Origin of the sequence: Corynebacterium sp. HMSC075D04, assembly GCF_001815635.1 — a bacterium.
Lineage (GTDB): Bacteria > Actinomycetota > Actinomycetes > Mycobacteriales > Mycobacteriaceae > Corynebacterium > Corynebacterium coyleae.
Map to the genome: position 1 here is coordinate 1 of NZ_KV821362.1, position 40,687 is coordinate 40,687.

A 40,687-nucleotide genomic window follows, 5' to 3' on the forward strand; every position below is an offset into this window, starting at 1 on the left:
CCAGGAGTTGACAACCTATATAGGAACACCCCCCCCCTTGTCCTTTGCAACTTGTTCAGCTAGGCGGAGCGCAGTGAACGTCTTGCCTGTGCCGCAGGCCATGATGAGCTTGCCGCGGTCATGCGTATTGAACCCAGCCATGACGTTCTCGATCGCCTGCTGCTGGTGCGGACGCGGCTCGAAGGTTTCGCGCCGGGTGAGGCGAACCTGCATCTCGGAGCCGGGGAACACAACATCCCAGTTCACGGGTGATTCTGCGATCTGATTAAAGCCGATACGGCTTGTGGGAATCTGCTGGTTTTCTAGAGCGTCCTCCGCATTTTTCGACCACTTATCGGTCGTCGAAATGATGTAGCGGTGAACGAAGTGTTCGACGCTCGACTCAGTCTCAAACGAGCGGCCGGAGGCCTCGAAGAACGAATCGATGTGCTGCTTCTGGATGCTCGTGGTCGGCTTGTAGAACTTGGCCTGGATTGCCACCCATTTACCGTCATCCTTGCGGCGCGCAACCAAGTCAATGCCCGTATCGGCCTTGCCACCGTTGTAGCGCCACTTATCCCAACGCTGAACCTCATCGAACTGCGCAGAGAGTACGGGATCGGTTTTGAAGAAGTTGACCATCAACTTCTCAAACGCGAGCCCGTACTTGCCCTGGGGCTGGTTCTCACGGAGCTGATCGAGGACTTCGCTGAATGACGACATGTGCATCATTTTGCCCCTAAGGTGCAATTCTTACGCTTTAGGGGGTGTTTATTTTCCCAGATCACATCGATCAAGGCCGTTACACTCGAGATCGCCACGGTATCGAGGCGGGGACGCCGGTGCTCGGGTGTGCGGTCTGCAGGTGCATCGTCGCTCCTTGGGGGCAGGGCGCAGCGGGGTTCGTCGATAAGTGATGGCGCTATGGAGCCGCTACAACCGCCAGTCCTCTATTTGTAGCAATGGGACACGGGAGAACTCCCGGGTGTTGGCGGTAACGAGAACGCAGTCGTTTGCCCGTGCCTGAGCTGCTATCCACAAATCGTTGGGACCGATTGGCTGTCCGATCGCCTCTAGCTCCAAACGGATGTCAGCGTAAAGAGCTGCCTCGGACGCTCCGGTTCCGACTACCTGGTACGCCTGCTCGAGTTGCTTGACAGCATCGGTCCGACGAATCGACGTTGACTTACCCGCACCAACCCGCAGCTCTCCAAGGACAATGGAAGACAGCACGATGTCGTCGGCTCGAGTTACGCGCATGCGTTCGAGGACATTGGCGTTACTGCGACGAAGGGCATCGATCCACACATTTGTGTCTAGGAGGAAGCGCATCATTCATCCCACGTTGGGATCGGATCTAGGGGGAGATCAGAGGGTTCTTCGAACTCGTCCGCCCACCCATCCGGTAAATCGGCAGTGATCACATCGAGCACATCGAGAGCCGAGAGCGGCTCAGGAGAGACGTAAAGCTTGCCCCCAATCTTTTTCAGCCAAACCGTTTCAGAATCGAAACGAAAGTCCTTGGGAATTCGGATTGCTTGACTGTTGCCCGACATGAAGACCGTGGTTTCGACGGAGTCTGCTGCAGCCTCAGTCATGAACACCTCCTCGTATATATGACGTAATATATACGGTTTGGGACGTCAGGACGAGCACTCTGGCTAGAACAGCTCCCGCACCGCAGCCCGGTCGACCCTGCCCAGGCCCAACTGCGACAGCGCCGGCAGGATTTTTGATGAGTCATCGATTACACGGGGTCTGTGCAACTCCGTGCGGTATTCATTGCCGTGGTCCTACTCTTGGCGGAGATTCCTTCGAGTAGAGCCTCATTCGCTGAAACTGACCGGATACGTCGATTAGTATGCTTTGCCTGCAGTTACCTCGAGGAAGAACCATCGACGCGCGCAATTTGTCATCTTTGGGTCGCGGTTCCACGATGTACAGCCGGTTCCACGACAACAAGCTTGCCGACCTTCTGCTCGCCGAGGCTGTTACCTGGGAACGATAAGGGGGCAGCGTGGACTCCTTTAATTCCGGAACTTGCCAATCAGTGTCATCGCGCCAGAAATTGCAGCGGTCAGCCCTCCCATGAGGAATCCCATAGCGAACACACCGGCGATGAAGGACTCGGCTTCTGGGTCGAAGGTTTCCAAGCACAGACCGAACAGGAAGAAGCACAGCACGCCGATGCCCGCAGACCACTTGAACACCGTGGATGGGTTCGGGCGCTTCCTCGGTGGGGTGGCGGGTTCCATTGGGGCGACGTTGTACTGCGTCGGAGTGGTGAGAACCGGCGTGTAGCGCGGGGCATGCGCTGCGGCAAGCAGTTCTTCTGGGGACAGTTCGGTAGGGTCTTGCTGCGATTCCGGCGCGTACTGCGGCTCCGGGGAGGTTTGCGGTCTCGGCTCCTGCGCTGGTGCGGTTTGAGGCGTCGGGGGAGTAGCAAGCTGTGGCGCTGGCGCGGACGCAGGTTCTTCAACGCCGTCGGCGGCGAGATCCACAACCATTTCCACGAGTTGGCTGCGGCGCTTCGGGCCGACGCCGGGCAGGTCCAGCAGGTCGTTGGCGCTGACACTCAGCATCTCTGGGTGCTCGAGGCTCCACACGGCGAGGTAGCGGTCGATGCCCGCGCCGGTTGCCTCTGGGACGTGGTGGGGTTTGAGGTTGTCGGCGAGTTCGTGAAGCGGACGGTCCGGGTGCAGCGCAATCCAGGCGGCGGCGATGCGTGCGCTCGACGCGCCGGTGGTGCGGACCTGGTCTGGGGTGAGCCAGGAGAACTGCTCTGGTGCCTCGGCAGCGACGGAGGCAGTGGCAACAGGCGCAGCGGCAACGGCAGCGTCGCCGGAACCCGCAGGCGCAGCGGCTTCGGCGGTGTCGTCCATGGCTTTGAGCAGTTGGGCGAAGCGGGTTTCGCCGATGATGGGCACACCGTTCTCGCGCGCTTTTTGTGCCTTGCCGCTCATGGAATCCGGGTTGGCTGCGACGAGAACGGCGCAGGTCTTGGTCACGCCGCCGACATCCAGTCCGGCAGCGGCGGCACGCTCGGTCCAGGTATCGCGCGGGATGGTCAGGGCGCCGGTGAAGGCGACGCGATCGCCGGGGTGCAGGGTGAAGGTGGAAGGGGTTGGGCCGGTGAGGGGGTCGCCGAGAAGCGAATGCACGAGAGCGGGATCAACGCCGAGCGCTTCTGCAATGCTGAGCAGGGTTGCGCGTTCCTCGTCGATGATTATGCCGTCTGACCAGGCTTCGACGGCGAGTTGGCGGGTGAACTCCTCGTTGATCGCCTCGACGTCGTCGGCGCTTAGGCCTGCGGCGATGGCGGTGGACTCGAGTTGGCGCATTTCGGTGCGGGAAATTTCGCGGTCTACAAGCGCGCGGGTCAGTTCGGCACGGTAGGTGGCTTCATTCTTGGTGCCGGTCGTCGGCAATGTGCGCGAAAGCTGGCCCGCCCAGGAGGGGGCGCCGCCGCGGGGAAGCGTGCGGACCTCGGGCGCGGGCGTGGTGAACAGCGCAGCCGGATAGTGAGCGATATCCGCGCGGTGGTTCGTGTGCAGGTACGCGAGGAGATCGGCGGTGGCCTGGGCGTCCGCAAGCGCAGAGTGCGCCAAACGGTTGTGGATCTGTGCGATAGCAAGCGCATCGCTGAGTTTGCCCACGCCAAGGTGCTGCTTGGTCAGACGCATCGTGTCCAACCACTCGCACATGCCATCCTCCGCGCCCGCGCGTGCGAACTCGTTGGCAAGGAAGCGGCGCTCAAACGACGCGTTATGCGCCACCAACGTGCGGCCGTTCAGCAGCGCACCAAGATACGCGGCGACGTCGCGGAACACCGGCGCATCCACGACGTCCGTCGCCGTGATCTTATGGATGTAACTGTTCGGAATGTCACGCTCCGGCTGGATCAACGTCTCCCACGTGTCCTCCACCGTGAGGTCGGGGCGCAGCAACACCACGCCGATCTCCACAATGCGATCGAGGTTGCTCAACCCCGTCGTCTCCAGATCGACCACCGCAAACCCGTGCTGCCGGTCCATTCCTGCTCCTTATATCCGAACTGTGTAAGCGCGATTTTCGACGCCACCATCAACCTAAGGCACGCGCCGACGCGGTCAGGTGGGGAGTCGGTCGGGTGTTCGGATGCAAGGAGCTCGGCGTGGTCTCTCAAACCCAGAACCTAGAGCTGGCTGAGGCAGAGGTACGCGAAGCAATTGCGTTTCAGTCCGGACTTCGTGCCGACGAATTTGAGGTTGAGGTTGCTGCGATGGAACCGTAGGCGGCTTCGTCACGTCTAACTCAATATGAAGAACTCGATTTACTTACCGTGGCTGCTTACAGGGCTGGCTGTTGCCACGTCAGTGGGATACGCAATTGTGCTTGCCCTGGGGCCACCAAATATGACCGTGCCTGTACTGGACTTTTCTGCAAAGATCATCGGACCGGTTGGCGCGGCACTCATTGCATGGGCAGGCGTTTCCCACACAGTGATGAACACGCGTGTGCAGGACACAGCCAAGGAATGGCATCACGACCTGAGGTGGGCATCAGAGCTGTGTGTTTCGGAGAAGCCACTAGAGGTAGCGATTGGCACGTCGGTGCTTGATGAGCTCAGCGAGCATAGGTTTCTCAATTCGGAGCAAGCTAGCATGGTCAACAGGATTGGAGAGGCTGTTGTAGGTGGCCTTTTCAACCAAATTGATCCCATTGCGGAAAGGAGTGCGCACGATGAGACCTAGGTACGAGGAGTTGAAATCTCTCGACGGTGTGAGCATTTCGCGGCCGCCACATATGGGAGAGATTGCCGCTGCGCGATTTCTGGTCAAACAGATTGAGCAGGGAAGAAGCGACGGCGAGTTGTCGCCGTTTCTGCTTTGGGTTGCAAACTACGGCACCCCTGACGAGCCACCCGGGCCGATCATTCAGCCCCGCGACCAGTCTGCCTAACCGCTAGAACAGCTCCCGCACCGCAGCCCGGTCGACCTTGCCCGGACCCAACTGGGGCAGCGCCGGCACAACCTTGAGTTCCTTCGGTACTTGCCAGCGTGCGATTTCACCGGTGTCCTCGGCGTCCGCAAACGCGTCCATGATGTCCGCCACGCTCGCAGACCCGGTGTACGCAGCGCAGATGCGTTCGCCGAAGCGCGCATCTTGCTTGCCGACGACACACGCACCCGTCACCCCATCCACCTTGAGCAGGAACGTCTCCAGCACTTCGGGGTGGAGTTTGAGGCCGCCGGAGTCGATGATGTTGTCGATGCGTCCGTGGACGGTGAGGTGGTCGTCGATAAGTGAGCCCGCGTCGGAGGTGCGGAACCAGCCGTCCTTTAAGTCGTCGGCGAGCGGTAGCGAGTCGACGTTGCGGTAGCCGCGCGCGACCATCGGCCCGCCGAGGTGGATGCGGCCGTCGATGATTTTCACGCGGGCGCCGGCGATGGGCACGCCGTCGTAGACGCAGCCGCCGGAGGTCTCCGACGAGCCGTAGGTGGTGACCACGTTGATGCGCAGTTTCTTTGCCGACTCGAGCAGGCGCGGGTTGGTCGCCGCCCCGCCGACCAGCACCGCGGAGAAGGTCCGTAACGCGTCGATGCCCTTGAGCGTCGAGGTCGCCTTGGCTAACTGCATCGGCGTCAGCGAGGTGTAGGTGCGCTCGCCGGTGCTGGCCAGGTCGTGGGCGTGGTGGGCGAACTCGGCGACGTCGAAACCGTTCGTGAGGTCCACAAACGCCGGCTCCACGCCTGCGACCATGCTGCGCACCAGCACCTGCAGGCCCGCGATGTACGCCGCCGGCATGGCCAGCAGCCACTGGCCTTCGCCACCCAACGCCTGGTGGGTCGCGTCGGCGCTCGAGATCAGGTTCGCCGGGGTCAGCATCGCGCCCTTCGGCTTGCCCGTGGACCCGGAGGTGGAGACGACGAGGGCGATGTCGTCGTCGATAGGCGCGCCGGGCTCCAACGTGTTGCGCAGCAGGTTCGTGCGCGCCGGGTCGTTCGTCGGCACCGGCAATAGCGCGCGCTGGCCGGTCAACGCCTCCTCGAGCGCGGGCATGATAGCCAGCGGATTCGCGGGATCGACGGGCAGAAGTTCGAGCAGGTTGGTCACAGCGTACGAGCGTAGCCGGTGGGATTTCGCGCGCCGCGAAGGCCGTGACGTGTAACACCTGTTTGCGAGCCCACCGATAGAACAAGCATGAAGAAGTTCATCGCATCGGCCGTCGCCGCGGCGACCGCCTTCACCGTCACTGTCCCTACGACCCACGCCGCCACGCTCACGCCCACCGAGCAAGGCCAGTGCCGCGTCACCCTCAACGACGCCGAGCGCGGCCCCGCCTGGCAAGCCGAGCGCATCGCGAAAACCCTCACCCACGGCATGTACGCCACCGCCGTCGCCGAAGCATTCGAGGCAACTTTCGAGGGGCTCAAACCGCTTGGCGACGACCACCTCACCCAACCGGCCATCATCACCGTCCAGGAAATCCGCCTGGCAGGCGAGGAACCCGGAGCCCAGCCCGAATACGACGCCGCCCGCGCCGCCACCAAGGCCAAACTGGCAGAACTGGGCCTGACCTCCACTGACGCCGACTTTTACCTGGACATGAAGCAGGGCTCCCAGATCCCGCTCTCACCAGCAGGCAAGGCGTTGAAGGGCTCGGCTGGCTGGTACATCGGCATCGACGGCTCCGTGCCAGAAGTAAACGACCTTGGCCCGGACTACGAGTTCGGCCGCACCGGCGCGAACACCGCCCGCTTCCTCAAGCACATGCCCGAGTGGCAGCGCAACGCGTTCGCCGCCAACATGTCCAAGACCTACTTCGGTCAAGCCTTCGACTCGCTCGAGTCCCGCTACTACCACCCGCTGAGCAGGGCAAAGAAGTGCGACGACAATCCGCCGCTGCTCTTCAGCATGCAGAACGCGGAACTGCCCGCTGCACCGGAGCTGAAGAACACGCTGCCCGGCAAGCCAGCCGACCCGGATAAGCCGGCGCCGACTCCGGGCACCCCTGCGCCGGAACCACCGAAGACCTTCGACGCGAAGCTTGCAGAGATCATCGGCATCATCGCCGCCGTGCTCACCGCACTGGGCGCTCTGTTCGCTCTGCTGAAGACCGCCGGCTTCAACGTGCCGGACCTGCCGCAGATCCCCGGCCTGAACAAGTAGATCTCCTCCTCGGGGAGGAGGTGCGGGCCCGGTGTCGTCGATAGGCTTACGCCCATGCGCTACAAACCGGGTGACCTTGTGCTCGCGGTCGCTGTCGCCATTTTGGCGGCGGTGTACACCGCGAGTGCGTTTACCCAACCCATAGACGCGGCAGGTTGGGGCCAGGCCGTGCTGTCGTGGGGCTTTGTCGCGGTGTGCGTGGTGCTCACGAGCAAGCCGAAGTTCTCCTCGGTTGCGCTTATCGCGCTGAATGTTGCCTGGTCGACGATGTGGCTGGCCGCGCCGGTAAACCTTGGCTTTTCGCCGTGGGTGTTGGCGGTCCCGGTGGCCACCTTTATCGCCGGGCGGTTTACAGGGAAACGCTTCGCGCTAGTTGTCCTCGCCGCCGCGTGCGGGTGGGCGCTGCTGTCACCGTTCATGTGGACGTGGGACGACAACTTTGTGTTGTTCTACCGGCACGGGGTCGATCTCGGGATCACGCTTGCGCTGCACTGGGGTGCGAGTGCGGTGGGGTATCTCCTGGGGGCGAATGTGGCGGCTGAGGATGAGGTGCGTCGTCGAGAAGCACACGCGAAAGAGCAGCGCCTCGCAGCGGCGCGCGAGGAGGAACGCCGCGCCATTGCCCGCGATATTCACGATCTGCTCGGCCACTCCCTGACCCTGATCAAAGCGCAGGCCAATGCTGGTTTGGCGGTGGGGCAGGAGCGGGAGGCGCTGCAGCAGATCAACGAGGCCGCAGGGCAGTCGTTGTCGGAGATTCGCCTGCTTGTGCGCGGTTTGCGCGAGAGCGACCATGCGTTTTCCCCGGCGGCGGGGATCCCTGACCTGCCGTCGTTGGTGCAGCGCTACCGCGACGCCGGCGTGGAAGTATCGCTGGAAGCACCAGCAGTGGATGTCTCCCCGGTGACCTCGCTTGCTACCTATCGCATCGTGGCTGAGGCACTGGCAAACGCGGCGCGCCACCAAGTCGATCCCACTGTGACGGTTCGGGTCGCACCGGGCGAGACCGTGGTGGTAGAAGTCGTTTCTACCGGCCAGATTCGACCCCAACCAGGCACCGGCGTCGGGCTGGAGGGGCTGCGTGAACGCGCGGCGAGCGCCGGTGGCACGCTGAAGACATGGCAGTCAGGGGAGACGTTTACCGTGCGGGCGGAGTTGGCAGCATGATCCGCCTGCTTCTTGCCGACGACCAACCGCTCCTCCTCAGCGCCCTCCGCACCATCTTGGACGCCCAGGACGACATCACCGTCGTCGCCACCGCCGCCGACGGCGCCGAAGCCGTGGAGAAAACCCGCGCCCACCGCATCGACGTGGCGGTGCTGGACATCCGCATGCCGGTGCTCGACGGCATCACCGCCGCTCGCGCGATCATGGAGATGGGCCCACGCGTGATCATGCTGACCACCTTCGACGACGACACCTTGATCCATGCAGCTATCGACGCCGGCGTGCACGGCTTTCTCCTCAAAGACGCTGAACCCGACGTCCTGGCCAACGCCGTACGCGCCGTCGCCCGCGGCGAATCGGTCCTGGCCCCCGGAGTCACCGGTCGCGTGATGGAGTGGGTCCGCGACGGGGGAGCCACCTCAGAATCAGCAGCTGCGCTGGAGGGGCTGACGCAACGCGAACGCGACGTGCTCGCGGAGATTGGCCGCGGCGCGACGAACGCAGAAATCGCCGCCACGCTGTTTATTGCAGAGACCACGGTGAAAACGCACGTGTCCAACCTGCTTTCCAAACTTGGCGCGCGCGACAGGGTGGCGCTCGCCTTGATCGCCCAGCGCGCCGGGATCTCCTCCTAGAGGAGGAGGCAGTGTGGTCCCGTCGGCCGATGTGGTCGCCTTGTTCGGCGACGACCATGAATGCCATGACTGATACCCAACTTGCTTGCCGCGGCGTGGTCGTGTCCTTCGGGGACCACCATGTACTTCGCGACGTGTCGTTGACCACCACCCCGGGCCGAGTCCACGCACTGCTCGGCCCCAACGGCGCGGGTAAATCGACCCTGATGTCGGTGCTGCTCGGCCTGATCGAACCCGATGCCGGCGAGGTGACACTGATGGGGCAGCCGTTTGACAGCTCGGCACTGCGCCATGTCGGCGCCTCCATCAACGACCCCGCCTTTTACAGCCACCTCAGCGCCCGCAACAACCTCCGCGTCCACACCACGCTGCTGGGCCTTCCCGACAGCGAAGCCGACCGAGTCCTCGAACTGGTCGGTCTCCAAACCGCGGGCAAGAAGAAAGCCGGCAGTTTCTCCACCGGCATGAAAGGCCGCCTTGCGCTCGCCCAAGCGCTGCTCGGCGAGCCAGAGGTGCTTATTCTCGACGAACCACAAAACGGCCTCGACCCTGAAGGCATTGCCCACCTGCGCGACTACCTCCGCGAATACGCGCGAGCTGGACGCACCGTCCTGGTCAGTTCCCACCAACTCGGCGAAGTACTCCACATGGCCGATGACGCCACCGTGATCGCAGGCGGCGGCGTCCGCTTCGCAGGCGAGCTCGCGGAACTCGGCCCCAACCTAGAAGAGTCGTTCTTCCGGCTCACCTCCGGTGGTGACCGATGAACCTCCTACACGCCGAATGGATCCGTGCGCGCGGCTCCATGCTGTGGTGGCTCGCCGGAGCAGGCCTGCTGGTCGGCGTGCTGCTGACGTTGTTCGCCCTGGCCGGAAACGTCGAAACCGCGACGAACCTGCTCTACCCGCAAGGCCTGTTAGTCACCGGCATGGCTGCTCCCGCCGCCGCACTGTTCGCCGGTTTGGCCGAGACCCGCGAGCGTGACGCCCGCGGCGGCGGCACATTGTGGCGGCCGGTTTCACCCATGCGCACCCGCGCCGCCCGCATCGTCGTGGTGTGGCTGGCGCTGGCCGCGTTCGTCGCCTTCGACTTTGTCGTGCCGTTTGCCGCCGGCCTCGTATTCAACCTGGACAACACGGCCTCGATTGCACTCGTCGGCCTGTTTGTGTGGCTGGGCATGCTCGGCCCCGCAGGCCTCGCCGCCGCTGCCACGCGACGCATTGGGATGCTGCCGACCATCATCCTCGGCTTTTTCTTCACCATCGGGCTTGGCTACTTCGCCGAACGCGACTGGTGGTGGATAAACCCCGGCGCCTGGCCAACCCGGCTGGCGCTACCGACCATGGGCCTGCACTTCAACCTGCTACCCCTCGACGCCACCGACCCCATGGCGGGGGAATCTCCCATTCCCGCCCTCACCCTCACACTGCTACTCGCAGCAATTGGCTTTGTAGTGGCCGCCCTCGTACCACCGCGCACCCGACCCATACTGCGCCGCCGCCGAGTCCACCACGTCACCGCACCGCTGGCCGCAGGGCCGGCAACGCCGCGCCCCGAAACCACCGGATACGTGGCTGCGGTGAAGGGGGTTGCGATGGCGGCGAGGGTGTCGTCGATAAGCGTCTTGCTCCTGCTCACCGCCCTGGTGCTGCTGTTCTCGCTGGCATACCCGGTGGACGTGCGCGAGGCGCTGTTCGCCTACGCCATCCTGCCGGTTGGGGCCGGCGTGCTGCCCACCCTCGTGTGGCCGAAACTGCGTCCCGCCTGGGCGCTCATGCAGGTCGAACACCCACACGTCCGCGCCGCATTGGCCACTTGGTGCGTTGGAGTCGTCGCCCTCGTGTGCGCGTTCGGAGCGGCCGTGGTTGGCGACGCACGCTTCGGACTCCTCGCGTTCCTCGCAGGCAGCGTATTGGCCCTCACCGCACTTGCCATCACCGTCCGCTTCGGCGTGGCGTGGACGCTGGCCACGACGATCCTGGTCACGATCGTCTCCGCCACGATCGGCGGCGACGTCCTCGCACAGTCCGCACTATGGATCCTCGCCGTCCCCGCATGGCCAATCACCGCCACCGGTGCACGCGTGTGGATTGCGGCTGCGGTGGGGTTAGCGCTGCTGGCAGTCGTTGTCGCGGCGCTGATGCGGGTGCTGCGCGGCATGCGCCCAGTGCGACGCTAACCCGCCGGGGTCAGGCGTCCATCTGCCGTGTAGCGACCATCGGGGGAGTTGTAGAAGGCGTGGGCGTGGTTGTCGTCGATAAGCAAATGCCACGTGCCGCCGTTATCGCAGGTGCCCTCGGTGATCGTCTCGCGGAAGCCATCCTCGGTTTTCGCGAGGTGGCCCGCGCAGCCAAGGTCCGGGTACGTCACCGCGATGCCGTCGGCGGTCGGCTCGAACCGGACGCGGAACTGCTCACCCTGCAGGTGCTCCACCTTGGACACCTGCCCCATCGTGCCCTCCAACGGACCACGCAGTGTTGCGTTGCCGATCTTGTCCAGCGCCGCCGCGTCCGTCGTCGGGTGCCAGGTGATCCGTGTGACATCGCTGAGCGGATTGCCGACGACCGTCTCCTCCGGGCCCCACACCTTTTCCAGACGCTGACCCCGCAGTTCGAAGTGTGTCACGTTGAGGCGGGGACCGTCCGTTTCGTACTGGTCCAAGCCCGGCTGCGTGCCGTTGGTGAACACTGTCGGGTAGGGCTCGTCCGAGTCGACGAGGTAGTCCTTCGTCCAGGTGACCTCGCCGTTCTGGGCCCGCAGCACGCGCACCGGCGATGGGTTGCCGTTGGCCGCGCCTGCGTCTGGGGCTGCGTCTGGGGCTGCGCTGACGCCTGCGCGGAGCAGCAGTTCGGGTTCGAGATCGCCGTTGATGTCCAAAACGTCGTAGGTGAACGTGCCGTCGAGGTCCGCGAGGTCCGCGAAGAAGCGCGCCGGGTCTGCGATCGCTTCCGCGTACAGGTCACGGATCGAAGCGGTCGGTGTCGCTGACGCCGTGGTCGCGTCGGTTGACGTTTCGTTGGCCGGTGCGCTAGTCGGTGCGCTGACCGTCTCGTGAGAAACGACCGTCGTTGTTTCCGGTGCAGGCGTTTGGGTTGGTTCGGTCTCCGTGCCGCAGGCAGCCAGCAGGAGAGTGGTGGCGAGGATCGGTACGTGACGTTTCATGGCACCACGCTACCGAAAGCCCAAAAGACGATATCGGGATTTGGCATTCTCGCCGGAGCACGACTTGGGGAAACGGCGTCGGCAAGGTGCTAAAACCCGATATCGTCTTTTGGGCTATCCGACAGATCAGGACAGGATCTGCCAGGCGCTTTGGAAAATCGACATCTGTTGGGAACTGGCGGGCCAACGCATCCGACTAAAAATGCGTCCCTGTATCAACCGAAAGGTGTATGTGTGTCCAGTACTGTTCAACGGCGCAGCGGCCTGCCCGCGCTGACCAGAAGAATCCATTTTTACGCGGGCCTGTTCATTGCCCCGTTCATCTTTGTCGCCGCGCTAAGTGGCGCTCTCTACGCGGTCGCTCCGTCGCTCGAAAACGTCGTCTACAAAGACGTGCTGACCGTTCCCGCCTCCGACACCAACGCCCCGCTGGCCAGCCAAATCAGGGCTGCGCAGGACACACACCCGGACATGGATGTGGCGCAGGTGTGGCCGTCGTCGACACCCGATGAAGCAACGCGCGTTTTGCTTATCGACGAATCCCTCACCGAAACAAACCAACTCCGCAGCATCTTCGTCAACCCCCACACCGGTGACGTCATTGGCGACGAGCCAACCTACTCCGGCCTCGGCGAACTCCCGCTGCGCTACTGGATCTCGTCGCTACACAAGAGCCTCCACCTCGGCGAGGTCGGCGAGCTTTACGCAGAGGTGGCAGCCAGCTGGCTGTGGGTCGTCGCCCTGGGCGGCCTGTACCTGTGGTGGCGGATGGCCCGGAAGCGAGCCCTGGTTGGGTTGGAGAATGCGACGGGGCGTCGTCGTAAAGTGCTGAACTTGCACGGCGTAGCCGGAACCTGGCTGCTCGTGGCCATGCTGGGACTGTCCGCCACAGGCATCACCTGGTCCGTATTCGCCGGCGAAAACGTCGACCGCACAATCACCTGGTTGGGCGGCAAAGCAGAACCGATCGAAACCTCCCTGGTCGCCGACGCGGAAGCCGCCCCAGCCGACGAGCACGCCGACCACCACCCCGCCAGCGCACACGGAGCCGATGGCCTGACCAAGGACGAGGTGGCCGACCAAGCCGCCACCGTCCTCGAAACCGCCCGCGCCGAAGGCCTCACCGGATCAGTGCGCCTCTTCGTCCCCAAGAACACCGACGAGGCGTGGCAGGCCAGCGAGCGCTGGGTGCCGTGGCGCACCACCTCCGACGCCGTGAGCGTGAACGGCCAAAACGGTGACCTTGTAGACAAGCTCCCATTCTCTGAACTGCCACTGTTCTCAAAACTGACCAGCTGGGGCATCTACCTGCACATGGGCATCATGTTCGGCCTGCCTCTGCAGATCCTGCTCGCTATCTGCGCGCTCGCGATCTGCGCCATGGTCGTGATGGGCTACATCCTCTGGTGGCGACGCCGCCCAACAAAGAACGCCATCGCCGGCGTCCCAGGTCAGGCTGATCTCACCGGCCGCGACTGGGCCATCCTCGCCGTCGTAGCGATCCCGGTCGGCCTGTTTCTGCCGCTACTCGGCCTTACCTTCGCCGCGATGCTTGTTGCCGATCGGTTGCTGGCCCGCCGCCGCACGGCATTTACGACGCCCGAAAAAGAACCTGTTCCCCTGGCTGCTGACGAGCGGGTCGGAGTCTCCGGAGACGAGGCTGAGCTTGGCTTAGTTGAGGTTGGCTGAGGCAAGCGTGGCGGCGCGTTCCTGACAGATCACGGCGGAATCTGTCAGTCGCCGGCATCGCGCCTGGTCAGAAATCGCCCCTGACAGATTCTGCAGAATCTGTCAGTGGAAGAGGGGGCCGGCGAAAATAGTTCCCGTGGTTGGGCCGGGATGTGGAACTTTCTTGCCTCCCAAGACAGCCGACCTGGGAGAACGCCGCCGCGGTGGAGCCAAAAACCCGAAATAGTTCCCGAGCGGGGAACTATTTTGGGTGGGGGCCGCAGGGCCGCCGAGCCGCCAGCCCGGCAAAGTACCGCCGTACCCCCAAGAAACCTAGTAGTAGAAGGGGAAGTCGTCCCAGCGTGGCGGGCGTTTCTCCAAAAACGAGTCGCGGCCTTCGACGGCTTCGTCGGTCATGTAGGCCAGGCGGGTGGCTTCGCCGGCGAAGACTTGTTGGCCCATGAGGCCGTCGTCGACAAGGTTGAAGGCGAATTTGAGCATGCGCTGCGCGGTGGGGGACTTGCCGTTGATTTCGCGGGCGACCTGGATCGCCTCTTCTTCCAATGAAGCATGCGAGGCAACGATGTTGACCGCGCCCATGCGCTGCATCTCCTCGGCTGAGTAGGTGCGGCCGAGGAAGAAGATTTCGCGGGCGAACTTCTGGCCGACCATCTTGGCTAGGTAGGCGGAGCCGTAGCCGGCGTCGAAGGAGCCCACGTCCGCGTCGGTCTGCTTGAACCGGGCTTCCTCGCGTGAGGCGATGGTGAGGTCGCATACGACGTGGAGTGAGTGTCCGCCGCCGGCTGCCCAACCGTTGACCACGGCGATGACCACCTTGGGCATGGTGCGGATCAGGCGCTGGACCTCCAAAATATGAAGACGTCCGCCCTCGGCCTTCACGCGCGCCTCATCGACGGTTTCGGCGGTGTCGCCGCCGGCGTACTGGTAGCCGGAGCGGCCGCGGATGCGTTGGTCGCCGCCGGAGCAGAACGCCCAGCCGCCATCCTTCTGCGAAGGCCCGTTGCCGGTCAGCAGCACCACGCCCACAGAAGGGTCGCGCCGGGCGTGATCCAGGGCTTGGTAGAGCTCGTCGACGGTGTGGGGGCGAAACGCGTTGCGCACCTCGGGGCGGTCGAAGGCGATGCGGACGGTGCCGTCGGCGCGCGTGTTGCCGACGTGGCGGTGGTAAGTGATGTCGGTGAAGTTGAAGCCTTCGACCTCGCGCCACTGGCTGGGGTCGAAGGGCTGGGCGGTGGAGTACTGCATGGGGGTAATCGTACTCACGCGTCCGCTTTATAGCTCTTTATAACTAGCCCAACCTATAAAGAGGTATAAAGAGGCTATGGTTCAGCGCAGTCCGTACACACCTGGCGTGGTGGCCTCCACCATTTATGGCAGAGACCAAGTTCTTAGGGAGGCGAAGCGCGAGCTTTTCTTTATGGCTCATGATCCTGGGCTGATGGGGCAGGTGAAGGTTTACGTGGGACCTCGCGGCATAGGAAAGACCAGCTTGCTTCGAGCAATTGAAGCAGAAGCTAAGGCTGAAGGCTTTGAAACCGCCTGGATTACAGCGGGGGACCGGCCACTTTTCAATGCCCTTTTGGACAAAATCGGCGAGATTGCTCGCAGCTGGAAGGATGAGGCTGGAGAAAGGCTGCTCGGGCTGTTGTCGTCGCTACGGGTTGAAGCGTTTGGTGTTTCGGTTGGAGGATCTCAACCAGTTGAAGGCCCGAGGCCAGATGCGTCGGGATATGGAGACCAAATGCAGCGCGCGCTTGTTGATGCAGCGGAAACGATCCGGGGCAGGGCTAGTGGAATGGTTGTTTGTATTGACGAGATTCAGTCGGCTGATGCAGATGGCCTGCGCTCGCTTGCGTACGCGTGGCAGCAGATGCAGGCAGAAAATGCTGAGCTCCCTCTCGCCATCTTTGCAGCTGGGCTCAGTCATAGTCAGGATGTGATTACCGATGCTGTGAGTTTTGCAGAGCGCTTTAGTTATGTGCATCTTGAATCTCTGGACCGAGAACACGCTGAGGAAGCATTAGTACAACCGGCGAAGAAGAAGGGCGTGAATTGGTCTCCGGCCACGCTCCAGGAAGCTGTCCGTTTAGCAGGCGGCTACCCGTATTTCATTCAGGTTGTAGGCGATCTGGTGTGGCAAGCGGCCGATTTTCCGGATCCTGGCACTTTTATTGGCCTAGCAAACCTCAAACATGTAGCGGATCGATTCCAAGAAACTCAGTTGACCATGTTCCGCTCCCGGTGGCACAAAGCTACCGACGTGGAGAGGGAATTCATTAGCGCAATGGCTGAGGATCTAGAGCCACAGGTGAAGCGAGGCGATATCGCCGAGAGAATGGGCCGACCTACAACCGGAATCAGCATGGTCCGTAGATCTTTGCTTGACAAGGGATTAATCGAGGAAAGTGGTTTCGGCTACTTGAGGTTCACTGTTCCGGGGTTCGCCGAATTCGTGAGAAACGAGCGGGGCGGGCAGGAGCGTGAGGCTCGTGGCTGACGTTTTATACCTCTTTATAACTACCCCAACCTATAAAGAGGTATAAAGCACCCATGACCCCATCCGTTGACGAGATCCTCGAGCGCGCCCACGTTGTCGCGCTGCCCATGGCTGTGAAGTTCCGCGGCATCACCACGCGTGAGGCCTTGCTTATCGACGGCCCCGCCGGCTGGGGAGAGTTCTCCCCATTCACTGAGTACGCCCCCGAGGAGTCCGCCGCCTGGCTGCGCGCGGGGCTGGAGGCGGCGTTCACCGGCCTGCCCGAAGCCCACGGCACTGTGGAGGTTAACGGCACCATCCCCGCGGTCGAGGACGTCGAGCCTGTGCTCGCGCGCTACCCGGGGGTAAACACGTTCAAGATCAAGGTCGCCGAGCCTTCGCAGTCGCTTGACGACGACATCCGGCGCGTCACCGCCGTCCGTCGCCTCCGCCCCGACGCGCGTTTGCGTGTCGACGCCAACCGTGGCTGGACCGTCGACCAAGCCGTCGAAGCGGCGGAGAAGCTCGGCGAGTTGGAGTACATCGAGCAGCCGTGCGCCACGGTTGAGGAACTTGCGGAGGTGCGCCGCCGCACCAGCACCCCGATTGCTGCGGACGAGTCGATTAGGCGTGCTGCCGACCCGTACCGCGTGGCTGAACTGAACGCGGCGGACGTGGCGGTGTGCAAGGCGGCTCCGCTTGGGGGAGTGGCCAACCTGGTCACCATCGCGCGCGACCTGCACCTCGATGTCACTGTCGCTAGCGCTTTGGATACTGCCGTCGGCATGGATGCGGGGTTGATCGCGGCGAAGCTCACCGGTTCGCGTGCGGCGGGGCTGGCAACCCAGCGCCTGTTCGTGGAGGACGTTGCGGAGCCCCGCGTCATGGAAAACGGCGAACTTGCTATCACCCGCACTACCCCCGATCCGGAACGCCTCCACGGGCTTCGCGCCCCAGGTGAGCGCAGGGATTGGTGGTTCGCCAGGGTCCGTGCGTGCATGGCTGTGCTGGAGCAGGATCCCTCTTTCCGGGTGTAATTGTCCGATTTCTTATCGCATTCGCGTGTGGGATCCGGGGGCAGTCGGCTAATCTTTCGCCCATGTCGACTCCCGTGATGCACGAATCTGCCTCGCTTTCAGAAGGCGACCTGGCAAAAGCGCCCGAACCTGGCGAGTGGCGCCGCCAACTTATCGGCCTGATCACCGGTGTGGTGCTGGCTGTTTTGGTGTATTTCTTGTTCCCTGCCAACGCTGCTGAGACGGTGTTGCAGTCCTCCGGTGCGAAGGAGGGGGTGGAGTACTCCGCGGACACCATGCGCATCGTCGCTGCCACCACTGTGTTGATGGGTGCGTGGTGGATGACGGAGGCCATCCCGCTGGCCGCCACCGCCCTGATGCCTATTGCGGTGTTCCCGATCGCAGGTGTGGCCCCGTTTAAGGAAGTGTCCTCGCCGTACGCTTCGGCGACGATCTTCCTGTTTATGGGTGGCTTCCTCATGGCGCTGGGTCTGCAGCGTTGGAACCTGCACCGCCGTCTGGCTCTGATGGTGGTCAAGATTGTCGGTACTTCGCCGAAGCGCATCATTTTGGGCTTCATGCTGGCCACCGGCTTTATGTCCATGTGGGTGTCTAACACCGCGACTGCTGTGGTGATGCTGCCGATTGGTACGTCGGTGCTCATGCTGACCGCGGACACGGTTGGTGGCATGAAGAACCAGAAGAAGTTCGCTACCGCGCTCATGCTTGCTATCGCGTACTCGGCTTCCATTGGCTCCCTGGCAACGCTGATCGGTACTCCGCCGAACGCGCTGCTGAAGGGCTACATGGAGGAGGCCCACGGCATCGTTATCGGTTTCGGTCAGTGGATGCTGGTCGGCCTGCCGGTCGCGGTTGTGTTCACCTTCATTGCTTGGTGGTTGCTGATCACGGTGTTCAAGCCGGAGGTTGACACCATTCCGGGCGGCAAGGAGCTGATCGACGATGAGATTAAGAAGCTCGGTGCCTGGACCTTCCCGCAGGTTGCTGTTGGTGTGATCTTCCTCGTCGCCGCGCTTGCCTGGATTTTCATCCCGCTGGGCCGCAATCACTTCGGTTGGGATTTCCCGTACGACGACGCGATCGTCGGCATCATCGCCGGCATGCTCATGTTCATCATCCCGGGTACCTCTGACGGTAAGCGTCTGCTGGATTGGAAGACGGCGAATGAGATGCCGTGGGACGTGCTGATGCTCTTCGGTGGCGGTCTGTCCCTGTCGGCCATGTTTACCGCAACCGGCCTGTCCCTGTGGATCGGTGAGAAGGCGAAGGGGCTGGCGGTGCTGCCGATGTTCCTGCTCATCTTCGCCATCGCCGCGCTGGTGCTGCTGCTGACGGAGCTGACCTCCAACACCGCAACGGCTGCGACCTTCCTGCCGATCATGGGTGGTGTGGCCGTTGGTATCGGCCTGACCGAGGCGACCGAGATGAACGTTCTGCTGCTGGCTATCCCTGTTGCGCTGTCTGCAACGTGTGCGTTCATGCTGCCGGTGGCAACTCCGCCGAACGCGATCGCTTACTCGTCCGGTTACGTCACCATGGGCGAGATGATCAAGGGTGGTGTGTGGCTCAACGCGATTGCGTTGGTGCTCATCTCCCTGGCTACGTACTTCATCGCAGTACCTGTGTTTGGGCTGGTGCTCTAGGAGCATTCTGCTTATCGACGACGCGCCCCGGCAGTTCTCCTGCCGGGGCGCTAGTCTATTTGCCATGGATAACGAGACGAGACAGTACGGCCGTCCAGGCGACGAGCCGCAGCGCCCGCGCCCGAGGCAGTACTTCCCGGACCAGTCCGAACAACAGGCCCAGTACGACGATCAGTACTACCAGCCGCAATACCAGCAGTACGAGCCCCAGTACGAGCCCCAGTATCAGGAGCCGTACCAGCCGGAGCCGCAGAAGGGCTCGAGTGCCGCGTCGATTGCGCTGGGTGTGTTCGCAGCGTTGGCGTTCATTGCAGCTGTGGTGCTGTTTTTCCTGTGGCAAGGGGCGGCAGCGGATGCCAAAAAGCAGCCGTTGACGGAGACGGTCACCCAGACGACCACCGCGACGGAGACCACGACTACGACGACGACGAAGTTCCCGTCGATCTTCCGCGACCGCGAGGAAGCAACCTCGATGTTGCCGCCGGAGCCGCTGCCGGATGATGTTGAGATCCCGCGCGATGTTCGGGACAGTGCCCGCGATATTCTCGACCAGATCCGCGACGGCGCGGACCAGTTTCTCCAGGAGCAGTAGGTAGATGGCAACGGCTATGGAATTGGCTACGGCGGTGGCGGGGGTCGTCGCAAAGCATTGCACTGATGTGGTGATGAGCCCGGGTTCGCGCAACTCGCCGCTGGCGTACGCGCTGCTCGCGCGTCGCGACATCACGGTGCATATGCGTATCGACGAACGCTCCGCCGCCTTCACCGCCCTCGGCCTCGCACGCGTGCAGCGCCGACACGTTGGCGTGGTGATGACCTCGGGCACGGCGGTGGCAAACGCGTACCCGGCGATGATCGAGGCGCATATGTCGCACACGCCGCTTGCCGTGATCAGCGCCGACCGCCCGGAGCGCCTCGTGGGCACCGGTGCCAGCCAGACCATTTGGCAGCAGGGCATCTTCGGCCGCTACGCCGAGACCCAACAGGTGGCGGACGAGGCGGCGGCGGAAGCGATCTCGTTCGACGCCGGCCAAGTACACATCAACGTTGCGCTGGACACCCCGCTCGTGCCGGACGCGCTGCTGGAGCCGGTTGGCGAGCCGCGCCGGGTCGGCCCGGGCGTCCTCGCACGCGGTGCGCTCGCAGGCTCGGGCGCCGGGTTCGTCGACCATGGAGTCGTGGACATCGACCTGACCCGCGACACGCTGGTCATCGCCGGCGACGAGGCCTGGGAAGTACCCGGCCTGGAACACGTGCCCACCATCGCTGAGCCGACGGCGCCGACCCCGTTCCACCAGGTCCACCCGTTGGCTGCGCGGTTCTTCGCGCAGTCGGAGGTGGCCATCTCCCACGACGGGGGTGACTTCGCCGCGTCCACCAAGCCGGAACAGGTCGTTGTGGTGGGGCACCCGACGCTGCACCGCGACGTCATGGCGCTGCTGGCGGATCCGGACATCACAGTCATTGGCCTGTCGCGCACGGACACGTTTACCGGCCAGCCGGATCTGCGCGGCTCGCGCGTCAACGCCACGGGCCAGCCGACGGATACCTGGATCAAGATCTGTGAGGCAGCCGGCGAGGTCGGCGCCGACACCGTGCGCCAAGCCCTCGCCGAGGAGCAGTTCGGCTTCACCGGCCTGCACGTCGCCGCCGCCGTGTGCGACACCCTCGCGGTGGGCGACACGATGGTGCTCGGCGCGTCGAACCCGGTGCGCGATGCCTCCTTTGTCGGCATGCCGTTCGACGGCGTGGACACCTACGCCGCCCGCGGTGCCGCGGGTATCGATGGCACCGTCTCCCAAGCTGTCGGCATCGCCCTTGCCACCCAGGCACTGCGTGCGGACGAGATCCGCGCACCGCGCACCGTCGCGTTGCTGGGCGATCTGACGTTCCTGCACGACATCAACGGTCTGCTCATCGGCTCCGACGAGCCGCGCCCCGGCAACCTGACCATCGTGGTGGCCAACGACGACGGCGGAGGCATCTTTGAAACCCTCGAGCCAGCAGCGGAGCCGGTGCGAGACGTCTTTGAGCGGGCGTTTGGGACGCCGCATGGGGTGGTCGTTGAGAAGCAAGCGCTCGCGTATGGGGCGAACTACCGCCGCGCCGAATCGCTTGCAGAGCTGCACGAGGTGCTGCTTGAACTTGAGGCCCAGCCCGACGGCATCACAATTGTGGAGGCCGTGACCACCCGCGAAACCCGCCGCGCGCTCGCGCAGCGACTGGCCAAGTAATGCGCTGGCGCAGACGCGCACACCAAGCCGTCATGGCGCTCTACGGATGCGCCGTGCTCGGCTGTGTTGCCATGGTCGCAGGGCCCGCGCTTCACGACGCCCAGATCCACGCCAACCCCGGCCGCGGCGTAGCCACCGTCACCGACCAAACCCGACTCCGCACCTACGTGGAGTACGAAACCGAAGACGGCCGGCTCGTCTCGCCGAGGGACGGGGTGCTCTATCCCACCGGGCTTGGCCCCGGCCAACAGGTGTGGGTGACCTACGCCAAGAACAACACCGAGCTGGTCAAGGTGGAAGGCCGCGGGTGGGCGCTCTCGCTCATCCCCGCCCTGTCGGTGCTGGCCGTGGCGACGATTATCGCCGCCCTGGCCTGGCTCGCCGTAGGAAAAATTCACGTCCGGTTCAGCCGGAATTCGACCGAAGTTTCACGTCAACTGGGAGAGTAAACAGCATGCGAGTGGGAATCGTCGCCGAGTCCTTTCTGCCCAACGTCAACGGAGTGACCAACTCCGTCCTTCGCGTCCTTGAGCACCTCAAACGGGAGGGCCACGACGCGATCGTGATCGCGCCTGGCGCCCGCGAGTTCCAGGACGAAGTTCCTGACTACCTTGGCTTTGAGATCGTTCGGGTGCCCACCGTTATGGTGCCGTTGATCGATTCGCTGCCCATCGGCGTTCCCACCACCACCGTCACAGCAGCACTGTCGCAGTTCAAGCCGGACATCATCCACCTGGCCAGCCCGTTCGTGCTTGGCGGAGCGGGGGCGTTCGCGGCCCGCCAACTCGGTGTGCCCGCGGTCGCGCTCTACCAGACGGACGTGGCTGGCTTTGCCACGAAGTACCAACTGTCCACCCTGGCCACCATGGCGTGGGACTGGACCCGCACCGTGCACAACATGTGCGAAATGACGCTCGCGCCGTCGTCGGAAACGATCAAGGCGCTGGAGGAGCACAACATCAAAAATATCCGCCATTGGGGCCGTGGCGTGGATGCGGAACTGTTCCACCCGTCGAAGCGCTCCGACATCCTGCGCCGTTCGTGGGATCCGACCGGTACGAAGAAGATCGTCGGGTTCGTCGGCCGCCTCGCCGCGGAGAAGTCCGTTGACCGCCTCGCCCCGCTGGTTACGGACCCGTCCATCCAGTTGGTCATCGTCGGCGGCGGCCCGGAGCGCGAGGCGCTTGAAGAGGTTTTGCCCAACGCCGTGTTCACCGGCCCGCTTTCTGGCGAGGAGCTCGCCCGCGCGTATGCCTCGCTCGACCTGTTCGTGCATACCGGCGAGTTTGAAACCTTCTGCCAGGCCATCCAGGAAGCCCAAGCCTCGGGCGTGCCCACGATCGGCCCCCGCGCTGGCGGCCCTGTTGACCTCATCGAGCACGGCGTCAACGGTTTGCTGCTCGACGTGGCCACCTTCACCGAGGAGCTCCCCGACGCAGCGCGTTGGCTTCTCGACGACACCCGCCACCCCGAACTCACCACCACCGCCAGGGCGTCCGTGGCCGACAAGACTTGGGAGGCGCTTGGGCAGCAACTCCTTGGCTACTACACCGAGGTGCTCGACTCCTACGAGCGCAAGGTGATCCACCTGTTCGGCCGCGATGTTGCACTGCCGCGCTGGGTGCCGGTGAAGCGCAAAGTAGACTGACGGGCATGTCTGTCGGCGACCTGTCTACCAGCACTCAGAACTACCTCAAAGGCATTTGGGCCCTTTCGGAGTGGTCGGATGCGCCGGTGACGTCGTCGTCAGTGGCAAAGCACCTTGGGCTGCGGAAATCCACGGTGTCGGACGGGGTGCGCAAACTTGGCGAGCAGGGGCTTGTCACACACAAGCCTTACGGCACGATCGAACTGACCGAACTCGGCCACACGTATGCGGTGGCGATGATCCGCCGCCACCGTCTCATTGAAACGTTTCTGGTGGAAGCCCTCGGCTACACCTGGGACCAAGTGCACGACGAGGCGGAAAATCTCGAGCACTCCGTGAGCGACTTCATGGTCGAGCGCATCGACGCGTTTCTTAACTACCCCACCCGCGACCCCCACGGTGACCCCATCCCCTCAGCCAGCGGGCGTGTCGACACCCCCGAAGCCGTCCCGCTGACCGGCGTGCAACCGGGGCAGAAGGCCACGATTGAACGCATTGCCGACGACGACCCAAAACTGCTGCAATTCCTGGACAGTCACGGGCTTGTCGTCGGCGCAACCCTCGAGGTTGGGGAGGGTGCCCCCTACTCCGGCGCGGTCGCGGTGCGGCTGGCCGGTGCGGCGGAGGCGGTGCCGCTTGGCGAGGAAGCCACGGACTCCGTCTTCGTGCGCGTGGATGCGTAACGACGACCCCGCAGCACCCCGTGCGGGCCGAACAGGTACACCACACCAAACACCACACCCTGGGCGAGCACGATCATGCCGCCGGAGGCCGTGTCGAGGTAGTAGGAGCAGTACAACCCCACGATTGCACACGCTGCCGACATGGTCGGGGCGATGACCAGCATCGTGCCGAACTTGTTGGTGAGCAGGTAGGCGGTCGCACCCGGGATGATCAGCATCGCCACCACCAGGATCACGCCAACGGCCTGGAGTGCCACCACTGACGTCAGCGCCAGCAGTGCCAGCAGGGCCGCACCGAGCAGGCGCGGATTCAACCCAATCGCGTGTGCATGGGTGGGATCGAACGCGTAGAGGGTGAAGTCGCGCCGCTTGAGCACCAGCACGCTCAACACGATCGCGCCCAGGATGGCCACCTGAAGCAGGTCCCCACGGGACACACCAAGCAGATTGCCGAAGATGATGTGGTTCAGATCCGTGTGTGAGGGGGTTACCGAAATGAGCACGAGCCCCAGCGCAAACATGGTGGTGAACACGATGCCAATGGCCGCATCCTCCTTCACCCGGGACGTATCGCGCACCAGCCCGATCAGCGCCACCGCAAGGAACCCAAACACCACCGCGCCAACGGCGAACGGCACGCCCAGAATGTAGGCCAGCACCACGCCGGGCAGAACAGCGTGGCTTACCGCATCGCCCATCAGCGACCAGCCAACCAGCACCAGCCAGCACGACAACAGCGCGCACACAACCGACGCCACTAGCGACGTTGCAAGCGCACGCATCATGAACTCGTAACCAAACGGCTCCGTAAGCAGCGCAATCATGCCGACACCCCCATTCCGAAGCCCTGCACCAAATTGTCCGGCTCTAACACCACTTCGGTCGGGGCGTGCATTAACACCCGACGGTTCAACAGCACCGTCTCCGGCGCGAGTTGCGGCAGGGCGACCAGATCGTGCGTCACCACAAAAATAGTGGTGCCTTCAGCGGCGAGGTCGCGCAACAGCTCAGTGATGGTGGCCTCGGAATGTTTGTCCACGCCGGCGAAGGGTTCGTCGAGAAGCATGATGCTCGCGCCCTGGGCGATACCGCGCGCGATGAACGCACGCTTCTTCTGGCCACCCGAAAGCTGACCGATCTGGCGGTCTGCGAACGACTCAAGGTGGGTGCGCTCAAGCGCGCGATCCACAGCCGCAATGTCCTCCGCACGCGCGTGGCGGGTAAAGCCCATGTGGCCGTAGCGGCCCATCATGACCACATCACGCACTGTGACCGGGAACTGCCAGTCCACGTCCTCGCTCTGCGGGACGTAGCCCAGCACCTGCGTCTTGCGGGCGCGCATGGGGTCGATGCCGTTGATACGAACCGTGCCGCGATCCGGCTTGACCAACCCCATGATCGCCTTGAGTAGCGTGGATTTGCCCGCGCCGTTCATCCCGATCAGCCCACAGATACGGCCTGGTTGGACGCTCAAAGTTGCGCCGTCGAGCGCGACGACGTCGCCGTAGCGCACCGCAACATCGTCAACCGCGATTGCGGGGATCACTGCTTGCCCCCGTTCAAACCGTCGATGATCACCTTCGTGTCGTGGCGAATCAGATCCAGGTAGGTCGGCACCGGACCGTTTTCCTCAGAAAGCGAATCGACGTAGAGGGTGCCGCCGTACTCCGCGCCGGTGGCCTTCACGACCTGCATCATCGGGGCGTTAGAGACCGTGGATTCGCAGAACACCGCTGGGACGTTGTTTTCCTTCACAAACTCGATCGCGCCGGCGATCTGCTGCGGGGTGGCTTCCTGCTCAGCATTGACTGGCCAGATGTAGCGCTCAGTTAGCTTCGCGTCGCGGGCCAGGTAGGAGAACGCGCCCTCACAGGTCACCAAGGCACGCTGCTTGTCGGGGACGGCGGCGAGCTTGGTCTCCAGCTCGTCTTGCACAGCCTGCAGTTCGTTTTTGTATTTCTCGCCGTTGGCCTTGAAGTCTGCGGCGTGTTCCGGGTCGAGTTCGCTGAACGCGTCAACGATGTTGTCCACGTACTTCTGCACGTTCACCGGGCTCATCCACGCGTGCGGATTGGGCTTGCCGGCGTAGGCGTCCTCGGCGATGTCGATCGGCTCGACACCCTCGCTGACCACGGCGTGCGGCACATCCAGATCGGCGACAAACTGGGCGAACCAATTCTCCAGGTTCATGCCGTTATCCAAAATCAGGTCCGCGTCGGCGGCACGAGAAATGTCGCCGGGGGTGGGCTCGTAGCCGTGGATCTCCGCACCAGGCTTGGTGATGGATTCCACCTTGAGGTGATCGCCCGCAACGTTCGCGGCGATGTCCTGGATCACGGTGAACGTTGTGAGCACGACAGGGGTGTCTTTGCCGCCTGCTGCATCAGTGCTTTCTTCAGAGCAGCTCGCCAGGCCGAGGGAGAGAGCAGCCGTAGCGACGAGCGCAAGCACTTTGGTTTTCATCATGTCGTTCCTTTGCGTTGGGAGCGTGGAGGGGAGCAGGCAATCTGTGTGCCCACGCTGGCGAATAATAAAGTTCGGTATGCCGAACTGGCAAGTGGTGTAAGGGCGTACAGCCTACTTTTGTGGGTGGCGAAGTAGACCGAAGTAGACTGACCAACCATGGCCAAGGCGGATCTGGAGAAAAAGCCCTTCGACGTTGCCGGAATGTTCGACGACGTGGGCAAGAACTACGACAAGACGAACACCGTGTTGTCGTTCGGGCTGGACAAATACTGGCGACGACGCACCCGCGAACGCCTCGAACTCAAACCAGGGGAGAAGGTGCTCGACCTCGCCGCAGGCACCGCCGTGTCCACCGTCGAGCTCGGTAAATCCGGCGCGTGGGTCGTGGCGTGCGACTTCTCCCAGGGCATGCTGGCCGCCGGCAAGGACCGTAAGGTGCCCAAGGTGGTCGGCGACGCGATGTACCTTCCGTTTGCCGACAACACCTTCGACGCGGTGACCATCTCCTACGGGCTGCGCAACGTCCATGATTTCGAGGCCGGCTTGCGCGAAATGGCGCGTGTGACCAAGCCCGGCGGGCGCCTTGTGGTCAACGAGTTCTCCACCCCCGTCATCCCAGGATTCCGCACCGTGTACAAGGAATACCTGCCACGTGCTGTGCCGGCGCTGGCCAAGGTATTTTCCTCCAACGCGGAGGCCTACGAGTACCTTGCGGAATCCATCCGCGCATGGCCCAACCAGGAGGAGCTTGCCGCGGCGATCAACGCCAACGGTTGGGAAGACGCCGGCTGGCAAGATCTCACCGCCGGTATTGTGGCGCTCCACAGCGCCGTGAAGCCGCTCGACTAAGCCGCGCTAAGCGACGTCCCAGAGCGGGGTGTTCTTCGGCACCACGCGACCTGCCGCGCGCCACACGCGTGCGACCAGGTCGCGGTCGTCTTCCTGCACCAGGTTGCCCATCAGGCGCGCCGCTGCAGGCATGAGGTAGCGGCCGCCCAGACCGCGCAGCGCCACCGGGCCAGCCAGCGGTAGGAACTGCGGGTAGGTCAGGAGACGGGCGAGGGTGCGAGCCAGCGTAAACGCGTCACCGTAGTGGCTGCGCAGCAGCGCTGGCCACGCAAGCGTGAGGTCGCCGCCTGCGTTGATCAACTCCACGGCGAGCACAGCGGTTTCCAACCCGTAATCGATGCCCTCGCCGTTGAGCGGGTTCACGCACGCGGCGGCGTCGCCGATAAGCACCCAGTTCGGGCCCGCAACGTTGGACACCGCTCCGCCCATCGGCAGCAGCGCAGAGGTCACCGCCTGCTCCGGGCCGAGGTTCCACGCCTCGCGCTGCTGTGCGGCATAGTCGGCGAGCAACTTCTTCGTGTTCACCTTCGCCGGGCGCGCATCGGTGGATAAGGCTCCGCAGCCGAGGTTCACAGTGCCGTTACCAAGCGGGAAGATCCAGCCGTAACCAGGCTGAATCACGCCATCCGCGTCGCGCAGCTCTACGTGCGAATGCATCCACGGCTCATCCGAAAACGGCGAATCGCAATACGAGCGCGCCGCAATGCCGAATACCTCGCCCTTGTGCCACTCGCGACCCAGTTTCTTGCCAAAGGGGGAGCGCACGCCGTCGGCAACCACGACCCACTTCGCGCGTACCGAGCCCTGATCCGTCTTCACAGCACTGATCGCGCCACCGGAAAACTCCACACCCGTCGCGGCGCAGTTCTGGCGGATGGTGGCGCCGGCGGTGCGGGCTTCGTCGACAAGCATTGCGTCAAACACCGTCCGAGGAGCCGCAGAGCCTTCACCGCGCGGCCAAGGCGCCTCGACGTCGCCGCCGTAGCCGTGCAACTTCAACCCCTTGTTGCGATACGCGGGTACCTCCAGATTGAGCGCCTCGAGCGTCTCCACCGCACGCGGGGTCAACCCATCGCCGCAGGTTTTGTCACGGTCGGGGCCTTGGGCGTCGAGAAGCAATGTCTGCAAACCGGCACGCTGCGCCGCAATCGCCGCCGCCGAACCCGCAGGGCCAGCACCCACAACCACAAGGTCGAAATACTCAGTCACGCAACTGATTGTGCCAGCGCCACCCGCTGCTACAGAACCAAGGGCATGTGGGCTACGGTAAGTGCGTTATCCATGTGCCCCTCCAACCTGCAAGGACGTTATCGATGACGTACGGCACCACCCCGTCACCCCGCCACGGATTCAAGATTGACCTTGGCGACGACGCACTCAACACCCGGCTCAACACCGGGCTAGAAGCGGTGGAGGACCTCCTCATGGCCGAACTTTCACGCGGCGAAAAGTTCCTCACCGACAAAGTCACCCACCTCGCCGCAGCCGGCGGCAAACGCTTCCGCCCCATGATGGCGCTGCTGTGCGCCGAGTTTGGCCCCAACCCGCGCGCCCAAAACGTAATCAACGGCGCCACCGTCACCGAAATGGTGCACCTGGCCACGCTGTATCACGACGACGTCATGGACGAAGCTGAACGCCGCCGCGGCGTTGAGTCCGCCAACGCGCGCTGGAGCAACACCGTCGCCATCCTTGCAGGCGACATCCTGTTTGCCCACGCCTCACGCCTGATGAGCCGAATGGACCTGGCCACCGTCGAGCACTTCGCCGACACCTTCGAGGAACTGGTCACCGGCCAGATGCGCGAAACCGTCGGCGCACAAGGCACCAACCCGGTTGAGCACTACCTGAAGGTCATCGACGAGAAAACCGGCGTGCTCATCGCGTCCGCCGCCTACCTGGGCGCGCGGCACTCCGGCGCGTCCGACGAGGTGGTCCAGCGTTGCGCGCGCATCGGCGACGCCGTGGGCATGGTGTTCCAGATCGTCGACGACATCATTGACATTTTCTCCGACCCCGAACAATCCGGAAAGACCCCAGGCACCGACCTGCGCGAAGGCGTATTCACCCTGCCAGTGCTCTACGCGCTCGAAGAGGACTCCGAGGCCGGCGAAGCCCTTCGAGGGCTCCTCACGGGCCCGCTTACCGACGACGCCGACGTCACCCGCGCCCTCGACCTCCTGGGCCGGACACGCGGCCGTGAGCGCGCCTTGGAAACCGCCCGCGGATACTTGGACATCGTCGAACGCGAACTCGACGCGCTGCCCGACATTCCAGCCCGCGAAGCGCTGCGCACCATGACCCGACTTACCGTCGAACGCGTAGGATAACCAGGCGATTTGCCTACATTACGGTGGCGTGATGTAAGGTAATCCCCGCACTTCAAACGTGCACGCCAGGTTGCCCGAGCGGCCAAAGGGAGCGGACTGTAAATCCGCCGGCATTCGCCTTCAGAAGTTCGAATCTTCTACCTGGCACAGGCACACCCCGCCGATTCCATCAGGGATCGGCGGGGTTTTTCGTTGTGCTGTGCTGTGGTTCTGCGGTTCTGCGGCTGCAGGGCGGTGGGGAGTGATGGCCTATGGCGTAGGTTATGGAGCGGTTTATGTCGTCGATAAGCATGCGTAAAAACATGGGCTGTACTGGCGATTTGTGTTTATAAACGATGTCGGGTTAATCTTCTCAAGGCTTCAACGGAGCGGGTCGCAAGATCCACAACAAAGAGGCTGTGCCCCCTTAGCTCAGTCGGCAGAGCGTTTCCATGGTAAGGAAAAGGTCGACAGTTCGATTCTGTCAGGGGGCTCTGTTGTTTGTATAGCCCTTGTGGTTGCAAACACATGGCGGTGTAGCTCAGTGGTAGAGCAAGCGACTCATAATCGCTGTGTCGAGAGTTCAATTCTCTCCATCGCTACTCACCTCAAACGGACGCCACAAGCGCCCGTGGTAGGGTTAGGCGCACCGAATAAGGTGCCCTAGGGGCGTGGCGCAATTGGTAGCGCAACGGTCTCCAAAACCGTAGGTTGCAGGTTCGAGTCCTGTCGCCCCTGCCAAAACAACCTGGAGGAGTTTTCGTGACTAACCCCAACGGTCAGAATGCCGCACAGCCAACCGGCAAGCGCCAACTGCGAGGGGTCTCGCCCGTGTCCTCCGACGGGTACGAAGCAAAGCGCACCCCCGTCAATGCCGACGAGGCCGGGGAAAAGACCACCAGCATCGCAACCTTCCCGGGCGAAGTCGTCTCCGAGATGAGCAAAGTCATCTGGCCGACCGGCAAGCAGATGCTGAACTACACGCTGATCACATTCGCGTTCCTCATCGTGCTCACCATCCTCGTCTGGGGCACCGACACCCTCGCTTCCATGGGGATTCGCTGGATTCTCATCCGATAAGTACAATTTCACGCGTAACGTTTCCCGCCACCTCGAACACCGAGGGAAGGCGGGATACTTTTTGCCCCGGTAACCTTGGGGCACACCCGCGAACATACGAGGAGAACAACCATGACTGAGGTAAACGAGGACGTCAACGGCGCGATCGAAAACAACGAGCAGGAAATGATCGACGAAGGCGCGCCCGTCGACCCCTCCACCGACCCGGTCATCCACGGCGACTCCGACCCGGCCGGCACCAACGAGCAGGACGACAACGCTGAGGCGACCGAGGCCACCGAAGCCACCGAGGCGACCGAGGGCGCGGAAGCGCCGGAGGCAGAGGGCGCTGAGGCCGCGGAGGGCGTTGAGGCCCAGGACGCTGAGGCTACGTCCGACTTCGACGCTGAATACCGCAAGCGCCTGCGCGAGTACACCCGCGAACTGAAGAAGCAGCCGGGCGAGTGGTACATCATCCAGTCCTACTCCGGCTACGAAAACAAGGTGAAGACCAACCTGGAGATGCGTAGCCAGACCCTCGAGGTCGAAGACTCCATCTACGAGGTCGTCGTGCCTGTCGAGCAAGCGCTGGAGAAGAACAAGGACGGCAAGAACAAGCTGGTCAAGCGCAAGCTGCTGCCGGGCTACGTCCTCGTGCGCATGGACATGAACGATGCCGCATGGTCCGTGGTGCGTGAAACCCCGGGCGTGACCTCGTTTGTCGGTAATGAGGGCAACGCCACCCCGGTGAAGCATCGCGACGTCGCCAAGTTCCTGCTGCCGAAGTCCGCCGCGGCCGGCGCGAAGCCGCAGGTTGACGCCGAAGGCGACACCGTTGTGCCGTCGGCGGAGGAGACGCCGAACAAGGTCACCCACGACTACAAGGTCGGCGAGGCCGTCACCATCCTCTCCGGTGCACTGGCGTCCGTGTCCGCCACCATCAACGCCATCGACCCGGAGACCGGCAAGATCGAGGCGCTCGTGTCCATCTTCGGCCGCGAGACCCCAGTCGAGCTGACCGCCGATCAGATCGAGCGCATCATGTAAGCGCATTTTGCTTATCGACGACGCCCTGGCGTAACCTATCTCGTCGCGTGTGTTTTGCGCACACGCGACGTTTTCGTTTTCTCATCCCCGGTGGCTGGGAAAAACCCGGCATCCGGAAGCCTTACCGCTGTTCATCGCGGTGGCGAGGCTGTAACTAGGAGGTAATTGCGATGGCTAAGAAGAAGGTCACTGGCCTGATCAAGCTTCAGATCGAAGCTGGTATGGCAAACCCGGCCCCGCCGGTCGGTCCGGCACTTGGTGCACACGGTGTCAACATCGTTGAGTTCACCAAGGCATACAACGCTGCGACCGAATCCATGCGCGGCAACATTGTCCCGGTGGAGATCACGGTCTACGAAGACCGCTCCTTCGACTTCATCCTGAAGTCCCCGCCGGCTGCATCCCTGCTGCTGAAGGCTGCAGGCCTGCAGAAGGGCTCCGGCGTTCCGCACACTGACAAGGTTGGCAAGGTCACCTGGGAGCAGTGCAAGGAAATCGCCGAGACCAAGAAGAACGACCTCAACGCCCGCGACATCGAGGCTGGCGCCGCGATCATCGCTGGTACCGCACGTTCGATGGGTATTGACGTCGAGAAGTAAAGTGCACCTCGTCGCTTTACGTGGAAGGGCCTTCAGCCAGGCCCGCCAACCACAACTCCTGAAAGGAATCAAACATGGCTAAGAAGTCCAAGCGTTACATTGAGCAGCTCGCCAAGGTGGACCGCGACGCGTTCTACCACCCGCTGGATGCGGTGACCCTGGCAAAGGAGACCGCTTCCGACAAGTACGACGCAACCATCGACGTTGCGATGCGTCTGTCCGTCGACCCGCGCAAGGCCGACCAGCTGGTCCGCGGCACCGTCAACCTGCCGCACGGCACCGGTAAGACCGTCCGCGTCGCAGTCTTCGCTGAGGGCGAGAACGCCACCAAGGCGAAGGAAGCAGGCGCTGACATCGTCGGCACCGACGAGCTCATCGAGCAGATCAACGCTGGCCAGCTCGACTTCGACGTAGCTATCGCTACGCCGGACCAGATGGCTAAGGTCGGCCGCGTTGCTCGCGTGCTCGGCCCGCGTGGTCTGATGCCGAACCCGAAGACCGGTACGGTCACCCCGGACGTCGCTAAGGCGATCCAGGACTCCAAGGGCGGCAAGATTGCCTTCCGCGTGGACAAGGCATCGAACCTGCACGCAATCATCGGTAAGGCTTCCTTCACCCCGGAGCAGCTCGCTGAGAACTACGGCGCGCTTCTCGACGAGGTCGTTCGCCTCAAGCCGTCTTCCGCCAAGGGTGTCTACCTGAAGAAGATCACCGTGTCCGCAACCCAGGGCCCGGGCGTTCCGGTTGATACCTCTGTGGAGAAGGACTACGCCAAGAAGGCATAGTCTTCCCGCAACGATTTCGCGCCTCGGTGGTTCACCGGGGCGCTTTTTCGTGTCTGGGGGTAGTGCTTTGTCGCAACGCTTAATGGAAGTAGTATTCGTTAAGTGTTGAAAACGGTTACCAATAGTCTTGTGGTTGTCTGCCTCGCCGCCTTGCTCACCCTGTTGACGTGTGGCGTGGCACTGGCGGATCCCGCCCGTTTTGATCGGGGCCACATCGATGTCTTCAACGTCACCGCCGACGGTGGCAGCCTGACTTTGGACCTGCAGGAGGACGTCACCGGCTCCCACGTGCGCCGCGCACCCGAGGATGTCGATTTGGTTGTCGGCGAGGCGGCCTACACCGACGAAACCGCCAACGTCCCAGAGATCGGCGAGCCCGGCTACCTGCTGCCACAGACCCAACGTGCCGACCTGCTGTGGCCCGGGTGGGACACCCAGGGCGTGCGCGAAGGTGGCTTCGGTCGCGTCGACATCGAGTTCCGCGAGGTCTCCGGGCCAGGATCCGTCTACCTGTTCCAGACGGGAAGCTTCGGCTCCTTCCAACCCATGCTTGATAGCGACCAGCCGCAGCTCTCCTCAGGATCCCGCATTGTTCAGGACGACCCGTCCCACGTCCACGCGAACTGGCTGTTCACCCAGCCAGGCGTGTACACCATGAAGGTTGTGGCAACCGCGGACGGCGCCGAGTCCAACGAGGCGGTGTACACGTGGCACGTCGGCGACGCCAGCGCCGAAACAAGCGCCGAAACAAACGGCGACCGCACCAGCGCCGACACGAGCACCGGCACGCCCCACAACGACGCAACCAACAGCGCAGCCGCGGTTTCCACACCCGCTGCCTCGAAACCGGTAGCCCAGAAGCCGGCGCCCGCAGCAGCGCCCGCGGCCAAGCCAGCGCCCGCGACCACTGCAGCTGCGGCGAAGAAATGCACACCCGCGCTGCGCCCGATGATCAAGGACGACCGCAACGTGCCCGCCACCTGGAAGCGTCCGGAAGACCTTGTGTTCGGGCTTGGCAACGCGGCGGAGGCGGACCTACCCCAGGCGGTCGGCCCAGTGCCTGCCGGCAAGGCGTGGATGATTGGTGCGACACAGCAGGACAATGTGCCGTGGCTGGGTGCGAACACGCAGCACGAGTCGCTCATTGAACACACCACCGGCGAGGTCACCTGGGAAGTAACAAACTTCAACGGCCCCGGCCCAATGACCGTGTTCACCCAGGGCGGCCTGGGGCAAGTGGTGGGCGAGGAGTGGTTCACCGCAGAGAATGGTCGCGGCTCCGGCAGCCACACGATCCCGGGGAACTCGCACGTGCACCCCAATTGGGTGTTCGGTGCACCCGGCACGTACAAGGTGACCATCCGTCAGACCGCCACCACAAAAGGCGGGGAGAAGGTCTCCGGCGAGGCCACGCTGACGTTCAACGTTGGAGAAGCCGGCAACGCCGATAGCGGCCACTTCGATTTTGGCTCCATGTTTGACCCAGAAGGCAGCTGCAGCGCCGGAGCGGCAACGGCACAAGGCAGCGACGCCGCACGCTCAGGTGACCTCGCAGAGACCGGCACCACAGTGATGACCGTGCCGTTCGCCATCCTGGGCCTCGGCGTCGCGGTGTTCGGCGCGGCGATGTGCACGTTGGACACTGCCTTGCGACGCCGCCTGATCGCCCTCGCAGGAGCCTCGAAGTGAAGCGCGCCAAAGCTATAGCGGCCCTCGGGTTGGTTGCGGGTCTGGTGGGCTGCGCGCAGGCGGACGGTGCGGTGGATGATGGCCGGTTGCGTGTGGTGGCGTCGACAAGCATTCTCGCGGATGTCGTGCAGAATGTCGCCGGCGATGCCGCTGACGTCACCCCGTTGATGCGTCGCGGCGCCGACCCGCACTCGTATGAGCCGACCCTGCACGCCACGCGCGACATTGCCTATGCGGACGCCGTGTTCACCAACGGGCTGTTGCTGGAGCCGCAAGCATTGAGCCGCACGATCGAGTCGACGGCGCGACCCGACGCGCGTGTGGTGGCGCTCGCCGAGCAGACGCAGCGCTACGGTTACGCCCCGATCCCGCTGGTCGAGGACGCGAGCTTGGACACCGTGTGGTTGGGCCTGCGCTTCGAGGGTGACCTCCCCGCCACCGCCGTCACCGAGCTTTCGCTTGTCGACGCCACCGGCCCCGGCAAAGCTTTCGCCTTCATCCTCGGCACGTTTGGCACACCTGAGTTGCTCTTCGACTCCGACGGCGGCTCGACCATGCTGCCGGCGGGTGCGCACACGCACGTGAGTTGGGCCTTTTCAGCGCCGGGTGTGTACGAGTTGCGGCTGCGCGCGTCGGTGCGCGACGCGGTCGATGCGCCAGAGCGCAGCTCCGCCGAGCAAACCGTGACGGTGGTTGTCGGCCAGGACCCGGCGCAGGTCGCGCCTGGGAAGGTGGCGATCGAGCATGGTCACGTGGACATCGCCACGCTTGTCGACGACACCACCACCCACCTGACGCTTCGCACCGACGACCACAGCCACCCCGGCCACACCGACATCAACCCCGCCGATGCCGTCGTTGTTGTACCCACAACCACCCTGCAGCCGATCCCGCCACAGCGCGAGTTCCGCTTCCTCGGCAACCCGGACGACGAGACCTACCTGCTGCCGCAGGCGGTACTCGGCCGTCACGTGCACGGCGAGCTAGACCCGCACATCTGGCACGACCCGGCCGCGATGAAAGCGGTGGTTGACGTGGTGCGCGACGAACTGTCCGCCATCGACCCGTCACGCGCCAGCCAGTTCGCGGACAACGCCAAGCGCTACCAGTCGCTTCTCGACGACACCGACCGCACCGTCCGCGCCATGTACGACTCCATCCCCGAAACCAACCGCAACCTGGTCACCACCCACCACGGCTACGCCTACCTCGGCCGCGCCTACGGGCTGCGCATCGCAGGCTTTGTCACCCCGAACCCGAGCGTGGAGCCAAGCCCCCGCGACCTGCTGGCACTCTCGCGCACCTTGGACAACCTCGACGTGCCGGCCGTGTTCGTCGAGTACGGCAGCGAACAAGAAACGCCTGTGCTCACCCAAACGGCCGCCCAGCACGGGGTGAACGTGTGCCCGATCTGGGGCGACTCCCTCGACCCGCCCGGTCAGGGGCCGGCGCAAACGTATGTGGACTTTGTGCTGGCCAATGGGTCTTCGATTAGTAACTGCTTGAAAGGACAACAATGAAAAAGATTCCAGCCCTCATCACCGCCGCCATGATCGCGGCCGCACCCGCAGCAACCGCCCAGGTACAGGACAACAACCCCGCCCTGCAACAAGTCGTTGACGCCAACGAAACGATCGCGCCGGAAGGCGAACGCACCGTCATCGACGCAGGCCACGTTGACCTCGGCCCCATGTTCGTGGACGACAAACTGCAATTCCTCGTTCGCGACGACACCCATGAGCCCGCCATGTGGCGCCACCTCAACGACGTCGTCTTCGCCGTCGGCGACGCCGCCAAGCAAACCCTGCCCGACACCAACGACTTCGACTTCACCGGCGCCAAACCAGGCTCCGACGTATGGGTCGTGCCCCAAACCGAAGTCGCAGGCGTGCCATGGCTGGGCTGGAACTCCCAAGCCCCCTCGCTGCTCGAGCGCTCCACGTCCGGCATGAGCCTCGAATTCGCCGGCCACGACGGCCCCGGCGACTTCTCCCTCTTCGTCCAACCCGGCGGCTTCCACGAACCGCAGCAACTGTGGAACTCCCGCACCGAAGGCGACCAGTCCATGTGGGTCGAACCCAACACCCACACCCACGCCAACTGGGTGTTCACCGAGCCGGGCGTGCACCTGATCAAGGTGCGCGCGAAGGTGGAGGACACCGACGGCCAGGTGCACACCGACGAGCAGCTACTGCGCCTTGCGGTCGGCGTTGACCCGCAGGAGGCGTTCGACGCGGAGTTTGCGGGCGCCGGGGAGGGGGCGTCGTCGTCAAGCAATGTGCTCCTGTTCGCAGGCTTGGGTGTGCTCGTCCTGGCGTTGGTGGCGTTCGCGGTGGTGTGGGGGCGTCGTAAGTGATCACAATCCGCGACCTTGCCGTGTCCTACCCGGGACGTGAAGTGTTTCAGGGCGTGGACGTCACGCTCAACGGCGGCGAATTCACCGGCCTGCTCGGGCCGAACGGCGCAGGCAAAACGACGCTGATGCGTGCGATGCTCGGGCTCGTACCCGCCGACGCAGGCACCGTCGAGACGACCGACTCGCGTCCGATCCGCGACGTCGTCGGCTATGTGCCTCAACGCCACAACGTCGCGTGGGATTTCCCAATCGACGTCTACACCGCCACCCTCAACGCCACGCTTGGGAAGCGCCCCTGGTTCCGCCGCGCTGGCGAACGCGACCGCATGTGGGCGCAGCGTGCGCTTGAGATGGTGAACCTTGCAGACCTCGCCGACCGCCCCATCAGCGACCTGTCCGGCGGCCAGCGCCAACGCGTGCTCATCGCGCGTGCTTTGGTGCGCCGTCCGCGCATGCTGCTTCTCGACGAACCCTTCACCGGCCTCGACATCCCCACCACGGAACATTTGCTCGGGCTGTTTCGAGAGCTCGTCGATAAGGGCCTGGGCGTTGTGATGTCCACCCACAACATCGTCGAGGCCGTCGAATCCTGCGACCGTCTCATCCTGTTCAAAGGCGGCATCGTGGCGGATAGCCCGACGCGCCTGCTTAACGACGACACCCCCTGGATGCACACCTTCTCCGTCGGCCCCGACTCACCGTGGCTACGAGGCGTGCGCGCACACCTGGAGGCCGCCCATGCCTGAGATTTCCTTCCTGCAATTCCTCGCCGACATGGCGAACCCACAACTGGCCTTTCTGCCACGTGCGCTGGGCGCCGCCGTGATCGCCGCGGTGCTCTGCGCGGTGGTCGGGTGCTTCGTGGTGCTGCGCGGCATGGCGTTCATCGGCGACGCCGTTGCGCACGCGGTGTTTCCCGGCATCGCCGTCGCCTTCGCCTTGCAGACCTCGGTGCTGCTCGGCGGCGCGGTGGCGGGTGCGTTGGTGGCGGTGCTGATCGCGGTGATGTCGCAACGCCGCACCATTAAAGAAGACTCCGTGATCGGCATCGTGTTTACCGCCGCGTTTGCCATCGGCCTGGTGATCATCTCGCGGGTCGAGGGCTACACCGCCTCCGTGAGCTCGTTCCTGTTCGGCTCGCTCACCGGCGTTGGCGTGCGCGAACTGGTGGTCAACGCGGTCGCTGGCGCCATCATCGTCGCCATTGTGGTTGTCCTGCGCCCGTGGCTGACCGCCGTCGCTTTGGACCGCGAAACCGCCCGCGCCATGAACCTGCCCGTCGCCGCGTTGGACCTCGCGCTGTATCTCAGCGTGACGTTCGCCGTTGTGCTCGCCGTACAGACCGTGGGCAACATCCTGGTCGTCGCACTGCTGATCACCCCGGCTGCCGCCGCGCGCCTGTTCACCGACCGGCTCGACACGATGATGCTCATCGCCGCCGCATTCGGCGTGGTTGGCAGCGTCCTGGGCGTGTGGCTGGCGTGGGCCTACGATTCCCCAACCGGGGCGACGATCGTCCTTTCCGTCACCGCCCTGTTCGCACTGAGCTGGCTGTTCGCGCCGCGCCGCGGAGTGTTCGCGAAGGTGGTGCGGGCATGAAGTTGAACCGACTTGTGACGCTGGTCGTCGCTACGCTTGCGTTTGCTGTGGCACCACTGGCGCAGGCGAGCAGCGAGCACAAACCCGGCGACCCCGGCCACAGCGTGACCCTCGACGCGGACGTCGACCACCCGTGCGCCGGCCGCAAACTGCTCTACCACTCCCACAACGACGCCCTCTACGGCACGCGCTCCGGCGGCAAGCTAGCGGTGATGGCGGTCGACGGCCAACAGGTCACCTCCCAAGACTCGGTGTGCTTCCGCCTCGCCCCAGACGCAGACGCCGACGGCAACGACCTGTCCAAACTCACCATCCCCGACGACGGCACCCTCGACTTCCTCGGCCCCCGCGGCAGCGAAGTCTGGGCAGCGCCACAAAGCGTGGACTGGACCGACAACTGGCGCCCCATCTGGTCGGGCCTCGGCGCGTTCGACCCCGCCCACGAACTCGACCCCACGTCGATCCCCACCAACTTCAAAGACGGCGTCATGCACTTCGACCTCGTCGACATGGATGCGCCCGGCGACATCAACGTCATGTTCACCAGCCGCGTCTACGAACCGGAGCGACTGTTCGACTCCTCTAACCCAGACATGCGCACCATCACCTACGAAGTCGGCGGCCACGGCCACTTCACCTGGACGTTTTCCAAACCAGGCATCTACGCGCTGACGTGGCAAGGCCGAGCCGAGCGTACCGACGGCACCACCGAACGCTCCGAACCCATCACCCAATACTGGCTTGTCGGCGACGACGCCACCGTCGGCCTGCCCGAAGGCACCACCACGGGGCTGCGCACCCCAAAGTCGGCATCCACACCCACTGACGCGCAACCGACCACGTCGGCGACCACCACGGCGACCACCACGGCACCGACCTCACCAAAGGCCTCCACGTCGGCGCAGCCAACCACCGCGCCAACTCTTGCGCCGACACCGACCTCGCCAAAGGCCTCCACGTCGGCTAGCACGTCGGCGCAGCCAACCAGCACGCAGCCCAAGCCGGCACCAGGCACCTCCACGCCCAACGCCGCAGCGAAGGAGCGCGCGCTGATCAAGGCGGGTCATATGGATATGGCCTTGGTGGGGGAGGGGTCGTCGTTAAGCACAGTGCTCATCGATGATTCCGACCCCCTCCACCCGGCGCACCGACCCTCCGGCAGCTTCATCTTCGCCGTACCCGACAGTGCGCGCACCGACCTGCCCGATAGCGTGAGCGACAGCTTCCCCGGAAGTCCGTCGCAAATGTGGATCCTGCCGCAAGCACAGGACAAGAACCTGCCATGGCTGGGCTTTTCCACCACGGGAGTGTCCGCGAGCGCGATTGAGGAAGGCAGCCGGATCACGGTAAGCATGCGCGACGTCACCGGCCCGGGCCGCCTGATGACATGGCACGAGGATCTGCGAGGCCTGCGCATCGAACTAGACTCGGGCGACCCGTCCAAAACGCTCCAATACCCGGTTAACGCCCACGACCACCAGGGCTTTGGGTTCACCGAGCCGGGCATCTACACGGCGACGTTCGTGTATTCCGGCACCACGCGTGACGGTGAGGCGTTTGAAAAGGAACTCGTCGCAACGTTTGCAGTTGGCGACGACGCCATCACCAACGCCCCAACCAATCCCGACGACACCGATAACGCAGGCAGCACGGGCAACGCGGGCAAAAACCTGAACGTCCCGCAGGCGTTGGCGGCGGGTCTGCGGCAGGTGGAGAAGGAGATCAAGAAGTTTGGCGACGCCATCGCGCCAGCCGCAAAACCGTCCACGAAGCCGTCTGCGCAGGCAACCACACAGCGGGCGACACGGCCGACGACACGGCCGAGCAACCAGGCAACTTCTCGCCCCTCGCGCACCGCTGCACCTGCGGCCCCGGCAACCACTGCCCAGTCGGCCCAGTCGGCCCAGTCGGCTCGATCGGTGAGTACTGCGCGTGCTGCACAGGCTGCACCTCGCAGTCAGGCGGCGGCTCAATCCACGGCGAAGCAGTCTCCGACGAGGCGTGCGCAGGCAAGCCGTGCAGCGTCATCGCAACTATCGACGAGCACTAGCGCCCCCGCCACAACCTCCGCCCCTTCGCCGGAGCCCTCACCTGAGTCTGCGTCCGATGCTTCGGGCAGCGGGATTCATGCCGCGCAGCCCGTCGAAGGCACGAGCAACTCCGCGACGGCCGGCGGCTTCTGGGCTGGCCTCGCGATTGGTGTTGGCATCATGGCGCTCATCGGCGGCGCAGTACTGTTTGTTGCCGCGCTGAAATTGCTCCGTCGCGCTGAGCGGCACGACGAGCACTAGCCGAAGAGTTGGTCCATTGCCCCGCGGTTGGTGTTTTTCACCGGGTAGCCGCGGGGCGAAATCCATACCGGGGCACCCCGGATCATCACGATCCGGCCGCGTTTCTTACGCCACGGGTCATCATCATTGACCC

At 63.9% G+C, this 40,687-nt stretch carries 38 protein-coding genes, 4 tRNA genes and 1 pseudogene; 32 read left to right on the forward strand and 11 right to left on the reverse strand.

Features of this window, described 5'->3' with window-relative positions; translation table 11 throughout:
- Positions 1–30 precede the first annotated feature (30 nt).
- The 4 genes and pseudogenes from HMPREF3048_RS08815 to HMPREF3048_RS08830 all read right to left on the reverse strand — a co-directional run.
- A pseudogene (locus tag HMPREF3048_RS08815) lies at positions 31–702 on the reverse strand (DEAD/DEAH box helicase family protein); the annotation flags it as partial.
- Positions 703–912: 210 nt separating this feature from the next.
- Positions 913–1,314: a type II toxin-antitoxin system VapC family toxin gene (locus HMPREF3048_RS08820; protein WP_210398430.1), complete on the reverse strand. Its 402-nt coding sequence runs from the start codon at positions 1,312–1,314 to the stop codon at positions 913–915.
- Positions 1,311–1,577, reverse strand: a complete 267-nt coding sequence (locus HMPREF3048_RS08825) for an antitoxin (RefSeq protein ID WP_070771906.1) — start codon at positions 1,575–1,577, stop codon at positions 1,311–1,313. The genes HMPREF3048_RS08820 and HMPREF3048_RS08825 overlap by 4 nt, the downstream gene beginning before the upstream one ends.
- Positions 1,578–2,006: 429 nt before the next feature.
- Positions 2,007–4,013 carry an exonuclease domain-containing protein gene (locus HMPREF3048_RS08830; protein WP_070771907.1) on the reverse strand — a complete coding sequence of 669 codons (2,007 nt, stop codon included), beginning with the start codon at positions 4,011–4,013 and terminating at the stop codon, positions 2,007–2,009.
- 264 nt (positions 4,014–4,277) lie between these two features.
- On the opposite strand from HMPREF3048_RS08830, the gene HMPREF3048_RS08835 reads away from it, so the two are divergent.
- Both HMPREF3048_RS08835 and HMPREF3048_RS08840 read left to right on the forward strand, forming a co-directional pair.
- The gene (locus HMPREF3048_RS08835) at positions 4,278–4,712 is read left to right on the forward strand and encodes a hypothetical protein (RefSeq protein WP_070829224.1); all 435 of its coding nucleotides are present in this window, start codon (positions 4,278–4,280) and stop codon (positions 4,710–4,712) included.
- On the forward strand, positions 4,702–4,920 hold the full coding sequence (locus HMPREF3048_RS08840) for a hypothetical protein (RefSeq protein WP_070421742.1): 219 nt from the start codon (positions 4,702–4,704) through the stop codon (positions 4,918–4,920). The genes HMPREF3048_RS08835 and HMPREF3048_RS08840 overlap by 11 nt, the downstream gene beginning before the upstream one ends.
- Before the next feature lie 3 nt (positions 4,921–4,923).
- On the opposite strand, the gene menE is transcribed toward HMPREF3048_RS08840, so the two are convergent.
- Positions 4,924–6,075 (reverse strand): o-succinylbenzoate--CoA ligase, encoded by a 1,152-nt coding sequence (gene menE / locus HMPREF3048_RS08845; protein WP_083316850.1) that lies wholly within the window; start codon positions 6,073–6,075, stop codon positions 4,924–4,926.
- A gap of 87 nt (positions 6,076–6,162) precedes the next feature.
- Here menE and HMPREF3048_RS08850 point away from each other — a divergent pair, with 87 nt between their 5' ends.
- The 5 genes from HMPREF3048_RS08850 (at position 6,163) to HMPREF3048_RS08870 (ending at position 11,112) form a co-directional block, all read left to right on the forward strand.
- Positions 6,163–7,131, forward strand: coding sequence for a hypothetical protein (locus HMPREF3048_RS08850; protein ID WP_070771908.1), 969 nt, complete (start codon positions 6,163–6,165; stop codon positions 7,129–7,131).
- A gap of 54 nt (positions 7,132–7,185) precedes the next feature.
- Entirely contained in the window at positions 7,186–8,298 is a 1,113-nt protein-coding gene (locus tag HMPREF3048_RS08855; RefSeq protein WP_070482107.1) for a sensor histidine kinase, read from the forward strand.
- Complete coding sequence (locus HMPREF3048_RS08860; RefSeq protein WP_070771909.1) at positions 8,295–8,933, forward strand: response regulator; 639 nt, start codon at positions 8,295–8,297, stop codon at positions 8,931–8,933. Before HMPREF3048_RS08855 ends, HMPREF3048_RS08860 begins: the two co-directional genes overlap by 4 nt.
- A 65-nt stretch (positions 8,934–8,998) precedes the next feature.
- Positions 8,999–9,700: an ATP-binding cassette domain-containing protein gene (locus HMPREF3048_RS08865; protein WP_070771927.1), complete on the forward strand. Its 702-nt coding sequence runs from the start codon at positions 8,999–9,001 to the stop codon at positions 9,698–9,700.
- Positions 9,697–11,112: an ABC-2 family transporter permease gene (locus HMPREF3048_RS08870; RefSeq protein WP_070569778.1), complete on the forward strand. Its 1,416-nt coding sequence runs from the start codon at positions 9,697–9,699 to the stop codon at positions 11,110–11,112. Before HMPREF3048_RS08865 ends, HMPREF3048_RS08870 begins: the two co-directional genes overlap by 4 nt.
- Here HMPREF3048_RS08870 and HMPREF3048_RS08875 read toward each other — a convergent pair.
- Entirely contained in the window at positions 11,109–12,095 is a 987-nt protein-coding gene (locus tag HMPREF3048_RS08875; RefSeq protein WP_070771910.1) for a hypothetical protein, read from the reverse strand. The two genes, HMPREF3048_RS08870 and HMPREF3048_RS08875, sit on opposite strands and share 4 nt — an antisense overlap.
- 234 nt (positions 12,096–12,329) lie before the next feature.
- On the opposite strand from HMPREF3048_RS08875, the gene HMPREF3048_RS08880 reads away from it, so the two are divergent.
- The gene (locus HMPREF3048_RS08880; protein ID WP_070771911.1) at positions 12,330–13,784 is read left to right on the forward strand and encodes a PepSY-associated TM helix domain-containing protein; all 1,455 of its coding nucleotides are present in this window, start codon (positions 12,330–12,332) and stop codon (positions 13,782–13,784) included.
- 312 nt (positions 13,785–14,096) lie between these two features.
- Here the strand turns inward: HMPREF3048_RS08880 and HMPREF3048_RS08885 are convergent, their stop codons facing one another.
- Positions 14,097–15,029 carry a 1,4-dihydroxy-2-naphthoyl-CoA synthase gene (locus HMPREF3048_RS08885; RefSeq protein WP_070771912.1) on the reverse strand — a complete coding sequence of 311 codons (933 nt, stop codon included), beginning with the start codon at positions 15,027–15,029 and terminating at the stop codon, positions 14,097–14,099.
- Positions 15,030–15,105: 76 nt separating this feature from the next.
- Between HMPREF3048_RS08885 and HMPREF3048_RS08890 the strand changes: the two genes are divergently transcribed.
- The 8 genes from HMPREF3048_RS08890 to HMPREF3048_RS08925 all read left to right on the forward strand — a co-directional run bounded on the left by HMPREF3048_RS08890 (position 15,106) and on the right by HMPREF3048_RS08925 (position 23,505).
- Entirely contained in the window at positions 15,106–16,281 is a 1,176-nt protein-coding gene (locus HMPREF3048_RS08890; RefSeq protein ID WP_070771913.1) for an AAA family ATPase, read from the forward strand.
- A gap of 53 nt (positions 16,282–16,334) precedes the next feature.
- Complete coding sequence (locus HMPREF3048_RS08895; RefSeq protein WP_070771914.1) at positions 16,335–17,297, forward strand: o-succinylbenzoate synthase; 963 nt, start codon at positions 16,335–16,337, stop codon at positions 17,295–17,297.
- Between the two features lie 62 nt (positions 17,298–17,359).
- Positions 17,360–18,940 carry an SLC13 family permease gene (locus HMPREF3048_RS08900; RefSeq protein ID WP_070771915.1) on the forward strand — a complete coding sequence of 527 codons (1,581 nt, stop codon included), beginning with the start codon at positions 17,360–17,362 and terminating at the stop codon, positions 18,938–18,940.
- Between the two features lie 64 nt (positions 18,941–19,004).
- Positions 19,005–19,532 carry a hypothetical protein gene (locus HMPREF3048_RS08905; protein ID WP_070771916.1) on the forward strand — a complete coding sequence of 176 codons (528 nt, stop codon included), beginning with the start codon at positions 19,005–19,007 and terminating at the stop codon, positions 19,530–19,532.
- Positions 19,533–19,536: 4 nt separating this feature from the next.
- A complete protein-coding gene (gene menD / locus HMPREF3048_RS08910; RefSeq protein WP_070771917.1) occupies positions 19,537–21,174 on the forward strand; it encodes a 2-succinyl-5-enolpyruvyl-6-hydroxy-3-cyclohexene-1-carboxylic-acid synthase in 1,638 nt (545 codons plus the stop codon).
- Positions 21,175–21,206: 32 nt separating this feature from the next.
- Positions 21,207–21,623, forward strand: coding sequence for a DUF3592 domain-containing protein (locus HMPREF3048_RS08915; RefSeq protein ID WP_246815457.1), 417 nt, complete (start codon positions 21,207–21,209; stop codon positions 21,621–21,623).
- 5 nt (positions 21,624–21,628) lie between these two features.
- Positions 21,629–22,822: a glycosyltransferase family 4 protein gene (locus HMPREF3048_RS08920; protein WP_070452450.1), complete on the forward strand. Its 1,194-nt coding sequence runs from the start codon at positions 21,629–21,631 to the stop codon at positions 22,820–22,822.
- A 5-nt stretch (positions 22,823–22,827) separates the two neighbouring features.
- A complete protein-coding gene (locus HMPREF3048_RS08925) occupies positions 22,828–23,505 on the forward strand; it encodes a metal-dependent transcriptional regulator (protein WP_070771918.1) in 678 nt (225 codons plus the stop codon).
- Here the strand turns inward: HMPREF3048_RS08925 and HMPREF3048_RS08930 are convergent.
- Genes HMPREF3048_RS08930 through HMPREF3048_RS08940 form a run of 3 tightly spaced genes read right to left on the reverse strand, consistent with a single transcriptional unit; the run spans position 23,406 to position 25,968 of the window.
- A complete protein-coding gene (locus HMPREF3048_RS08930; protein WP_070421758.1) occupies positions 23,406–24,329 on the reverse strand; it encodes a metal ABC transporter permease in 924 nt (307 codons plus the stop codon). The genes HMPREF3048_RS08925 and HMPREF3048_RS08930 overlap by 100 nt on opposite strands.
- Positions 24,326–25,051 (reverse strand): metal ABC transporter ATP-binding protein, encoded by a 726-nt coding sequence (locus tag HMPREF3048_RS08935; protein ID WP_034997179.1) that lies wholly within the window; start codon positions 25,049–25,051, stop codon positions 24,326–24,328. Before HMPREF3048_RS08935 ends, HMPREF3048_RS08930 begins: the two co-directional genes overlap by 4 nt.
- Entirely contained in the window at positions 25,048–25,968 is a 921-nt protein-coding gene (locus HMPREF3048_RS08940; protein ID WP_371325693.1) for a metal ABC transporter substrate-binding protein, read from the reverse strand. The genes HMPREF3048_RS08935 and HMPREF3048_RS08940 overlap by 4 nt, the downstream gene beginning before the upstream one ends.
- Before the next feature lie 159 nt (positions 25,969–26,127).
- Between HMPREF3048_RS08940 and HMPREF3048_RS08945 the strand changes: the two genes are divergently transcribed.
- Complete coding sequence (locus HMPREF3048_RS08945) at positions 26,128–26,820, forward strand: demethylmenaquinone methyltransferase (RefSeq protein WP_070452438.1); 693 nt, start codon at positions 26,128–26,130, stop codon at positions 26,818–26,820.
- Positions 26,821–26,826: 6 nt separating this feature from the next.
- On the opposite strand, the gene HMPREF3048_RS08950 is transcribed toward HMPREF3048_RS08945, so the two are convergent.
- Positions 26,827–28,038: a geranylgeranyl reductase family protein gene (locus HMPREF3048_RS08950; protein ID WP_210398431.1), complete on the reverse strand. Its 1,212-nt coding sequence runs from the start codon at positions 28,036–28,038 to the stop codon at positions 26,827–26,829.
- A 95-nt stretch (positions 28,039–28,133) separates the two neighbouring features.
- Between HMPREF3048_RS08950 and HMPREF3048_RS08955 the strand changes: the two genes are divergently transcribed.
- The 15 genes from HMPREF3048_RS08955 (at position 28,134) to HMPREF3048_RS09025 (ending at position 40,554) form a co-directional block, all read left to right on the forward strand.
- Positions 28,134–29,150, forward strand: coding sequence for a polyprenyl synthetase family protein (locus tag HMPREF3048_RS08955; RefSeq protein WP_070452433.1), 1,017 nt, complete (start codon positions 28,134–28,136; stop codon positions 29,148–29,150).
- Between the two features lie 64 nt (positions 29,151–29,214).
- Positions 29,215–29,297, forward strand: a tRNA-Tyr gene (locus HMPREF3048_RS08960).
- Between the two features lie 253 nt (positions 29,298–29,550).
- Positions 29,551–29,623, forward strand: a tRNA-Thr gene (locus HMPREF3048_RS08965).
- Between the two features lie 36 nt (positions 29,624–29,659).
- A tRNA-Met gene (locus HMPREF3048_RS08970) sits at positions 29,660–29,731 on the forward strand.
- Positions 29,732–29,794: 63 nt separating this feature from the next.
- Positions 29,795–29,870: transfer RNA gene (locus HMPREF3048_RS08975), tRNA-Trp, on the forward strand.
- Positions 29,871–29,891: 21 nt separating this feature from the next.
- Entirely contained in the window at positions 29,892–30,209 is a 318-nt protein-coding gene (gene secE / locus HMPREF3048_RS08980) for a preprotein translocase subunit SecE (protein ID WP_070771920.1), read from the forward strand.
- 111 nt (positions 30,210–30,320) lie between these two features.
- The gene (gene nusG, locus HMPREF3048_RS08985) at positions 30,321–31,235 is read left to right on the forward strand and encodes a transcription termination/antitermination protein NusG (RefSeq protein ID WP_070771921.1); all 915 of its coding nucleotides are present in this window, start codon (positions 30,321–30,323) and stop codon (positions 31,233–31,235) included.
- A gap of 170 nt (positions 31,236–31,405) precedes the next feature.
- On the forward strand, positions 31,406–31,834 hold the full coding sequence (gene rplK / locus HMPREF3048_RS08990) for a 50S ribosomal protein L11 (RefSeq protein WP_070421765.1): 429 nt from the start codon (positions 31,406–31,408) through the stop codon (positions 31,832–31,834).
- Between the two features lie 74 nt (positions 31,835–31,908).
- Complete coding sequence (gene rplA / locus HMPREF3048_RS08995; RefSeq protein WP_070452428.1) at positions 31,909–32,619, forward strand: 50S ribosomal protein L1; 711 nt, start codon at positions 31,909–31,911, stop codon at positions 32,617–32,619.
- A 102-nt stretch (positions 32,620–32,721) separates the two neighbouring features.
- Positions 32,722–34,308, forward strand: a complete 1,587-nt coding sequence (locus HMPREF3048_RS09000; RefSeq protein ID WP_070771922.1) for a TIGR03773 family transporter-associated surface protein — start codon at positions 32,722–32,724, stop codon at positions 34,306–34,308.
- Positions 34,305–35,828, forward strand: a complete 1,524-nt coding sequence (locus tag HMPREF3048_RS09005; protein ID WP_070452422.1) for an anchored repeat ABC transporter, substrate-binding protein — start codon at positions 34,305–34,307, stop codon at positions 35,826–35,828. Before HMPREF3048_RS09000 ends, HMPREF3048_RS09005 begins: the two co-directional genes overlap by 4 nt.
- Positions 35,825–36,664, forward strand: a complete 840-nt coding sequence (locus HMPREF3048_RS09010; protein ID WP_070771923.1) for a choice-of-anchor M domain-containing protein — start codon at positions 35,825–35,827, stop codon at positions 36,662–36,664. Before HMPREF3048_RS09005 ends, HMPREF3048_RS09010 begins: the two co-directional genes overlap by 4 nt.
- Positions 36,661–37,410, forward strand: a complete 750-nt coding sequence (locus HMPREF3048_RS09015; RefSeq protein ID WP_070421770.1) for an anchored repeat-type ABC transporter ATP-binding subunit — start codon at positions 36,661–36,663, stop codon at positions 37,408–37,410. Before HMPREF3048_RS09010 ends, HMPREF3048_RS09015 begins: the two co-directional genes overlap by 4 nt.
- On the forward strand, positions 37,403–38,263 hold the full coding sequence (locus HMPREF3048_RS09020; RefSeq protein WP_070452416.1) for an anchored repeat-type ABC transporter permease subunit: 861 nt from the start codon (positions 37,403–37,405) through the stop codon (positions 38,261–38,263). Before HMPREF3048_RS09015 ends, HMPREF3048_RS09020 begins: the two co-directional genes overlap by 8 nt.
- Positions 38,260–40,554 (forward strand): choice-of-anchor M domain-containing protein, encoded by a 2,295-nt coding sequence (locus HMPREF3048_RS09025; protein WP_070771924.1) that lies wholly within the window; start codon positions 38,260–38,262, stop codon positions 40,552–40,554. Before HMPREF3048_RS09020 ends, HMPREF3048_RS09025 begins: the two co-directional genes overlap by 4 nt.
- Positions 40,555–40,687: the final 133 nt, after the last annotated feature.

Bases quoted from the DNA above. Each gene is read 5' to 3' on its own strand.
- HMPREF3048_RS08820 (WP_210398430.1), bottom strand. From the start codon at position 1,314: ATGATGCGCTTCCTCCTAGACACAAATGTGTGGATCGATGCCCTTCGT.
- HMPREF3048_RS08825 (WP_070771906.1), bottom strand. From the start codon at position 1,577: ATGACTGAGGCTGCAGCAGACTCCGTCGAAACCACGGTCTTCATGTCG.
- HMPREF3048_RS08830 (WP_070771907.1), bottom strand. From the start codon at position 4,013: ATGGACCGGCAGCACGGGTTTGCGGTGGTCGATCTGGAGACGACGGGG.
- HMPREF3048_RS08835 (WP_070829224.1), top strand. From the start codon at position 4,278: ATGAAGAACTCGATTTACTTACCGTGGCTGCTTACAGGGCTGGCTGTT.
- HMPREF3048_RS08840 (WP_070421742.1), top strand. From the start codon at position 4,702: ATGAGACCTAGGTACGAGGAGTTGAAATCTCTCGACGGTGTGAGCATT.
- HMPREF3048_RS08850 (WP_070771908.1), top strand. From the start codon at position 6,163: ATGAAGAAGTTCATCGCATCGGCCGTCGCCGCGGCGACCGCCTTCACC.
- HMPREF3048_RS08855 (WP_070482107.1), top strand. From the start codon at position 7,186: ATGCGCTACAAACCGGGTGACCTTGTGCTCGCGGTCGCTGTCGCCATT.
- HMPREF3048_RS08860 (WP_070771909.1), top strand. From the start codon at position 8,295: ATGATCCGCCTGCTTCTTGCCGACGACCAACCGCTCCTCCTCAGCGCC.
- HMPREF3048_RS08865 (WP_070771927.1), top strand. From the start codon at position 8,999: ATGACTGATACCCAACTTGCTTGCCGCGGCGTGGTCGTGTCCTTCGGG.
- HMPREF3048_RS08870 (WP_070569778.1), top strand. From the start codon at position 9,697: ATGAACCTCCTACACGCCGAATGGATCCGTGCGCGCGGCTCCATGCTG.
- HMPREF3048_RS08875 (WP_070771910.1), bottom strand. From the start codon at position 12,095: ATGAAACGTCACGTACCGATCCTCGCCACCACTCTCCTGCTGGCTGCC.
- HMPREF3048_RS08885 (WP_070771912.1), bottom strand. From the start codon at position 15,029: ATGCAGTACTCCACCGCCCAGCCCTTCGACCCCAGCCAGTGGCGCGAG.
- HMPREF3048_RS08890 (WP_070771913.1), top strand. From the start codon at position 15,106: ATGGTTCAGCGCAGTCCGTACACACCTGGCGTGGTGGCCTCCACCATT.
- HMPREF3048_RS08895 (WP_070771914.1), top strand. From the start codon at position 16,335: ATGACCCCATCCGTTGACGAGATCCTCGAGCGCGCCCACGTTGTCGCG.
- HMPREF3048_RS08900 (WP_070771915.1), top strand. From the start codon at position 17,360: ATGTCGACTCCCGTGATGCACGAATCTGCCTCGCTTTCAGAAGGCGAC.
- HMPREF3048_RS08905 (WP_070771916.1), top strand. From the start codon at position 19,005: ATGGATAACGAGACGAGACAGTACGGCCGTCCAGGCGACGAGCCGCAG.
- menD (WP_070771917.1), top strand. From the start codon at position 19,537: ATGGCAACGGCTATGGAATTGGCTACGGCGGTGGCGGGGGTCGTCGCA.
- HMPREF3048_RS08915 (WP_246815457.1), top strand. From the start codon at position 21,207: ATGGCGCTCTACGGATGCGCCGTGCTCGGCTGTGTTGCCATGGTCGCA.
- HMPREF3048_RS08920 (WP_070452450.1), top strand. From the start codon at position 21,629: ATGCGAGTGGGAATCGTCGCCGAGTCCTTTCTGCCCAACGTCAACGGA.
- HMPREF3048_RS08925 (WP_070771918.1), top strand. From the start codon at position 22,828: ATGTCTGTCGGCGACCTGTCTACCAGCACTCAGAACTACCTCAAAGGC.
- HMPREF3048_RS08930 (WP_070421758.1), bottom strand. From the start codon at position 24,329: ATGATTGCGCTGCTTACGGAGCCGTTTGGTTACGAGTTCATGATGCGT.
- HMPREF3048_RS08940 (WP_371325693.1), bottom strand. From the start codon at position 25,968: ATGAAAACCAAAGTGCTTGCGCTCGTCGCTACGGCTGCTCTCTCCCTC.
- HMPREF3048_RS08945 (WP_070452438.1), top strand. From the start codon at position 26,128: ATGGCCAAGGCGGATCTGGAGAAAAAGCCCTTCGACGTTGCCGGAATG.
- HMPREF3048_RS08955 (WP_070452433.1), top strand. From the start codon at position 28,134: ATGACGTACGGCACCACCCCGTCACCCCGCCACGGATTCAAGATTGAC.
- nusG (WP_070771921.1), top strand. From the start codon at position 30,321: ATGACTGAGGTAAACGAGGACGTCAACGGCGCGATCGAAAACAACGAG.
- rplK (WP_070421765.1), top strand. From the start codon at position 31,406: ATGGCTAAGAAGAAGGTCACTGGCCTGATCAAGCTTCAGATCGAAGCT.
- rplA (WP_070452428.1), top strand. From the start codon at position 31,909: ATGGCTAAGAAGTCCAAGCGTTACATTGAGCAGCTCGCCAAGGTGGAC.
- HMPREF3048_RS09010 (WP_070771923.1), top strand. From the start codon at position 35,825: ATGAAAAAGATTCCAGCCCTCATCACCGCCGCCATGATCGCGGCCGCA.
- HMPREF3048_RS09020 (WP_070452416.1), top strand. From the start codon at position 37,403: ATGCCTGAGATTTCCTTCCTGCAATTCCTCGCCGACATGGCGAACCCA.
- HMPREF3048_RS09025 (WP_070771924.1), top strand. From the start codon at position 38,260: ATGAAGTTGAACCGACTTGTGACGCTGGTCGTCGCTACGCTTGCGTTT.